This is a genomic window from Halorubrum xinjiangense (genome assembly GCF_049604745.1).
Taxonomy (GTDB): domain Archaea; phylum Halobacteriota; class Halobacteria; order Halobacteriales; family Haloferacaceae; genus Halorubrum; species Halorubrum xinjiangense_A.
Genome location: NZ_CP187140.1, coordinates 992,747 through 1,046,898, shown reverse-complemented (window position 1 = coordinate 1,046,898; position 54,152 = coordinate 992,747). Strand labels below are relative to the sequence as shown.

58 protein-coding genes and 1 tRNA gene (2 of these 59 running past the window's edge) are annotated in these 54,152 nt (G+C 70.2%); 28 read left to right on the top strand and 31 right to left on the bottom strand.

The features are described from left to right. Window positions 1-570: the start of a phytoene desaturase family protein gene (locus tag ACOZ35_RS06220; RefSeq protein WP_424015567.1), read on the bottom strand. Its footprint begins 933 nt before the window's first position; 570 of the gene's 1,503 nt are visible here — the first part of the coding sequence; its start codon is at window positions 568-570; its stop codon lies beyond the left edge, outside the window. Window positions 571-662: 92 nt separating this feature from the next. Between ACOZ35_RS06220 and ACOZ35_RS06215 the strand changes: the two genes are divergently transcribed. Further along, on the top strand, window positions 663-1,418 hold the full coding sequence (locus ACOZ35_RS06215; RefSeq protein WP_424015566.1) for an SDR family oxidoreductase: 756 nt from the start codon (window positions 663-665) through the stop codon (window positions 1,416-1,418). A gap of 165 nt (window positions 1,419-1,583) precedes the next feature. On the opposite strand, the gene ACOZ35_RS06210 is transcribed toward ACOZ35_RS06215, so the two are convergent. Continuing rightward, window positions 1,584-2,534: an aminopeptidase gene (locus ACOZ35_RS06210; RefSeq protein ID WP_424015565.1), complete on the bottom strand. Its 951-nt coding sequence runs from the start codon at window positions 2,532-2,534 to the stop codon at window positions 1,584-1,586. A 184-nt stretch (window positions 2,535-2,718) separates the two neighbouring features. Here ACOZ35_RS06210 and ACOZ35_RS06205 point away from each other — a divergent pair, with 184 nt between their 5' ends. Continuing rightward, the gene (locus ACOZ35_RS06205; protein ID WP_424015564.1) at window positions 2,719-3,786 is read left to right on the top strand and encodes a type II glyceraldehyde-3-phosphate dehydrogenase; all 1,068 of its coding nucleotides are present in this window, start codon (window positions 2,719-2,721) and stop codon (window positions 3,784-3,786) included. A gap of 45 nt (window positions 3,787-3,831) precedes the next feature. Here the strand turns inward: ACOZ35_RS06205 and ACOZ35_RS06200 are convergent, their stop codons facing one another. From ACOZ35_RS06200 to ACOZ35_RS06185, 4 genes are all read right to left on the bottom strand, one after another. After that, window positions 3,832-4,008, bottom strand: a complete 177-nt coding sequence (locus ACOZ35_RS06200; RefSeq protein ID WP_424015563.1) for a hypothetical protein — start codon at window positions 4,006-4,008, stop codon at window positions 3,832-3,834. A gap of 138 nt (window positions 4,009-4,146) precedes the next feature. Next, window positions 4,147-4,446, bottom strand: coding sequence for a hypothetical protein (locus ACOZ35_RS06195; RefSeq protein WP_424015562.1), 300 nt, complete (start codon window positions 4,444-4,446; stop codon window positions 4,147-4,149). Between the two features lie 114 nt (window positions 4,447-4,560). Further along, window positions 4,561-5,478 carry a hypothetical protein gene (locus ACOZ35_RS06190; RefSeq protein WP_424015561.1) on the bottom strand — a complete coding sequence of 306 codons (918 nt, stop codon included), beginning with the start codon at window positions 5,476-5,478 and terminating at the stop codon, window positions 4,561-4,563. A 64-nt stretch (window positions 5,479-5,542) separates the two neighbouring features. After that, entirely contained in the window at window positions 5,543-7,981 is a 2,439-nt protein-coding gene (locus ACOZ35_RS06185) for a heavy metal translocating P-type ATPase (protein ID WP_424015560.1), read from the bottom strand. A gap of 137 nt (window positions 7,982-8,118) precedes the next feature. Here ACOZ35_RS06185 and ACOZ35_RS06180 point away from each other — a divergent pair, with 137 nt between their 5' ends. Further along, the gene (locus ACOZ35_RS06180) at window positions 8,119-8,346 is read left to right on the top strand and encodes a hypothetical protein (RefSeq protein ID WP_424015559.1); all 228 of its coding nucleotides are present in this window, start codon (window positions 8,119-8,121) and stop codon (window positions 8,344-8,346) included. 444 nt (window positions 8,347-8,790) lie between these two features. Here the strand turns inward: ACOZ35_RS06180 and ACOZ35_RS06175 are convergent, their stop codons facing one another. Next, on the bottom strand, window positions 8,791-9,267 hold the full coding sequence (locus ACOZ35_RS06175) for a redoxin domain-containing protein (protein ID WP_424015558.1): 477 nt from the start codon (window positions 9,265-9,267) through the stop codon (window positions 8,791-8,793). Between the two features lie 93 nt (window positions 9,268-9,360). Next, window positions 9,361-9,864, bottom strand: a complete 504-nt coding sequence (locus ACOZ35_RS06170; protein ID WP_424015557.1) for a DUF367 family protein — start codon at window positions 9,862-9,864, stop codon at window positions 9,361-9,363. 428 nt (window positions 9,865-10,292) lie between these two features. Here ACOZ35_RS06170 and ACOZ35_RS06165 point away from each other — a divergent pair, with 428 nt between their 5' ends. The 3 genes from ACOZ35_RS06165 (at window position 10,293) to ACOZ35_RS06155 (ending at window position 13,891) form a co-directional block, all read left to right on the top strand. Further along, a complete protein-coding gene (locus ACOZ35_RS06165; RefSeq protein WP_424015556.1) occupies window positions 10,293-11,048 on the top strand; it encodes a coenzyme F420-0:L-glutamate ligase in 756 nt (251 codons plus the stop codon). Window positions 11,049-11,050: 2 nt separating this feature from the next. After that, window positions 11,051-12,034, top strand: coding sequence for a 5,10-methylenetetrahydromethanopterin reductase (locus tag ACOZ35_RS06160; RefSeq protein WP_424015555.1), 984 nt, complete (start codon window positions 11,051-11,053; stop codon window positions 12,032-12,034). Window positions 12,035-12,202: 168 nt separating this feature from the next. Next, window positions 12,203-13,891, top strand: a complete 1,689-nt coding sequence (locus tag ACOZ35_RS06155) for a methyl-accepting chemotaxis protein (protein WP_424016040.1) — start codon at window positions 12,203-12,205, stop codon at window positions 13,889-13,891. Between the two features lie 54 nt (window positions 13,892-13,945). Here ACOZ35_RS06155 and ACOZ35_RS06150 read toward each other — a convergent pair whose 3' ends face one another. Further along, window positions 13,946-14,185, bottom strand: a complete 240-nt coding sequence (locus ACOZ35_RS06150; protein WP_424015554.1) for a hypothetical protein — start codon at window positions 14,183-14,185, stop codon at window positions 13,946-13,948. Window positions 14,186-14,272: 87 nt separating this feature from the next. Then, window positions 14,273-14,758 (bottom strand): DoxX family protein, encoded by a 486-nt coding sequence (locus ACOZ35_RS06145; protein ID WP_424015553.1) that lies wholly within the window; start codon window positions 14,756-14,758, stop codon window positions 14,273-14,275. A 136-nt stretch (window positions 14,759-14,894) separates the two neighbouring features. Between ACOZ35_RS06145 and ACOZ35_RS06140 the strand changes: the two genes are divergently transcribed. The 6 genes from ACOZ35_RS06140 (at window position 14,895) to ACOZ35_RS06115 (ending at window position 21,709) form a co-directional block, all read left to right on the top strand. Beyond that, a complete protein-coding gene (locus tag ACOZ35_RS06140) occupies window positions 14,895-16,796 on the top strand; it encodes a site-2 protease family protein (RefSeq protein ID WP_424015552.1) in 1,902 nt (633 codons plus the stop codon). Window positions 16,797-17,359: 563 nt separating this feature from the next. Continuing rightward, a complete protein-coding gene (locus tag ACOZ35_RS06135) occupies window positions 17,360-18,604 on the top strand; it encodes a TIGR00300 family protein (protein ID WP_424015551.1) in 1,245 nt (414 codons plus the stop codon). Then, window positions 18,601-19,122, top strand: coding sequence for an N-acetyltransferase family protein (locus ACOZ35_RS06130; RefSeq protein WP_424015550.1), 522 nt, complete (start codon window positions 18,601-18,603; stop codon window positions 19,120-19,122). Before ACOZ35_RS06135 ends, ACOZ35_RS06130 begins: the two co-directional genes overlap by 4 nt. Window positions 19,123-19,186: 64 nt before the next feature. Further along, on the top strand, window positions 19,187-20,203 hold the full coding sequence (locus ACOZ35_RS06125) for a Gfo/Idh/MocA family protein (RefSeq protein WP_424015549.1): 1,017 nt from the start codon (window positions 19,187-19,189) through the stop codon (window positions 20,201-20,203). 69 nt (window positions 20,204-20,272) lie between these two features. Continuing rightward, on the top strand, window positions 20,273-20,698 hold the full coding sequence (locus ACOZ35_RS06120; protein ID WP_424015548.1) for a universal stress protein: 426 nt from the start codon (window positions 20,273-20,275) through the stop codon (window positions 20,696-20,698). Between the two features lie 138 nt (window positions 20,699-20,836). Next, window positions 20,837-21,709: a sulfurtransferase gene (locus ACOZ35_RS06115; protein WP_424015547.1), complete on the top strand. Its 873-nt coding sequence runs from the start codon at window positions 20,837-20,839 to the stop codon at window positions 21,707-21,709. 67 nt (window positions 21,710-21,776) lie between these two features. Here ACOZ35_RS06115 and ACOZ35_RS06110 read toward each other — a convergent pair whose 3' ends face one another. Continuing rightward, window positions 21,777-23,699 carry a S9 family peptidase gene (locus tag ACOZ35_RS06110; protein ID WP_424015546.1) on the bottom strand — a complete coding sequence of 641 codons (1,923 nt, stop codon included), beginning with the start codon at window positions 23,697-23,699 and terminating at the stop codon, window positions 21,777-21,779. 151 nt (window positions 23,700-23,850) lie between these two features. Between ACOZ35_RS06110 and ACOZ35_RS06105 the strand changes: the two genes are divergently transcribed. From ACOZ35_RS06105 to ACOZ35_RS06090, 4 genes are all read left to right on the top strand, one after another. After that, the gene (locus tag ACOZ35_RS06105; RefSeq protein ID WP_424015545.1) at window positions 23,851-25,461 is read left to right on the top strand and encodes an FAD-binding domain-containing protein; all 1,611 of its coding nucleotides are present in this window, start codon (window positions 23,851-23,853) and stop codon (window positions 25,459-25,461) included. Window positions 25,462-25,578: 117 nt separating this feature from the next. After that, the gene (locus tag ACOZ35_RS06100; RefSeq protein WP_424015544.1) at window positions 25,579-25,812 is read left to right on the top strand and encodes a YgaP family membrane protein; all 234 of its coding nucleotides are present in this window, start codon (window positions 25,579-25,581) and stop codon (window positions 25,810-25,812) included. Window positions 25,813-25,991: 179 nt separating this feature from the next. After that, entirely contained in the window at window positions 25,992-27,224 is a 1,233-nt protein-coding gene (locus tag ACOZ35_RS06095; RefSeq protein ID WP_424015543.1) for an FAD-dependent oxidoreductase, read from the top strand. Window positions 27,225-27,304: 80 nt separating this feature from the next. Beyond that, window positions 27,305-27,712 (top strand): MaoC family dehydratase, encoded by a 408-nt coding sequence (locus ACOZ35_RS06090; protein ID WP_424015542.1) that lies wholly within the window; start codon window positions 27,305-27,307, stop codon window positions 27,710-27,712. 407 nt (window positions 27,713-28,119) lie between these two features. Here the strand turns inward: ACOZ35_RS06090 and ACOZ35_RS06085 are convergent, their stop codons facing one another. From ACOZ35_RS06085 to ACOZ35_RS06040, 10 genes are all read right to left on the bottom strand, one after another. Further along, window positions 28,120-29,178: a 3-oxoacyl-ACP synthase gene (locus ACOZ35_RS06085; protein ID WP_424015541.1), complete on the bottom strand. Its 1,059-nt coding sequence runs from the start codon at window positions 29,176-29,178 to the stop codon at window positions 28,120-28,122. Then, window positions 29,175-29,306, bottom strand: coding sequence for a hypothetical protein (locus tag ACOZ35_RS06080; RefSeq protein ID WP_424015540.1), 132 nt, complete (start codon window positions 29,304-29,306; stop codon window positions 29,175-29,177). The genes ACOZ35_RS06085 and ACOZ35_RS06080 overlap by 4 nt, the downstream gene beginning before the upstream one ends. Before the next feature lie 70 nt (window positions 29,307-29,376). Beyond that, window positions 29,377-30,561: a branched-chain amino acid ABC transporter permease gene (locus ACOZ35_RS06075; protein ID WP_424016039.1), complete on the bottom strand. Its 1,185-nt coding sequence runs from the start codon at window positions 30,559-30,561 to the stop codon at window positions 29,377-29,379. Window positions 30,562-30,787: 226 nt separating this feature from the next. Further along, the gene (locus ACOZ35_RS06070) at window positions 30,788-31,840 is read right to left on the bottom strand and encodes a branched-chain amino acid ABC transporter permease (RefSeq protein WP_424015539.1); all 1,053 of its coding nucleotides are present in this window, start codon (window positions 31,838-31,840) and stop codon (window positions 30,788-30,790) included. Next, window positions 31,837-32,535, bottom strand: coding sequence for an ABC transporter ATP-binding protein (locus ACOZ35_RS06065; protein ID WP_424015538.1), 699 nt, complete (start codon window positions 32,533-32,535; stop codon window positions 31,837-31,839). Before ACOZ35_RS06065 ends, ACOZ35_RS06070 begins: the two co-directional genes overlap by 4 nt. Beyond that, window positions 32,532-33,464, bottom strand: a complete 933-nt coding sequence (locus tag ACOZ35_RS06060; protein ID WP_424015537.1) for an ABC transporter ATP-binding protein — start codon at window positions 33,462-33,464, stop codon at window positions 32,532-32,534. The genes ACOZ35_RS06065 and ACOZ35_RS06060 overlap by 4 nt, the downstream gene beginning before the upstream one ends. Next, window positions 33,464-34,873: an ABC transporter substrate-binding protein gene (locus ACOZ35_RS06055; RefSeq protein WP_424015536.1), complete on the bottom strand. Its 1,410-nt coding sequence runs from the start codon at window positions 34,871-34,873 to the stop codon at window positions 33,464-33,466. The genes ACOZ35_RS06060 and ACOZ35_RS06055 overlap by 1 nt, the downstream gene beginning before the upstream one ends. 167 nt (window positions 34,874-35,040) lie before the next feature. After that, window positions 35,041-35,742 (bottom strand): helix-turn-helix domain-containing protein, encoded by a 702-nt coding sequence (locus ACOZ35_RS06050; RefSeq protein WP_424015535.1) that lies wholly within the window; start codon window positions 35,740-35,742, stop codon window positions 35,041-35,043. Window positions 35,743-35,797: 55 nt separating this feature from the next. Beyond that, on the bottom strand, window positions 35,798-37,408 hold the full coding sequence (locus tag ACOZ35_RS06045) for a class I adenylate-forming enzyme family protein (RefSeq protein ID WP_424015534.1): 1,611 nt from the start codon (window positions 37,406-37,408) through the stop codon (window positions 35,798-35,800). A gap of 1 nt (window position 37,409) precedes the next feature. Then, window positions 37,410-38,216 carry an alpha/beta fold hydrolase gene (locus tag ACOZ35_RS06040; RefSeq protein WP_424015533.1) on the bottom strand — a complete coding sequence of 269 codons (807 nt, stop codon included), beginning with the start codon at window positions 38,214-38,216 and terminating at the stop codon, window positions 37,410-37,412. A gap of 120 nt (window positions 38,217-38,336) precedes the next feature. Here ACOZ35_RS06040 and ACOZ35_RS06035 point away from each other — a divergent pair, with 120 nt between their 5' ends. The 3 genes from ACOZ35_RS06035 to ACOZ35_RS06025 all read left to right on the top strand — a co-directional run bounded on the left by ACOZ35_RS06035 (window position 38,337) and on the right by ACOZ35_RS06025 (window position 42,054). After that, window positions 38,337-39,707, top strand: coding sequence for a phosphoribosylamine--glycine ligase (locus ACOZ35_RS06035; RefSeq protein WP_424015532.1), 1,371 nt, complete (start codon window positions 38,337-38,339; stop codon window positions 39,705-39,707). A gap of 528 nt (window positions 39,708-40,235) precedes the next feature. Beyond that, window positions 40,236-40,790, top strand: coding sequence for a helix-turn-helix domain-containing protein (locus ACOZ35_RS06030; RefSeq protein WP_424015531.1), 555 nt, complete (start codon window positions 40,236-40,238; stop codon window positions 40,788-40,790). A 61-nt stretch (window positions 40,791-40,851) separates the two neighbouring features. Further along, entirely contained in the window at window positions 40,852-42,054 is a 1,203-nt protein-coding gene (locus ACOZ35_RS06025) for an HD domain-containing protein (RefSeq protein ID WP_424015530.1), read from the top strand. 47 nt (window positions 42,055-42,101) lie between these two features. Here the strand turns inward: ACOZ35_RS06025 and ACOZ35_RS06020 are convergent, their stop codons facing one another. Then, window positions 42,102-42,506: a universal stress protein gene (locus ACOZ35_RS06020; RefSeq protein ID WP_424015529.1), complete on the bottom strand. Its 405-nt coding sequence runs from the start codon at window positions 42,504-42,506 to the stop codon at window positions 42,102-42,104. Window positions 42,507-42,686: 180 nt separating this feature from the next. On the opposite strand from ACOZ35_RS06020, the gene ACOZ35_RS06015 reads away from it, so the two are divergent. From ACOZ35_RS06015 to ACOZ35_RS05995, 5 genes are all read left to right on the top strand, one after another. Continuing rightward, window positions 42,687-43,958 (top strand): HD domain-containing protein, encoded by a 1,272-nt coding sequence (locus tag ACOZ35_RS06015; protein ID WP_424015528.1) that lies wholly within the window; start codon window positions 42,687-42,689, stop codon window positions 43,956-43,958. 103 nt (window positions 43,959-44,061) lie between these two features. Further along, window positions 44,062-44,373 (top strand): methyltransferase domain-containing protein, encoded by a 312-nt coding sequence (locus ACOZ35_RS06010; RefSeq protein ID WP_424015527.1) that lies wholly within the window; start codon window positions 44,062-44,064, stop codon window positions 44,371-44,373. Between the two features lie 22 nt (window positions 44,374-44,395). Beyond that, the gene (locus ACOZ35_RS06005; RefSeq protein ID WP_424015526.1) at window positions 44,396-45,460 is read left to right on the top strand and encodes an amidohydrolase family protein; all 1,065 of its coding nucleotides are present in this window, start codon (window positions 44,396-44,398) and stop codon (window positions 45,458-45,460) included. 79 nt (window positions 45,461-45,539) lie between these two features. Then, window positions 45,540-45,995: a hypothetical protein gene (locus ACOZ35_RS06000; protein WP_424015525.1), complete on the top strand. Its 456-nt coding sequence runs from the start codon at window positions 45,540-45,542 to the stop codon at window positions 45,993-45,995. A 93-nt stretch (window positions 45,996-46,088) separates the two neighbouring features. Beyond that, entirely contained in the window at window positions 46,089-46,730 is a 642-nt protein-coding gene (locus tag ACOZ35_RS05995) for a thymidine kinase (protein WP_424015524.1), read from the top strand. A gap of 42 nt (window positions 46,731-46,772) precedes the next feature. Here the strand turns inward: ACOZ35_RS05995 and ACOZ35_RS05990 are convergent, their stop codons facing one another. The 4 genes from ACOZ35_RS05990 to ACOZ35_RS05975 form a co-directional block, all read right to left on the bottom strand. Then, window positions 46,773-47,954: a response regulator gene (locus ACOZ35_RS05990; protein ID WP_424015523.1), complete on the bottom strand. Its 1,182-nt coding sequence runs from the start codon at window positions 47,952-47,954 to the stop codon at window positions 46,773-46,775. Between the two features lie 72 nt (window positions 47,955-48,026). After that, window positions 48,027-48,302 (bottom strand): hypothetical protein, encoded by a 276-nt coding sequence (locus ACOZ35_RS05985; RefSeq protein ID WP_424015522.1) that lies wholly within the window; start codon window positions 48,300-48,302, stop codon window positions 48,027-48,029. A 70-nt stretch (window positions 48,303-48,372) separates the two neighbouring features. Next, window positions 48,373-48,975 carry a hypothetical protein gene (locus tag ACOZ35_RS05980; protein WP_424015521.1) on the bottom strand — a complete coding sequence of 201 codons (603 nt, stop codon included), beginning with the start codon at window positions 48,973-48,975 and terminating at the stop codon, window positions 48,373-48,375. Next, complete coding sequence (locus ACOZ35_RS05975; protein WP_424015520.1) at window positions 48,972-49,643, bottom strand: class I SAM-dependent methyltransferase; 672 nt, start codon at window positions 49,641-49,643, stop codon at window positions 48,972-48,974. The genes ACOZ35_RS05980 and ACOZ35_RS05975 overlap by 4 nt, the downstream gene beginning before the upstream one ends. A gap of 60 nt (window positions 49,644-49,703) precedes the next feature. Between ACOZ35_RS05975 and ACOZ35_RS05970 the strand changes: the two genes are divergently transcribed. Further along, on the top strand, window positions 49,704-50,240 hold the full coding sequence (locus ACOZ35_RS05970) for a CinA family protein (RefSeq protein ID WP_424015519.1): 537 nt from the start codon (window positions 49,704-49,706) through the stop codon (window positions 50,238-50,240). Between the two features lie 72 nt (window positions 50,241-50,312). Further along, a complete protein-coding gene (locus ACOZ35_RS05965; RefSeq protein ID WP_424015518.1) occupies window positions 50,313-50,732 on the top strand; it encodes a universal stress protein in 420 nt (139 codons plus the stop codon). Window positions 50,733-50,781: 49 nt separating this feature from the next. On the opposite strand, the gene ACOZ35_RS05960 is transcribed toward ACOZ35_RS05965, so the two are convergent. The 4 genes from ACOZ35_RS05960 to ACOZ35_RS05945 all read right to left on the bottom strand — a co-directional run bounded on the left by ACOZ35_RS05960 (window position 50,782) and on the right by ACOZ35_RS05945 (window position 52,547). Beyond that, on the bottom strand, window positions 50,782-50,985 hold the full coding sequence (locus ACOZ35_RS05960; RefSeq protein ID WP_424015517.1) for a hypothetical protein: 204 nt from the start codon (window positions 50,983-50,985) through the stop codon (window positions 50,782-50,784). 62 nt (window positions 50,986-51,047) lie between these two features. Continuing rightward, window positions 51,048-51,121, bottom strand: a tRNA-Thr gene (locus ACOZ35_RS05955). A 61-nt stretch (window positions 51,122-51,182) separates the two neighbouring features. Then, window positions 51,183-51,746 (bottom strand): GNAT family N-acetyltransferase, encoded by a 564-nt coding sequence (locus tag ACOZ35_RS05950; RefSeq protein WP_424015516.1) that lies wholly within the window; start codon window positions 51,744-51,746, stop codon window positions 51,183-51,185. 66 nt (window positions 51,747-51,812) lie between these two features. Then, window positions 51,813-52,547, bottom strand: coding sequence for a cyclic nucleotide-binding/CBS domain-containing protein (locus ACOZ35_RS05945; protein ID WP_424015515.1), 735 nt, complete (start codon window positions 52,545-52,547; stop codon window positions 51,813-51,815). A gap of 204 nt (window positions 52,548-52,751) precedes the next feature. On the opposite strand from ACOZ35_RS05945, the gene udk reads away from it, so the two are divergent. Both udk and ACOZ35_RS05935 read left to right on the top strand, forming a co-directional pair. Continuing rightward, entirely contained in the window at window positions 52,752-53,450 is a 699-nt protein-coding gene (gene udk / locus ACOZ35_RS05940) for a uridine kinase (RefSeq protein ID WP_424015514.1), read from the top strand. A gap of 65 nt (window positions 53,451-53,515) precedes the next feature. Beyond that, the gene (locus ACOZ35_RS05935) at window positions 53,516-53,911 is read left to right on the top strand and encodes a hypothetical protein (protein ID WP_424015513.1); all 396 of its coding nucleotides are present in this window, start codon (window positions 53,516-53,518) and stop codon (window positions 53,909-53,911) included. A gap of 16 nt (window positions 53,912-53,927) precedes the next feature. Here the strand turns inward: ACOZ35_RS05935 and ACOZ35_RS05930 are convergent, their stop codons facing one another. Further along, window positions 53,928-54,152: the 3' portion of a DEAD/DEAH box helicase family protein gene (locus ACOZ35_RS05930; RefSeq protein WP_424015512.1), read on the bottom strand. Its footprint extends 1,158 nt past the window's final position; only the last 225 of its 1,383 coding nucleotides appear in the window; the start codon falls outside the window, past its right edge — the gene reads right to left on this strand; its stop codon occupies window positions 53,928-53,930.

Here is a 54,152-nt window from a genome sequence, read left to right as displayed (position 1 = left end):
CGGGTGATCGAAGTAGTCCTCGACGTGCCCCTGCATCTTGCCCAGCAGCGAGAGCCCCCACGAGTAGCGGAGCACGTCTTTGTCCACGTAGTCGCGCAGCCGCGGGCGGTCCTCGTACACGAAGTGCTCCATCCCGATCTCGTAGGTACGCTTCGACTCCTCGAGGTACGCGTCGAACGCCTCGCCCGCACCCGGCTCGTACGACTCGAATATCTCCTTGTTCTTCTCGCGGTCCGGCAGCACGTCGACCTTGTCCCCGTCCTTCCAGAACACGCGGTAGTGCGGGTCGAGCCGCTCTAGCTCGTAGAACTCATCGGGGGACCGGCCGAAGTGCCCGAAGAACCGCTCGAACACGTCCGGCATCAGGTACCACGACGGCCCCATGTCGAACCGGAAGCCGTCGACTTCGAGCCGGCTGGCGCGGCCGCCGAGCTGCTCGTTCTTCTCCAACAGAGTGACGTCCGCGCCGGCGTCAGCGAGGTAACAGGCCGTCGAGAGCCCGCCGAATCCGCCGCCGATAACGACGACGGACTCGCCGGCCACACCGTCGATGTCCGGGACCACGTCCATACTCGAATGTAGGAGCGGCGACGGTATAAATCCGGCCAGACGCCGCGATGAGAGGATACCACTAAGTCGCCGCCGCGCGTAGCCGTTTCCACATGGATCTGACGGTCGCGATCACCGGCGCAACGAGCGGGATCGGACGAGCCGTCGCCGAGGCGTTCGTCGACGAGGGGGCGTTCGTCGCCGTCTCCGGACGCGACGGCGCGGCCGTCGATCGCACCGTCGCGGCGCTGAACGGCGGGGATGACTCCGGAGGAGAGGCGGAGGCTCCCGAAGACGGCGACGGCGAAATCGACCACGCCGAGCGCGGCACCGCTTGGGGCGACCGCGTCGACGTGCGCGACGAGTTCGACCTCGAGCGCTTCTTCGAGCGCGTCGCCCGCGAGGCCGGCCCGGTCGACGTCGTGTTCGCGAACGCCGCCGTGTTCCACGGCGCGCCGGGTGAGAGCCCGACGGACGAGCTCTCGTACGCCGACTACGACGACACGATGCGCACGAACGCGCGCGGCGTGTTCGCCACCATAACCGAGGCCGTGCCTCACCTCGCCGACGACGCGCGCGTCGTCGTGCCCTCGGGCGCGGTCGCGGCCGAGTCGAAGCCGGGGATGGGCGCGTACGCGGTGTCGAAGGCGGCCGCCGAGGCGGTCGCGCGCGGCTTCGCGGCCGACCTCGACGCGACGGTGGGCGTCGTCGACCCCGGGCTCGTCGCCACCGACCTCACCGGCAAGGAGCGCGCCCGCGACCCCGACAGCGTCGCGCCGCTTTTCGTCTGGGCCGCCACCGAGGCGCCCGCCGAGGACCTGAACGGCGAGCGGTTGGGACTGCGGGAGTGGAAGTCCGCGACGCGATAATACTGACTCGTGACTCGTCCCGTCGAGACTCGACGGTGAACACCGCGAAATCCCTAGCCGCTTCGAGTCTCACCCTAACCGCACGGCACCGCCACCGCCACGATCCCTTATAAATAACCGATCCCGTTCCTGGCTTAACCGATCCCGTTCCTAGCTTGAATCCCCCTACGCGCTCGGCAGGTCGATCGGCTCGCCGTCGGCGTAGACGGACGGATTCCGGATGATGCCGTCGAGGTGGAGCGGCGCGTCTGTCTCGCCGCCGATGCCGGCGTTGTCGCCGATCGCGATGTGGACCGTGCCGCCCGCCTTCTCGTCTAAGAGAACCGAGCCGACCAGTTCTTCAACGCCGCCGTTCGTCCCGATTCCAAGCTCCGCGAGGTTGTACGCCGCGTCGCCGACCGCCTCTGCGGCGGCCTCCACGTCGGCGCGGATCGCGTCGTCGGCGATCTCCGTCACGAACCCGTCCTCGACCTCGAACGCGAGTTCCTCGCCGTCGTCGAGCAGGCCGTGAGGCATCATCGTCCCGTCGACGACGAAGGTCCCGGTCGCGGTCTCCGGGGCCACGAACACCTCGCCGGCCGGGAGGTTCGAGAAGTCGCCCGAATCGCGGACCATGCCGGTGTCCGCGAGCCACTCGCGGTCGCCGATCCCGAACGTGATGTCGGTGCCGGCGGGCGCGGTGACGCGCACCTCGTCGGCGTCGTCGATCTGGTCGAGCACGTCGTCGCAGGCGGCGTCGATGGCGGCGTAGTCCGCGTCGAGCCCGGTCGTGAACACGTCCTCGGTGATCCCGGGGAGCGTCGCGCCGCGCGCGCCGGCGTCGCAGGCCGCGCCGCGGGCGCGGGTGTGGCTCAGGCTCTTCGTCGTCGGTGCGAGGAAGACGTCCGCCTCCCGCATCGCGGCCGCGACCGGCGCCGGCGGCTCCGTCCCGTGCTGGTCCGCGGGCGGGTACCGAAGGACCGTCGCGTCGTCGGTGACCGCGCTCGCGGCCGCGTAGAGCGCCTCGCCGATCGGCTCGCGCTCGTCGTCGGTGACCACGACGACCGACTCGTCGGGGGCGACGTTCAGACACTGTTCGACCGCGGTCGCCGCGGCGTCGGAGAGGTCGGCTGCCATGCTCGCGTCTCCGTCCGGCCGAGCGTTAGGCCTTGCCATCGACGTTTTTACTCCGTTCCGTAATCGAATTATTTACGTCCGGTGGCGATCGGCGTCGAATTAACCGATCGATTACTCGTGGGGTAGTTAATTTCATTTTGCGTTCCTCGAAAAGATTATACCGGTTCCCGCGCGATTGGGAGTCATGATACGCGTGGGCGTCAACGGGTACGGGACGATCGGGAAGCGGGTCGCGGACGCCGTCGCGGCCCAGCCCGACATGGAGCTCGTCGGCGTGACAAAGGCCTCACCGGACTACGGCGTCGAGGCCGCGGCTCGACGCGGCTACGACCTGTACGCGGCCGTCGAGGACCGCGCCGACGAGTTCGCGGCTGCTGGCGTCGAGCTCGCCGGTGCCCTCGGCGACCTGCTCGACGCCGTCGACGTCGTCGTCGACTGCGCTCCCTCCGGGGTCGGCGAGCGCAACGCGCCCGTCTACGAGGCGCACGACACGCGGGCGATATTTCAGGGCGGCGAGGACGCCGCCGTCGCCGACGCGTCGTTCAACGCTCGCGGCCGGTTCGAGGCCGCCCGCGGCGCCGACTCGGTCCGAGTCGTCTCCTGTAACACCACGGCGCTCTCGCGGCTGCTCGCGCCGCTCGACGAGACCTACGGCGTCGAGAAGGCGCGCGTCACGCTCGTGCGCCGCGGCGGCGACCCGAACGAGACCGACCGCGGCCCGATAAACGACATCGTCCCCGACCCGGCGACGGTCCCCTCCCACCACGGCCCGGACGTCAACGAGATCCTCCCGGATGTCGCGGTCGACACCGCGGCGCTGAAGGCGCCGGTCACGGGGATGCACACCCACAGCGTCAACGTCACCTTGGAGACGGCTCCGGACTCCGCGGCCGTCCGCGACCTGCTCGGCGACGAGAGCCGGATCTTCCTCGTCCCCGAGGGCGCCGGCATCGACGGCGCCGGCGCGCTGAAGGAGTACGCCTCAGACGCGGGGCGGCCCCGCGGCGACCTCTGGGAGAACTGCGTCTGGGAGGAGTCGATAAGCGTGACCGGCCGGGACCTCTACCTCTTCCAGAACGTCCACCAGGAGGCCGACGTCGTCCCCGAGAACGTCGACGCGATCCGGGCGATGGCGAGCGACGTCTCCGCGGCCGAGTCGGTCGCGCGCACGAACGAGACGCTCGGGGTCGGCCTCGAAAGTCGGATCGGAGACGGCGAACTGGCTCGCGCGGAGCTGCCGGCCGACGACTGACGGGCTCCGAGGGTCTCTTCCTTCCTTACTGACCGGACGCGCCGGTCACTCGCGCGGTCGCGTGACAAGGAACGTCCGCCCGCCCCGCCGTTCGAGGTGGACCTCGCTGCCGTCGACGCGGTTCGCCCGGATCCGGTCGGGCAGGCGGTCGGTTCGACAGTCGGTGACGTCCACGCGGGTCGGCGTCGCGTACCGCGGTCGGTCGGCGGTGACTGCGCTCATACCTCTCCGTCCGACCGGAACGCCCCTATAAGCGAGCCATCCGCGGAGTGAAAGTGAAAGTAGACGGGTCCGGGCCGCTGCCGGGAGATCCGAGCGCAGGCGGCGCGGCAATCGCCTCGTTTTCCCCTCGCTTTCGCCTTACCGACGCAGGTCGGTCGCCTCGTCGTCCGCGACGAACCGCACCGTGAAGTAGTCGTAGCCGCCGTAGGCGGCGTCGAGCGCCCCCATCCACCAGTTCCAGCGCTCGACGAGCGAGGAGTCGTCCGGAGCGTCTTCCATGTGCCCGATCACCCCCGTCACGGTCAGTCCGTGGCCGCGGTCCTCGGAGGGCCGCCCGGAGTCGACGAGGTCGCGGGCGGACCGCGAGACGGCGCGCCGATCGGCCTCGGTCCCGCCGAAATCGTCTTCGAGTGCGCGTTCCAGACGCTGTCTGTCCATGCCTTCGCTACGTGCCGCGGGTATATCAGTCGCGTGGTAGGGGGTGGCACGTCCGGTGGCGCCGAGGGGGTTCGACCGGACGCTCCGCCGCTCGCTGGTGAGCGCGCAGCCGGCTCACAGCCGGGCGGCGAGCGCGAGGAACAGCAGCGAGAACGGGGCCGTGAGCAGCGCGAGCGCCAGCCCGCCCGCCCCCTCGCCGGCCGCGACGGCCATCAGGACGCCGACGACGAGCGAGAACGAGCCGAGGGCCGCGAGCGTGAGCCGCTCCGGGACGCTCGCGCGGTCCGGCCCGTCGCTCGCCGCCAGCGCCGCGTCGAGCGCCGACTCGACCTCGTCGGCGCGCTCGACCGGAACGAACAGCCACGGCGTCGACCGAAACCACGCGTTCCCGCGGTGCGCGAGCAGGAACAGCGTCGTCCACGGGAGGTCGATCCGCCGCGTCCGGACCACGGAGTCAAGGCCGTCGCTCCGGGTCCGGTCGTCGCTCGGGTACCGCCGCTCGATCGTCGACTCGGCCGGGTCGAGTCGGACGACCACGCCGGACGACTGGACGACGGCCGGCACGAACCAGACGAGCCAGAACAGCGGCCAGAGGGCGGGGAGGAAGTCGGTCGGGAGCGCCAGCGCCGCGGCGACGACGGCGCCGAACCCGGCGAGTGTCCATCCCGGTCGGAGCGCGTCCGCGACCTCGCGGAGTCGGGAAACGGTCAGCTCTGAGACCGAGGTCTCGCGGTACCAGACGTACAGGGAGGGGAGGGTGGCGACCGCGAGCGCGAACAGGAATCCGATGCCGACGGCGGCCTCGGCGAGGCCGACGCTCGGCAGCGCGAGTTCGCCGGCGGCGGCACCCGTGAGTACGGCGACGCCGACGACGCCGATCGAGACGAGGACCGCGCCGACGACTCCGACGGTCGCCCCGGCCGCGAGCGAGCGGAGGCGGTCGTGACGGACCGGCCCCCACTCGATCGGGTCGCGTTCGGCGGAATCGACGGCGTCCGCGGTGGAGGCTGCGAGTCCGCTCTCGGAGGGCATACGACCAGAATTGTCGTCGATTCAATAAAAGCGTGCGGCCGATAGGCTCCGGCGGTCCGAACGACTACGCGCTCGACTCGTCGAGTTCCGCGTCCGCCGTCGGCGGCTCGGCGGGCTCGACGTTGCCGAGCCGGAGCGCGTTGCCGGTGACGCCGAGGCTCATCCCCATGTCGCCGACGACCACGGCCATCGCGACGCTCACGTAGCCGAGGGGGGCGCCCGCGGCGAGCAGCGCCTTCACGCCGAGCGAGGCGCCGATGTTCGTCCGGATGGTCGAACTCGCGCGCGAGGAGAGGTCGATCACGTACGGGAGCCGCGTCAGGTCGTCGGCCATCAGCGCCACGTCGGCGGTCTCGATGGCGGTGTCGGTGCCGGCGGCGCCCATCGCGATCCCGACGTCCGCGGCGGCGAGCGCCGGCGCATCGTTGATCCCGTCGCCGACCATCGCGACGCCACCCTCGGTCTCGGCCGCGAGCTCGCGCACGGCCGCGACCTTCTCGTCCGGGAGCAGTTCCGCACGCACCTCGTCGACGCCGACGCGCTCGCCGATCGCCCGGGCGGTCCGCTCGTTGTCGCCGGTGAGCATCGCGACGCGGTCGATGCCGAGGTCGTGGAGCCGGTCGACGACCCACGCCGCCTCCGGGCGGACGGTGTCCGCCACCGCGATGACGCCCTCCAACTCGCTCTCGGTCCCCACGAGGACGACCGTCTTCCCCTCGGCCTGGAGCTGCGGGATCGTCTCGCTCGCTAAGTCGAGGTATCGGCCGTGGTCGCAGGGCTCGGCCTCGGCGGCGGCGTCGACGCCCTCTGCGCCGTCTCGCTCCTCCAGTACGGACCCGCCGTCCGAGCGGACGTGGGCGTGGCTCAGGTCGAAGCCGAGGTCCTCGAACAGCGAGGGCTTGCCGGCGTAGTGGGTCTCGCCGTCGAGGTCGGCGCGGACGCCCTCGCCGGTCAGCGCCTCGAAGTCGGTGACATCGACGTCGGCGGGCCCGGCCTCGTCGTCGGTCACGACAGCGTCGTCGGGCTCGGCGCCGTCCTCCTCGCCCCGCGCGACGATCGCCGCAGCGACCGGGTGTTCGCTCCGGCGTTCGATTGCGGTCGCGCACGCGAGGACGTCGTCGGCGTCGCGGTCCCCGAGGGGGACCACGTCGGTCACCGACAGCTCGCCGCGCGTGAGCGTCCCGGTCTTGTCGAGCGCGACGGCGTCGACGTCGCCGGCGGCTTCCAAGTGCTCGCCGCCCTTGATGAGGACGCCGTTGCGCGCGGCCGCGGTCACGCCGGAGACGACGCTGACGGGCGTCGAGATGACGAACGCGCACGGGCACGCGACGACGAGCAGCGTGAGCCCGCGGACGAACCACGTCTCCGCGCCGCCGCCGACGAGGACCGGGCCGAGCGTCGCGGTGGCGATCGCCCCCGCCACGACGATCGGGGTGTAGACGCCCGCGAAGCGGTCGACGAACCGCTCGGCGCGCGTCTCCTCGCCGTTGGCCGCCTCGACGAGTTCGACGACGCGCGCGATGGTCGACTCGCTCGCGGGCGCGGTCGCCTCGATCTCGAGGTAGCCGGCCTCGTTGATCGAGCCCGCGTACACCTCGTCGCCCGGCTCCTTCTCCGCGGGGACGGACTCACCCGTGATCGGCGACTCGTCGACCGCGCCGGAGCCCTTCTTCACGACCCCGTCGAGGGGGACGCGCTCGCCGGGGCGCACCGCCAGCCGCTCGCCGGTCGCGACGCTCTCGGCGGGCACCGTCTCCTCGTCGCCGTCGCGGATGACGACCGCCTCGTCGGGCGACAGCTCCATCAACTCGCGGAGGGAGGTGCGCGCCCGGTCGATGGAGTAGCGTTCGAGCAGCTCGGCGACCGAGAACAGCACCGCGAGCGTCGCCGCCTCGAACGGGAGGTCGACGAGCAGCGCGGCGACGACCCCCACGCTCATCAGCAGGTCGATGTCGAGGCTCAGGCCGCGCAGCGAGTAGAGCCCGTTCCGCAGGATCGGCGGCGCGGCGACCGCGATCGCGAACAGGAAGGCGATCGACGCGCCGGTGACGCCCCACGGCCCGAGGAAGCCGACGCCGCCGATAGTGGCGAACGTCGGGTCGAGGCCGGGGAGCAGCCACTCCAAGGCGAGCCCGACCGCGAGGAAGACGCCGCCGACCGCGGTCGCGATCGCGCGGGGGCTCGTGAACAGGTCGTCGGCGACGCCGTCGGACTCGGCGTCCGCGACCGCGTAGCCGGCGCCCTCGACGGCGGCCGTCAGCGCCTCGACGTCCGTCAGGTCGGGGTCGTACGTGAGGACGACGACGCCCGTGGTCGGGCGGGTGTCGACCGAGAGAACGCCCTCGCGGTCGAGCGCGCCCTCGACTTTCCCCGCGCACGACGAGCAGTCCATGTCCGGCACCGCGAGCCGGAGCTGCGCGCCGTCGGGCTCGTCGGTCGCCCCACCGCCGGAGCGGTCGGTCCCCGCGCCGTCGGGGCCGTTCGATTCGCGTGAGTCGCTCATTGGCTGCTTCTATCGGCCGCAGCGTTATTAATTCGGCTGCCATTCTCAGGAGTCATCTTATAAATAGTTATTAAAATTTGAGTAGATTATAGCAACTAAGCCGCGAGTATGTAGCCACAGGTCGGCTACCGCGGCGCATGACAGACTGGCGCGCCGTCGGCTACGGATTCGTCGTGATGCTGATCGCTGGCGTGTTGGCGACGGCAGCCTCGGTCGTGGGACACGCGGCCGCCGGGTTCGTCGGCGGCCCGCTCGGGAGCCTGTTCGGGGGCGCCGGCGTGTTCGTCGTCGGGCTGTTCCTCACGTTCCTGTTCGCGGTCGACTCGGCGCTCGCGGGCGCGATCGGCGGCGTCGTTGGGGAGTGAATTCGGGTTTTTGATATTGTTCGGATCGACGAAGTCGTCAAGTGCGACTTGATCGGTGGCGCGTGCCGACGAGCGCCCGCAGGGCGCGAGTCGCACGCGCGAGGGACGCGGCGACCGGAGCGAAGCGGAGGGAGCCGCGAGGCTGGGGAGGTGTGAGGCTGCGGTGCCGTGCTGTGCGGGGCGGGACTCAAAGGGGCAGTCGCGAGGGCGAAGCACGACGACGTAAGCACTGGAAGGAGCGAACGGAGTGAGCGACTGAAGCGCGCAACGAGTCGCGCGAGCCCTCGCGGCTGGGGCTTTGGAGGTGTTCGCCGTCGATCTCTAATCAACTATTTATAAGGGAACGACTGGGGATTTGGAGAGATCCGTCACTACGGTCGGCTCACCATCTTATAAAAGAAGAATCGCAACGACTCCGGAACCGCCTACTCCGCGAGCATCTCCTTATGAAGCGCTTTCGACGGCGTCGAGGACCGCGTCGTAGTCGGGTTCGTTCGTCGGGTCGTCGGCGACCCAGTCGTAGACGACCTGGCCGTCGTCGTCGATCACGAACACGGCGCGGTTGGCGATGTCGTAGAGCCCGAGGTCGGCGATGTCCATCTCCAGCCCATACGCTCGGATCGCGTCGCCGGCCATGTCGCTCACGAGGTCGAACTCGATCCCGTGTTCCTCGCGGAACGCGCCCTGCGAGAACGGGGAATCGGCGCTGATCCCGAACAGGGTGGCGCCGGCCTCGTCGAACGCGTCGGTGCGCCCCTGGAACGCGACCATCTCGTTCGTGCACGGCGGCGTGAACGCGCCGGGGAAGAACGCGAGCACGACCGGCCCGTCGCCGATGTGATCGTCGAGGTCGAACGATTCGTGGTCGCTCGTGCCGACCGTCGCGGTGAACGTGGGTGCAGCGTCGCCTGTGGATACCATCGCCTCACAATACGGCCGATTCACGCAAAAGGCTTGTCGCGACCGCGTTCGGTGTCGGTATCTGAACACGCCGAGTTCGGGGGCGGTCGGCGGCTATTCCCGGTCGAGGTACTCCTGCTGGATCGCGACGATTTCCGACGAATCCTCGCAGTCGGCGTACCGCCGGAGCGGCTCCGCGTTGAGTTCGAGGAACGTCTCTCCCCACGTGAACTTCGCCAGCACGCGCTCCGCGTGGTCGCGCTCGCCGAGGATGATCAGCGCGGCCGCGAACGCCTCGACCGTGGTGAGCCGCATCGGGCGCCCGAAGTTCACGGGGTTGCCGGCGACGAGGTACGGGAGCGCGCGGTGTTCGCCCGGCAGCGAGAACATCTTCTCGCCGGCCGACTCCCACGAGCAGTCGAGCGCGACCAGGGCGTTATCCCGCGCGCGGTCGGCGTCCGCCGGCGAGAGCGCCCGCTCCGCGTGGGGATTGAGGACGACGCCGTACGGCGTGGCCCGGTCCGAGCGGTGGAGCTCCGCGAGGTCGAAGCGCGCGAGCTTCCGGGCTGTACACTTGTCGGGGTCGTCGTCGCCCTCGTACCGGACGTGGAGTTCCACACCCCGCGTTTGACGGAGCCGCCTATAAGCGGTGCGGACGGATTCGGCGGAAAAATTGACGAAACGGCCGCCCGGGACCCCTCACGGGGCGCGGGTCGTCGTCGCGATCGGCTCGGGCTCGTCGCTTTTCGACGGAACACGCGTCCGCGTCTCGATCGGCTCCAATTCGTCTTCACTCGTTGGTTCTCGCATCGCGGTCGGCGGTCGCCGCTCACCGCACAAAACTGTTTGGCCGAATGAATCGGTATTCCGGGTATATCCTAATATACATTTCTCATATTGCGATCAAACCCTCTTTCTATACAATAATACACGCTATAATTAGCTTATTAGTGTATTCTACTTCATTTGCCATCCGCTCGCCCTCGGATACCGTCAAACCGGCCCGGTACCGGCGGGGTTTTCCACGTCGCCGCGCAGGATTTCGTATGGAGCTGTTCGCGGTTCCGGACCTCCCGGAGATCCGGGAGGGAGACGACCTCGCGGCCATGATCGACGAGCGCGTCGAGCTCCGCCCGGACGACATCGTCGTCGTCGCCAGCACGGTCGTCTCGAAGGCCGAAGGTCGCGTCTTCGACCTCGACGACTTCCCGCCGAGCGAGCGCGCGGAGGCGGTCGCCGACAGACTCGCGGAGATATCCGGCGAGGAGAAGGACCCGCGCTTCGCGCAGGCCGTCATCGAGGAGTCGACGGAGCTCGTCATGGAGGCGCCGTTCCTCCTCACCGCGACGCGCTTCGGGCACATCGGCGTCAACGCCGGTATCGACCGCTCGAACGTCCCCGACGGCGACCTGCTGTTGCTCCCGGAGCGCCCCTCCGAGAGCGCGGAGCGCATCCGCGAGGGGCTCGCTGCCGACCGCGTCGTCGTCAGCGACACCTGCGGGCGCCCGTTCCGCCACGGCCAGCGCGGCGTTGCGATCGGGTGGGCCGGAATGCCCGCCAGCCGCGACTGGCGCGGCGAGCGCGACCGCGACGGCCGCGAGATGGGCGTCACCGTCCAGAACGTGATCGACGAGCTCGCCGCGGCCGCCAACCTCGTCGCGGGCGAGGGCGACGGCGGAACTCCCGTCGTCGTCGTCCGCGACTGGGCGTTCGGCGACCACGACGGCTCGAACAACCACTTCCGCGAGGTCGAGGGCGACTTCGTCCGGCAGGCCCTGCGGGAGTGGACCTTCGACGAATAATCATGCTCGGAATCGAACTCACCCCCGAACACGACCTGTCCCGCCTCGTCGACCTCGGCGTCCGCGCCGAGGACGCCGGCTACGACGCCGTCTACTCGACGTGTCACTACAACAACCGCGACCCGTGGGCGTTCCTCTCGCGGCTCGCGGCCGCCACGGACTCCGTCCGGCTCGGTCCGGGCGTCGCGAACCCCTACGAGACTCACCCCGTGACGCTCGCCTCGAAGGTTGCTACCCTCGACGAGGCCTCCGAGGGCCGCGCCGTCTTCGGCCTCGGCCCCGGCGACCCCTCGACGCTGGCGAACCTCGGGCTCGAAGACGAGCGCGGGCTTCGCCCCGTGCTGGAGGCGTTCAAGACCGCCCAGAAGCTCTGGGCCGGCGAGCGCGTCGACCACGAGGGAACTTTCGACGCGACGGACGCGGGCCTCAACTACGAGCCCCCACAGGGCGCCGCGATTCCGGTCCACGTCGGCGGCGAGGGACCCCACATGTGCCGGATGGCCGCGAAGCACGCCGACGGCCTGCTGTACAACGGCTCGCATCCGAAGGACCTCGCGTGGGCCCGCGAGCAGGTCGACGACGGCCTCGCGGATCGTCCCGACCATCGCGGCGAGTTCGACCTCATCGCCTACGCCGCCGTTTCGATCGCCGAGGATGAGGCCGCCGCCCGCGAGGCCGCCCGCCCGCCGGTCGCCTTCATCACCGCTGGCGCCGCGCCGCCCGTCCTGAAGCGCCACGGGATCGACCCGGACGCGGCGACGGAAATCGGCGAGCGCGTCTCCGCCGGGGAGTTCTCCGCCGCCTTCGAGCGCGTGACGCCCGCGATGGTCGACGCGTTCTGTATGGCGGGCACCCCCGAAACCGTCCGCGAGCGCGCCGCAGCCGTCGCCGACCACGCCGACGGCCTCGTCGTCGGATCGCCGCTCGGCCCGGACTTAGAGAGTGCCGTCGACCTCGCGGCCGAGGCGGTCGACGGGCTCTTCTGACTCCGAGTGACACCCCCGCGAATTCTCATCCCCTGACAATCGAGAATCGGTCCTGATAACCCCGGCGGGAGGTTCATATGCCGTTCTCATAGAGGTCCGATCATGTCCACGACACGACAGCGCCGCCCGGGGATACGCGGGCGGTACGAGGCCCTCCTGTGGCAGACGATGGACGCGCTCGGGGTCTCGGAGTCGATAGAGCGCAAGGTCGTCACGGCGGTCGGCATCCAGTTTATCGTCACCGTCGGCATCTTCCTCACGCAGTTCGTTCTCTCCGGCACCGCCGCGTACGTCGTCTCCGGCGCCCTGTTCGTCGGCGCGGTCGTCGCCATCTACAACACGCTGCTCATCGTCCGCCGCGACTTCGTCGCCCCGATACGGGCGTTAGAGCGCGAGGCGGAAGCGATCGCCGCGGGCGAGATCGACGGCGAGAGTGACGTCGAAGCAGCCGACCGATCGGACGACGGCGACGCCGCGGCTGCCCTCGATCCGACCCAGCCCGACGAGATCGGGAGCCTCGTCGGCGCGTTCGGCGAGGTCCACGGCTACCTCACGACCGTCTCGGCGCAGGCGGAGGCGCTCGCGGCCCAGGAGTTCGACGACCCGGCGCTCGACGAGGACGTTCCCGGCTCCTTCGGCGAGTCGCTCGACGAGATGGCCGAGAACCTCGCCGCCTACACGGCCGAGCTGGAGTCGCTCGTCGATGCCTTCGGTGACGCCGCGGAGCGCGCGCAGAATGGTGATCTGACGGCGACCATCGACGCGGACGCGCTGGCGACCGACGAGGAGCGGTACGCCGAGCTCGTCGACAACTACAACCGGCTCGTCGCGACCCTCGGCGAGACGCTCGGCGACGTAGGCGCGTTCACCGCCGACGTGGCCGGCACCGCGGACGACGTGCGCGCGAGCATGGACGAGGTCGACGACGCGAGCGGCGAGGTCGCCCGCTCGGTCCAGGAGATCTCCGACGGCGCGGCCGAACAGACGGACGAGCTGGAGGCGATCGCCGGCGAGATGAACACGCTCTCGGCGACGGTCGAGGAGATCGCGGCGAGCGCTGACGACGCGGCCGAGACCGCCCGCGACGCGGCCGAACGCGGTCGCTCCGGCCGCGAGGAGGCGGCCGAGGCGATCGCGGAGCTGGAGACCCTCGAAACCCGGATCGGTGAGACGGCGGCCGCGGTCACCGACCTCGCGGAGCGGGTCGGCGAGATCGACGAAATTGCGGCCGTGATCGACGAAATCGCGGAGGAGACCAACCTGCTCGCCCTGAACGCCTCCATCGAGGCCGCGCGCGCCGACGGCTCCGGAGACGGGTTCGCGGTCGTCGCGGACGAGGTGAAGTCGCTCGCGGAGGAGACGCGCGAATCCGCGGCGGAGATCTCCGGGCGCATCGAGGAGGTACAGACCGCCTCGGCGGAGACCGCGGCAGACGCTGAGGAGATGGAGACGCAGGTCGCGGAGGGCGTCGAGACGATCGAGTCGACGCTGCGGGAGTTCGAGGGGGTCGTCGAGGACGTGACGACGGTCGACGAGACCGTCCAGGAGATCAGCGACGCGACCGACGATCAGGCGCGCACGACCCAGGAGGTCGTCGACATGGTCGACGGCGTCGCGTCCGTGAGCAGACAGACCGCGACCGAGGCCGAGACCGTCGCGGCCGCGGCCGAGGAGCAGACCGCGACCGTCTCCGAGGTGACGGGGCAGGTCCACACGCTCTCGGACCAGTCCGACGAGCTGCTCGCGCGGCTGAACGAGTTCGAGGTGCCGGACGGCGCCGGGCGGACCGCGACCGGGGTCGGCGGTCCGGCGGACGGTTCCGGGACGCGGTCGGCGACGGGCGCCGACGACGACTGAGGAGAGGGACGAGCCGAGCGGCCCGTTTTTCGGCCGCCGCCCGACTTTCGACTTCTACTCGGAGCGCCCGCGCCCGCCGAGCGCGGGGAGGTTCACGCCGATCTCGTTGAGCAGCGCGCCGACCGCGGCGTAGCCCAACACGGCGACGCCGCCGACGAGCAGGAGCTGTCCGACGACGACGAGCAGCGCCGACAGCGGGTCGCCCGCGCCGAGGATGAGGTCGTTCAGGAAGATGTCGACGAACCGGCCGAGGTCGCCGACCAACCGTGAGACGAAGTCGATGAGCGCGATCATGGGCCACGGTTGGGCCGGGGGGTACTTGGGTGTTGAGTTCGCGGCGGCCATTCGCCGCGCCCGGTCGCGTCACGAACGGGGCGACGGCTACGCCTCGGGGGCCGCCGTCTCTGCTGTCGCCGCCTCCGTTGTCGGCGCCGCTTCCTCGTCCGAGTCCGCGTATCGCAGCGCCCAGCCGATCAGGACGCCCTGAAACGGCAGCCGGATCCACGCCGCGAGCCGCGCCGCCCCGACGAGTCGGTCTGGGACGAGGTCGTCCATGGTGTCACTCCGAGCGAGGTGGACGTTCGCCGGGAACACCGCGACGAGGAGGGCGACGATCCCCCACGCGGACGGGCGTCGCGTCCGCGGGATCGCGACCCCGATCCCGAGGAGTATCTCGGCGATTCCGGAGAGGTAGACGAGTCCCACCGGACGGGGGAACGCCGGTGGAACTGCCTCGGCGAACCGCTTCGGAGCGAGGAAGTGAGCGATCCCGGCGACGACGTACGTCGCGCCCATGAGCGGCGCGAGCGAGGGCCCGGACTCCGTTCCGTCTGCGTCGGTCAAGCGGGGTTGGTCTGCGTCTGTCATACCTCGCCACACGAGTGGGAGCCGTATCAGTCCTCGCCGGCGGGCGCGGAGGGCCGACCGACTCGCGCGGCGCGTCGGTGGCCGAGAGTTCCGGGAACCGAACCCCTTACGAACGGGCGAGCCCTACCCCGTCGTAATGAACACGTTGTTCTGGGTGCTGACGGGGGTCCTCGCCTACTCCGCGGTCGCGATGTGGCTGCGGAACGAGGGGATCCTCCCGGACGCGTTCAGGGTCTCCGGACCGGTGTTGACCCTCCGGACGCTCCGCGGGCGCGCCTTCCTCGGCCGACTGGCGGCGCCGAAGCGGTTCTGGCGCGCGGTCGCCAACCTCGGCCTCGGCGGGGCTCTGGTGGCGATGGTGGCGTCGTTCGCGCTCATCCTCTCGTCGGCGATGTCGGCGTTCACGAACGCGCAGCCCTCCGCGATCCAGCAGCCGCAGAACTTCCTCATCATCCCCGGCGTCAACGACTTTCTCCCGCTGTCGGTCGCGCCCGAGATCGTCGCCGGCCTCGCCGGCGCGATGGTGGTCCACGAGGGCGCGCACGGCCTGCTCTGCCGGGTCGAGGACATCGACATCGACTCGATGGGACTCGTCTTCTTCGCGCTGCTCCCGGTCGGCGCGTTCGTCGAGCCCGACGAGGAGGCGACCCAGCAGGCCTCCCGCGGCGCCCGCGCCCGGATGTTCGCGGCCGGCGTTACCGCGAACACGGTGCTGACGATCGTCGTCTTCGCGCTCCTCTTCGGCCCCGTCGTCGGCGCCATCTCGCCGGCGGCCGGCTACGCGGTCGGCGAGGTGAACCCCGGCTCCCCGGCGGCCGCGGCCGACCTCTCCCAGGGTGACCGCGTCGTCGAGGTGGCGGGGACGCCGATCGAGACGAGCGGGGAGTTCGAGTCCGCGATCGCCGACGCGGGCGACTCCGTCGCGCTCACCGTCGACGACGGCGAGACGCGGGAGACGGTGACGGTCGACCGCGAGCTACAGGTGGTCGGTTCCGCCGGCGGCAACCCCCTCGGCGTAACGATCGAAGAGGTGCCCGTGACGATCGCGGCGGTGAACGGCGAGTCGGTCGCGACCGAGTCCGGCTTCTTCGACGCGGTCGGCGGCGACGAGCGCGCGACGCTGACGGTGACGGGCAACCAGACCGTCATCGATCAGGTCCGCGACGCGCCCGGCGCGGAGAACGCCTCGGGCGTCGAGACGGCCGACGGCGAAGCGGCGGTCACCGTCCCCGACGTGCCGGTCGGCGCCTACGTCGTCGGCGTCCAGGAGGACGGCCCGATCCACGACGCGGGCGCGGCCCTCGGCGAGCCGCTGACGATCGTCTCGGTCGACGGCGAGCGCGTGGTCGACAACGGGGCGCTCTCGGATGTCCTCGGCGAGCGAGAGCCGGGCGAGACCGTCCCAGTCACCGTCTTCGACGCTGACGGCGAGCGCGACACCTACGACGTGGAGCTCGACCCGCACCCGAACCGCGACGGCGGGTTCATCGGCGTCAGCGTCTTCCCGGGCACGAGCGGGCTCGCGCTCGACGACGTGGGCGTCACCGAGTACCCCGCCGGCGCGTACCTCGAACTGCTCGGCGGCGACGGCGGTCAGGAGGCCGCGGACGGGCTCCCGCTCGGCGGGATCACGGACTCGCCGCTCGGCTTAGTGTTCGTCGCGCTCATCCTTCCGCTCGGTAGCCTGTTCGGGCTCCCGTTCAACTTCGCGGGGTTCACCGGCGACCTGACCAACTTCTTCGTCGTCGAGGGGCCGCTCGCGGCGCTCGGGGGCGGCGTCTTCCTGCTGGCAAACCTCCTCTTCTGGTCGGGGTGGATCAACATCCAGCTGGCGCTGTTCAACTGCCTGCCGGCGTTCCCGCTCGACGGCGGTCGCATCCTCCGGATGGTCGCCGAGGCAGTGATCAGTCGGGTCCCGATCAGCGACCGACACGCCGCGGTGCGGACGATCACGGTCTCGTCCGGCCTCGTCATGCTGGCCGGCCTGATCGCGATGATTTTCGGCAACCAGATCCTCACCGCGCTCGGCCTGATCTGAGGCGGTGGCGCGTGCCGACGAGCGCCCGGAGGGCGCGAGGAGCGCGTGCGAGGTCGCCGGCGCTACGCGCCGGCTGCCAGAGGGACCTTCGGTCCCTCGCTGGAGTCAGTCGCCGGAGCGAAGCGGAGGCGACTGACGAGGCTGGGGAGGCGTGAGGTGTGGGGCGGTGCCGGGTGGGACTCAAAGGGGCAGCCGCGAGGGCGGCTCAGGCGACGTAAGCACTGGAAGGAGCGAGCAACGCGAGCGACTGAAGCGCGCAACGAGCGTGCGCCGCCCTCGCGGCTGGGGCTTTGGAGGTGTTCGCCGTCGATCCGTCAGTACGGATTTATAAGCGAACGGCTGGCGTTTCCGAGATCATCACCGCACCGTCGTTCACGGATAAACAGCCGACGGCAACACCACAACCTGATTTATAAACAACTGATCAACAACACTAGTTCATACTGCTTCGCTACCGTTCGCCGCCATTACCGTACTGCGCGAGATACGTCGGACTCCTCTCCGTTGAAGAGTCGTAACAGAGCGAGGGAAACGCGTTTCCCCCGCCGACGCGACGCCTCCGTATGACCCACTCGCGGACCGTCGAACTCGAAGGCCATCTCATCGACAGCGGCACGATGCAGCGCTGCTTCGGCGCGGTGATGGACCTCGGCGGCTCGTTCGACGTCGAGCAGTTCGACGTCGGGAAACACGAGACCGAGGAGTCGTACTGCCGGCTGACCGTCTCCGCGGACGACCCCGAGACGCTGCGGGACATCCTCCACGAACTCCACCAGAACGGGGCGGTGTTGGAGGACCCCTCCGAGGTGGACCTCGTCGCGGCGCCCGCGGACAAGGTGGTGCCGCCGAACTTCTACTCGACGACGAACCACCCGACCGAGGTGTTGTACGACGGCGAGTGGATCGACGTCGAGCGGATCGAGATGGACTGCGCGCTGGTGGTGGATCCCGAAGGCGCCGCCGACGGCACGACCCGCGCCTACACCAAGACGCTCAACGCGGTCGAGGAGGGCGACCTCGTCGCGACGGACCAGTCGGGAATCCGCGTGAATCCCCCCGAGCGCCCGCGGAGCGGCGGCGGCGCGTTCGGCTTCATGCAGGGCGGTGTCTCCGCCGAGCGCCCCTCGGAATCGACGATCCGCGAGGTCGCCGAGGAACTTCGCGCGGTGAAGGAGGACGGCGGCAACGTGATGGTCGTCGCGGGGCCCGCCGTGATCCACTCGGGCGCCGGCGACGCGCTCGCGGACCTCGTCGCCGCGGGCTACGTCGACGCGCTCTCCGCGGGCAACGGGTTCGCCACCCACGACCTGGAGCGCTCCATCTACGGCACCTCGCTCGGGATGAACGTCGAGACGCTCGAACACCCGCGGAAGGGCCACAAACACCACATCTGGACCATCTCAGAGATCATCCGGGCGGGCGGGATCGAGGCCGCCGTCGAAGAGGGAATCGTCACGGAGGGGGTGATGTACGAGTGCGTCGAGAACGACGTCGACACCGTCCTCGCGGGGTCGATCCGCGACGACGGCCCACTCCCGGACACGATCACCGACGCGGTCGAGGCCCAGAACGCGATCCGCGAGCAGGCGCACGACGCCGACATCGTGCTCATGCTCGCGACGCTGCTCCACTCCGTCGCGGTCGGCAACTGCCTCCCGTCGACCACCAAGACCGTCTGCGTCGACATCAACCCCGCCACCGTCACCCAGCTGCTCGACCGCGGCTCCGCGCAGGCGATCGGGATGGTCACCGACATCGGAACGTTCGTGCCGACGCTCGCGGAGTTCGTGTTGGAGGAAGAGGAATGACGCTCGAACTCCGCCCCTACGACCGCGAGCGCGACGCCCACGGCCTCTACGACCTGAAGCTCGCCTTTGAACGCGGTCTCGGCGAAAATACGGGCGGCGACGAGAAGGCGGCCGCCTACGAGGACAAGCTCACCGACGCGTACCGCGAGCGCTGGCTCGACTGGGTCGTCCGCTGCGTCGCCGAGGATCCGCGGTGCGTGACCGTCGCGGTCGACCGAAGTGAGGCCGAAAGCGGCGCTTCGGTCGTCGGCTACGTCTTCGTCCTCCCCGAGCGAATGACCATGATCTGGGACGCGGCTGTCCTGAACGAGATCTACGTCGCGCCCGACCACCGCGGCACCGGCGTCGCCGACGACCTGATGGACGCGGCCCTCGCGCTCGCGGCCGACCAGGACCTCCCGCTCGACCGGCTGGTCCTCGACGTCGACCCCGCGAACGAGCGCGCGAAGGGGTTCTACGACCGCCACGGCTTCGAGCCGTGGGGCGAGATGGTCGCGCGGCCGCTCGAGGAGTCCTGAGACCGCGGACCGACCCCGTTCCGACTCCCGAAGCTACAAGCGCGCGCGACCGCTCTCGACGGCCGTGATACAGATCGGGATCGTCGGCTGCGGCGTGATCGGGAACCGCCTTGCGGCCGCAATCGAAACCCACGACCGCTACGAACTGGCGGCCGCCTGCGACCTCGACGCCGACCGCGTGGCGTCGCTCGCGGCTGACCACGGCACTGACCGCACCGCGACGACGACCGACCACGCCTCGCTCGTCGAGCGCGACGACCTCGACGCGGTGTACGTCGGCGTGCCGCCGCTCGCCCACCGCGAGGTCGTCGCCGACGCGCTCGCGGCCGACAAGCACGTCATCTGCGAGAAGCCCATCGCGGCCGACGCGGAGACCGGGCACGAGCTCGTCGCGCTCGCGGAAGAGACCGACCGCGCCACGGCCGTGAACCTTCCGTTCCGCTACACGCCGGGGTTCGTCCGCCTGCGCGAGGCGGTCGCTGCGGGCGAGATCGGCGAGGTGCGCCGGGTCGAACTTTGGTTCAGGTTTCCGCAGTGGCCCCGCGAGTGGCAGGACGTGGCGTGGCTTGAGTCGCGCGAGCAGGGCGGCCCGCTGCGTGAGGTCGGGACGCACTTCATCTTCGGCGTTCAGGAGCTGTTCGGCCCGATCGAGTTTCTCTCGGCGGATGTGGGCTACTCGGGGCCCGAAGCCTACGAGGACGACGTGGTCGGGAGCTTCCAGACCGACGGGATCCGGGGGACGATCGACCTGCTCTGCGACCATGAGGGCGAGGAGGAGAACAGCATCACCGTCGTCGGCGACGAGGCGTCGCTGTCGCTGACGGAGTGGTACCGCCTCGTGCGGAATCGCGGGCGAGAGGGCGAGGAAACGCTCGTCGACGAGCGCGGCGACACCGTGAGCGCGCTCCTGACGGAGTTCGCGAGCGCGGTCGACGGCGACGGGAGCGATCTCGTCTCGTTCGCGGAGGCGACGCGCGTCCAGGCGGTGCTCGACGCGATCCACGCCTCCACGGGCGACCGGGTTCGGCCGGGAGACGACGGCGACCGCGGTCGGCGGAGAGACGGTGGCCGCGAGAGATGATCCGATCGCGGAGTCGTCGGCCGGGAACGCCCGACAGGAATTATGTGTCTCTCGGACGCATCTCCGCGTATGAGCTACCTCGTTGCGACCGACGGATCGACGGAGAGCGACGAAGCCGTCCGGTACGCGGCGCGACAGGCGGTCGCGTTCTACGAGACGCTCGAGATCGCCCACGTGTTGACCCCGGACTCGGAGCTCGTCGACGGGACGATCGTTCTCCCGGGCGAGGAGGCCGCCGTCGAGGCCGGCCAGGACGTCTTGGAGAACGCTCGAAGTATCGCCGAGGAGGCCGTCGGGGACGAGTCGATCGACGTGGCGACCCAACTCCTCACGGGGCGCCCGGCGGACGCGATCACCGAGTACGCGACCGACGAGGCGGTTACCGCCATCTACGTCGGCCACCGCGGGCTCTCGGAGGAGCGCGAGCAGGTCGTCGGTAGCGTCGCGAAGAGCATCGTCGACAAGGCCGACGTGCCCGTGACGGTAATTCGGTAGGTGTCAACCCGGACGGACGTCTACGTCGGTCCGAGCCGTCCGTTTTCACCGTTTTCCGCCGCTTGCCGGGCGTCACAGGCGCCGGAAAGAACCGCCATTATCGGGCGTTCAAAGCCGCGGGCGGCCATATCGTGAGTGATGCCTGAAGACGTACTCGTCACGGCGGACTGGGTGGAATCGAACCTCGACGCGTTCCAGGACGACGACTCGGACCTCCGGCTCGTCGAGATCAACAACCCGACCGTCACCGACGAGTCGGAGTACACGCCCTACGAGGAGGGCCACATCCCCGGCGCGCTCAACTTCGAGTGGGACGCGGTGTTCACCGACGAGACGGAGCGCGACATCGTCTCGAAGGGGAACTTCGCGAAGCGAAACGGCGAGGGCGGCATCGACGCCGACACGACGGTCGTCGTGTACGGCGGCGGCCGCGTCCCGAACTGGTTCGCGCTGTTCGGCTACTGGATCTACAAGTACTACGGTCACGACGACATCCGCGTGATCGACGGCGGGAAGGGGTACTGGGTCGAGAACGACTACCCGCTCTCGACCGAGGAGCCCGACTTCACGCCCCGCGACTACGAGGCCCGCGGCCCCTTCGAGAGCGTCCGCGCGTACAAGGACGACATCGACAAGGCGATCGAGGAAGGGATCCCGATGGTCGACGTCCGCTCCCCCGAAGAGTTCTCCGGCGAGGTCATCGCGCCCGAGGGGCTCAACGAGACCGCCCAGCGCGGCGGCCACATCCCCGGCGCGAGCAACGTCCCGATCGGCACCACGCTCAACGAGGACGGGACGTTCAAGAGCGCGGACGAGCTCCGCGAGCTCTACTCCGACGCGGGCGTCGACGGCGACGAGTCCACGATCACCTACTGCCGCGTCGGCGAGCGTTCGTCGATCGAGTGGTTCCTCCTGCACGAGCTGCTCGGCTACGACGACGTCCGCAACTACGACGGCTCGTGGACCGAGTGGGGGAACCTCGTCGGCGCGCCGATCGAGACCGGCGAGTAAGCGCCGTTCGCGGTCGCTGACGGCTGCTCACTCTTTTTAAATACTCCCGCTGCGGGGAGTCGCCGTCTCAGTCGTCCAGCGAGGCGACCCCGGTCCGCTCCGCGCCGATCCGGCGGTCGAGGAAGTCGTCGAGCAGCTCCAGCGAGCGGATCTTCTGGTCGATGTCGCCGGAGCCGTGGCCCTCCTCGCCAAGCTCCTCGTACTCGTAGTCGGTTCCCTCCTCGAAGCCGGCGTCGTCGAGCGCGTCCCTAAGGATCCTGGCCTGCGTGATCGGAACTCGGGGGTCGTTGACGCCGTGGACGATCAGGAGCGGCGCGTCGACGTTCTCGACGTAGTTCACCGGGCTGCGCTCGCGGTAGATCGCCTCGTTCTCCTCGGGCTCGCCGAGGTTCTTCACCAAGAGCTCCGTCCGGAAGTGCGGCATCGTGTTCTCGTACATGTCGAACAGGTCGCTGACGCCGACCCACGTGATCCCCGCGGCGTACAGGTCCGGGTACTGAACCATCTGCCAGTTCGCGGAGTAGCCGCCGTAGGAGCCGCCGTAGACGACGACGCGGTCCTCATCGAGCCAGTCGTACTCGTCGAGGACGTGCTCGGCGCCGGTCGCCACGTCGCCCTGCTCGGCGCCGCCCCAGTCGTCGTACAGCTCGCGGACGAACTCGCGGCCGCGCCCCGTCGAGCCGCGGTAGTTCACTTGGAGGACGGAGTAGCCGCGCGAGAGCAGGAACTGGACGCGGTAGCTGAACCGCCGACTGTCGTGGTGTCGCGGGCCGCCGTGGGGGTTGACGATCAGCGGCGAGGGGCGTCGGCCCGAGTCGAACAGCAGGCCCTCGATCTCGAACGCCTCGGAGGGGTCGTGGTCGACCGCCCGCGCCGGGGTCTCGGGGACGCCGTCGGAGACGAACGAGACCGTCTCGGGCTCGACGAAGTCGTCGGGGTCGAACGGGCCGTACTCGGCTTCGAACACCGTCTCGGTGGCGTCCGCGTCGAGGTCGTACGCGACGAGTTCGGGCCGCCGGCTCGACGTGGTCCGGTACGCGAGCAGGCGGTCGTCGGCCAGCCGCCCCTCCGTCACGTTGGCGACGCCGGCCGGGAAGTCGAGTTCGTGACCCTCGCCCGTCTCGACGTCGTACACGACCGGGACCGTTACGGCGCCGCGCGTCCGGCTCGCGACGAACCGGTCGCCGGCCTCGAGGAAGTGGCTCGCCGACTCCTCGAACTCGCCGTCGCCGAACCAGGTCACCGAGTCGCCGTCGGCTGCGTCGGCGCCGTCCGAGGCGTCGCCCCCGCTCAGGTCGACGATCCCAGTGCGACCGAGATCGGCGCTGTTGTCGTTGATCAGCAGGCGGTCGCCGTCCGGGCCCCAGTCGACGGGGGCGACCTCCGCGCCCACGTCCCCGACGCCGAGTTTCCGGGGGTTCGAGCCGTCCGCGTCCGCGACGTACGCGTCGAGGTTCTCGTAGGTGTCCGTCTCGTTGGTCGCGTACGCGATCCGATCGCCGTCGGGCGACAGTTCGCCGGCCGCGACGGCGCGCTCGTAGTCGGTGACCTTCTCCGTCTCGCCGCTCGGGAGGTCGTGCCGGTAGAGGTTCATCTGCCCGTCGCGGCTGGATCCGAACAGGAGCGTCTCACCGTCCTCGCCCACGTCCTGAAGGTGGATCTGGCCGTCCATCTCGACGACCGGTTCGCTCTCGCCGTCGAGCGACATCGCCCAGATGTCGTGCTGTTCGTCTCCGGCCTCGTCGCGGTGGTAGAAGAGGCGGTCGCCGTTCGGGTCCCACTCGAAGCCGGCGCGGACCGACCGCGGGACGTCGCCGTCGCTCAGCTGCTCCAGCGAGCCGTCCGTCGGATCGCAGAGGTGGAGCTCGTTGCGACCGGTGACGTCGTAGTAGAGGGCGACGGTCTCTCCGTCCGGGGACACGCGCGGACTCGCGATCGTCGGGAGCGAGGCGAGCTCGCGCAGTACGTCGGTGTCGTCTGAGTCTGACATCCGTGTTAAGACGGCGACGGAACCCTATTCAACGTTTCCCGCCGCCGAGACCGCTTTTGACTGGCGTCGGCTGACAGCCCTATGCGCCGGCCAACAGACCCATCCGCCGGCCGACAATCCCATGCGCCGGCAGCCCCTACGCTCTCAAGAGATGACGCCGGGCGATGACGCGCCGCTCCCGACGGCCCCCCACGCGGAGGCAGTCCAGTCAGCCTCGACGGCCGGCGGCAGCGGCACCATCGTCTGGCACCGAGACGACCTGCGTATCGGGGACAACCCCGGGCTCGCGGCGGCCGCGGCGGAGACCGACCGAGTCCTCCCGCTTTTCGTCTTCGACCCCGCGTTCTACGGCGAACGGGGGATGGCCTGCGATGCCCGGATCGAGTTCCTCCACGACTGCCTGCGCGACCTCGACCGGCAGTACCGCGACGTCGGCGGCGCCGGCCTGACGTACGCTCACGGCGACCCGCTCGACGTCCTTGCGCAGTTCGTCGACGCCGGCTGGGACGTCGTCGCGACCGCGACGGCGTCCGGTCGGTACGGCCGGCGGCGAGACGACCGGGCCCGCGAACGGCTCGGCGTCCGGTTCGTCGCGGGCGACGGACTCGTCCGCAACGCGGACCGCCCGCGCGAGAACTGGAGCGATCACGTCGAGTCGTGGCTCGCGGCCGACCCGTTCGACTGGGACCCTCGGTCGGTCGCGATCGAGCGCGTCGAGACGCCCGTCGACCCCGACCGCGTGAGCGACGCGTACGGCGTCGACTCGGCGAAGACGCAGGTGCCGACGGGCGGACGCGGTCCCGCCCGAGAGCGACTCCGCGCGTTCGCGGAGGAGATCGCGGCGTACCCGGGATCGATATCCTCGCCCCTCGACGCCCGGGAGGGGACGAGCGGTCTCTCGCCGTACCTGCGGTTCGGCTGTCTGTCGGTCCGCGAGGTCCACCGCCACGTCGACGAGCGCGCGCCAAACGGGCGCGGCAAGTCGATGTTCGTCTCGCGGCTGTTCTGGAACCGCCACTACACCCAGAAGCTGCTCGACTGGCCGGGGTGGCTCGACCGCGCGGTGAACCCGGTCTACGAGGGGTTCAACCGCGACCGGCACGACCCCGACCTCGTGGCGGCGTGGAAGGATGGAGAGACGGGATTTCCCATGGTCGACGCGAGCATGCGCTGCCTGCGGGAGACGGGGTGGCTCAACTTTCGGATGCGGGCGCTGTGCGCTAGCGTCTACTTCCACGTCCTCCAGCAGCCCTGGCGGATCGGCGCCGACCACTTCTACGAACACCTGATCGACGGGGACGCCGCGATCAACTACACCCAGTGGCAGTCGCAGTGCGGCCTGATCGGTCGACCCGGACTGCGGTTGTACGATCCGCGCAAGCAGGTGCGCGATCAGGACCCGGACGGCGAGTTCGTCAGGCGGTGGGTCCCCGAGCTCGAACCGCTCCCCTCGGTTCACCTCGACGCCCCCGAGAAGACGCCGCTCGCGGTCCAGCGCGAGGTCGGCGTCCGCATCGGGGAGACGTACCCGTACCCGGTCGTCGACTACGAGGCGGCCCGCAGCGAGTTCCGCAGGCGCTACGGCGCGGTCTTCGACGCGGCCGCCGCCCGCCTCGGTGACGAGGAGATCGCGCGCCGAGCGTCGCTGTCGGGCGGGGTCGAGGCCGCGAGATCGATCGCGGCCGACCGCGGTGACCCGGACGGAGCGGCCGGCGACGACGCTGGCGGAACCGCCCAGACCGGTCTCGACGACTTCGGGTGAGGGCAGCCGGGGGTCCCGCTGTCCACCATGCGACCACTCGCCCGCCCGGCGCGGGAGTGACGGCCAGAGATACCGAAGGTGGAAAGGTTCATACGGTCGTGCGCCGTATTGTGGTGTATGAACCAGAACGTCGGTGCGACGGACAAGCGCGTCAGGACCGCGGTCGGCGCCCTCGCCGGTGTCGCCTCGCTAGCAACGCTCGCCGGCGCTGCGCCGCTCCCCGACCTCGCCGCCCCGATACTGGGCGTCGTCGCGATCGCGATGCTCGCGACCGCCGCGACCGGGACCTGCGGCCTGTACGCCCTGCTCGGCGTCGACACCTGCCCCGCGGACGCGGGCGGCTCGCGCTGAGCGGGCGACACGTCCTCGCGGAGAATCCGTCGGTACCGGGCTTTTGAAACCGGTTTCCGCTGGGGGCGACGGCAGTCTCAAGTGTCCGGGATGCGTACCAATCACATGCGCTACAGTAGCCCGAGCCGACGGTATCTCGCGGCGGACCGTGACCGCGCCCGAACCGTGGTGACCGCCGCGTGAGCGCCGATCCGACCGTCCTCGTGATCGGTGGCGGCGCGACGGGAACGGGGATCGTCCGCGACCTCGCCATGCGCGGCGTCGACGCGACGCTCGTCGACCGCGGCGGCCTCGGGAGCGGGACCTCCGGGCGCTCGCACGGCCTCCTCCACAGCGGGGCCCGGTACGCGGAGGCGGACGCAGAGGGCGCCAAGGAGTGTATCGAAGAGAACCGGACGCTCAGGTCGATCGCCGGGGCCTGCGTCCGCGACACCGGCGGCCTGTTCGTTCGCCTCGACGGCGACGACCCGGACTATCTGGAGGAGAAGCTCGCCGCCTGCGAGTCGCTCGGGATCGAGACCGAGCGTCTCGACGCCGACGCCGCCCGCGAGGCGGTGCCGGGGCTCGCCGACGAGGTCGAGGAGGCGTTCCGCGTCCCCGACGGCGTCATCTACCCATCGCGGCTGGTCGCCGCCAACGCCGCGGACGCCGAGCGTCACGGCGCGTCCGTCCACCCCCGCGCGCCCGTCGAGGACGTGACGGTCCGCGACGGGACGGTCGAATCGGTCCGGGTCGGCGGGAGCGTCGACGAAACGCTCTCGCCCGACGTCGTCGTCAACGCTACCGGGGCGTGGGCGGACTCGATCGCGGCGATGGCGGGCGTCGAGGTCGGGATGGCGCCGAGCCGCGGCGTGATGGTCTCGGTGGAACACGAGGGGCTCGGCCCGGTGTTGAACCGGTGTCGCGATCCCGACGACGGCGACATCGTCGTGCCCCACGACGGCGAGGTCGTGTTGGGGACGACGAGCGTCCCGGTCTCGGACCCGGACGACTACGAGCGCGCCGACTGGGAGGTCGAGCGCTCGATCGAGGAGTGCGCCGCGATGCTCCCAGCCGTCGCCGACGTGCCGACCGTCAGGACGTGGTGGGGCGTGCGCCCGCTGTACGCGCCGGACGAAGCGGGGCAGAACCGACGCGGGATCTCCCGCGGGTTCACGCTGCTCGACCACGAGCGCGACGGCGCCGCCGGCCTCTACAGCGTGGTGGGCGGGAAGCTGACCACCTACCGGCAGATGGCCGAGACGACCGCCGACCGCGTCTGCGACCGGCTGGGGGTCGACGCAGCCTGCGAAACCGCGACCGAGCCGCTCGCGCACGCCGGCGACCCCGAGCGGCTGGACGAACTCGTCGAGGAGTACGGCGGGGCGAACCCCACCGACGCCGACGTGGTCGACGCGCGGGCGGACGACTAGTCGAGAGGACTGCTGCGGGAACGCCTGCGGGTTCGAGGCTGAACCACGGGGTTGAGGCCCCGACGGCGCAACCGATCGGTATGCCAGTCGCGACGGTCGGCGAGACGGCGACCCACGAGGTAGCGATCACCGAGGAGACGATAGAGACGTTCGCGAAGCTCTCCGGCGACGAGAACCCGATTCACCTCGACGACGAGTACGCCGCCGAGACGATGTTCGGCGGCCGCGTCGCGCACGGAATCTTATCGGCCGCGGTCGTCTCCGGCGCGCTCGCGCGGCTCTCCGGCGACATCGTCTACCTCTCGCAGGACCTGTCCTTCGAGAAGCCGGTCTTCCCGGGCGAGACGGTCGAAGCGACGGTCCGCGTCACCGAGGACCTCGGCAACGACCGCCTTGCGGTCGAGACCACCGCGACCGTCCCCGAGCGCGACGAGCGCGTCCTCTCCGGCGAGGCGACGGTGCTGTCGGTGCCGCACGGCGACGAGTGAGTGACTGACGCAGGCACACACCCGGCCGATTCAGTATATAAATAAGAGACACGTTGCGGCGGTGGCGCGTGCCTCCGAGCGGCCGCCCTCGGCGGCCGCGAAAAGCACGCGCGAGGGAGTCAGTCGCCGGAGCGAAGCGACGGCGACTGACGAGGCTGGGGAGGCGTGAGGCTGCGGTGCTGTGCGGGGCGGGACTCAAAGGGGCAGCCGGGAGGCGGGCGCAGGTGACGTAAGCACCGCAACGAGTGAGCGGAGCGAACGAGTGAGGAGCGCAGCGAGCGTGCGCCCGCCTCCCGGCTGGGGCTTTGGCGGTGTTCGTCGCCGATTTGATGTCAGTCATTTATAAGTGATCGGCTCGGGATTTGGAGATGTCTGCCGTCGATTCACGGCTAACTATTTATAAGCAGTCAGCCTCGCCACCGGATCACGGTCGCCGACCACGTATACCCCGTTCCGGCCGCGAGCAGGCAGACAAGGTCGCCGGCTTCGAGCCGACCGGTCTCGACGCCGCGCTCCAGCGCGAGCGCCTGATCGACGCTCTGGACGTGGCCGTACTCGTCGAGGTAGTAGCCGTCGCTCGCGGGGTCGAGGCCAAGCTCGTCGAGGACGCGCTCGTGGAACGACCGCTTCATGTGCGTGAGCGCGACGAAATCGAGGTCGTCGCGGTCGAACCCGGACCGCTCTAAAGCGGTGTCGGCGACGGAAAGGTACGCGGGCAGCGACACCGGCCCCAAGCGTTCCTTCATCCCCTCGGGGTCGGGCACGTCGAGGGTGTGGAGCCCCTCGCGGACCGTCTCCTCGCTCGCTGGGCGCTTCGACCCGCCCGCGGGCATCACCACGTCGTCGGCGAAGGAGCCGTCGGTCTCGGCCGCGCTCGACTCGACCACGGCGCGCGCGCGACCGCCGAAGGGCTCGGCGTCGCCCTCGTCGTCCCGCGCATCCTCCGTCGCCGCCTCGACGACGAACGCGCTCGCGCCGCTGCCGAAGTTGAACATAAACGAGCTGTCCTCGTTGCCGTAGTCGACGAGGTCCTCCTCGCGGCTGGCGGCGACGAGCAGCGCGGTGTCGATCGGCTCCGTCTCCAGCTGGGCGGTGATCTGCCGCAGCGCAATCGGCGCGCCGGCACACAGCGTGTAGCTCTCGGTCGCGTACGCGTTCGTCGCCCCGAGTCGGTCGGTGATCGCCGCCGCCGCCGACCAGACAACGTGGTCCTTGTACTCCGAACCGTGGTAGACAACGACGTCGAGGTCCTCCGGATCGACGGCCGCGTCCGCGAGCGCGGCTTCGGCCGCCTTCACGGACATGTCGGTCGCGTGGTCGCCGTCAGGCGGGCAGACGTGCTTCTCGCGGACGCCCATCTTCTCGACGACGACCTCCTCGGGGATGCCGCTCTCGGCCGCGATGGCTTCCCCGGTGATGGTCTCGTCCGGGACGTAGGTCCCGACTCCGGTGATCGAGGCCGTCATCGGTCGCCTCCGGATCGGTCGCTGTTCGACTCGTCGCGTTGGTCGCTGTTCGACTCGTCGCGTCGGTCGCTGTTCGACTCGTCGCGTCGGTCGCTGTTCGACTTGTCGTGTCGCGTGGTGTCAGTCATGTGTCGTGAGTCCGAATCGTATCGTGTCGCCGTTCCGCGTCCGCCGCAACGGCGCGGCGGGCCTGCGACGCTACTTCCGATAGCGCCGCAGTTGGTCCGGGAGCCGCTTCCCGACGGTGCCGCCGAGCCGGTCGCGCAGCGTCCCGAGGATGCCGTTCGGGACGAACAGCACGAACAGCACGAAGACGATCCCGAGGTACAGCGGGGCGCGCCCGTCGACCGCGGTGTTGACGAACAGCTCCAAGCTGACCCCGAAGAGGTCCGCTTCGAGGACGCTCGCCGGGAGCCCCTCGCGCAGCAGCGTCGCGATCCCGCCGCTCTCGGTGGAGAGGACGTCCTCTAACCCCTGGTTGAACAGGGTCCCGTAGATCGGGCCCGCGAGGGTGCCGAACCCGCCGACGATCGTCGTGATCAGCGCATCGGCGGTGACGAGGAAGTAGAACGTCCCGTCGGGCGCGACCGACCGCGAGTAGGCGGCGAAGATGCCGCCCGCGACGGCCCCGAAGAAGCCGCTAATGGCGAACGCGGCCAGCTTGAATCGGTAGGTCGGGTAGCCGACGGCGCGCGCTCGCTCCTCGTTTTCCCGGATCGCGATCATCACCCGCCCGAACGGCGAGTGGATGATCCGCTGCATCGCGAAGTAGCAGACCACCACGACGACCCCGAGCGCGTAGTACGAGACGACCGTCGCCGACAGGTCGATCCCGAGCCCGAGCAGGTTCTCGACGCTCTCGCCCGTGAGCCGCCCCACGTCGAGACTCAGCGCGTCGACGTAGGGAACGCCGATGGCGAGCGCGTCGCCGCTCACCGTCGTGCCCTCGGTCGGATTGCTCGAGACGTACCCCCACGAGCGGATCAGCTCGTAGATCACCTGCGCGAACCCGAGCGTGATCATCGCGAAGTAGACGCCCGTGAGCCGGAACGACACCGACCCGATGACGAGCGCGAGCAGGCCGGCCAACACCGCGCCAAGGAGGAGCGTGATCATGAACGGCGTCCCCCCGGGGATCCCCGGCACCTGCCCGTTCGCGGCGAGGACGACGAAGTACGCACCCGTGCCGAAGAAGGCCGCGTGACCGAACGAGAGGTAGCCCGTGTAGCCGCTGACGAAGTCGAAGCTCATCGCGAACAGACCCATGTACAGCACCACGACCATGAACGTGATCGCCGGGAGGAACGCCTCCGCGAACGGAGCGGCCGGCGTCGCGAGCAGCGCCTCGTAGACGAGCGGGTACAGGAGGAACCCGACGATCACGGCCGCGTGAACGACGTGATCTCGCAGGTACTCGCGAAGACCACCAGCCGCGGTCGACGGCGGGATCGGATCCGTCTCGTCGACGGGAGCGTCCGGGTCGGCCGGAGCGTTCGGGTCGGCCGGAGCGTCCGCGTCCACAGAAGCGTCCGCATCTCCGGGAGCGCTCGCCTCGGTCGACGCGTCCGCGTCCACGGAAGCGTCCTCGTCGGCGGGACGGTCGGGGTCGCTAATGGCCCCCCACCTCCTTGACGCCGTAGAGCCCCTGCGGGCGGATGATGAGCATCACCACGAGCAGGAGGAAGATGGTCACCTCGGAGAGGCCGGGGAAGGTGACGATCCCGGTGGTGAACAGCCACGTCGTCACCGAGTCGGCGATCCCGACGATGCCGGCCGCGACGAGCGTTCCGGTGAAGCTCCCGAGCCCGCCGATGATGACGACGACGAACGCGTACAACAGCACGTCGATGCTCAACAGGACGCTCGGCCCCCAGATCGGGTCCCACATCAGCAGGACGCCGCCGACCGCGGCGAGCCCGGTGCCGACGCCGAACACGACGGTGAACGCCTGCCGCACGTCGATGCCGAGCGCCTGGACCATCTCGGTGTCCTCGCTGCCGGCGCGGATGTAGAGCCCGTACAGCGTCTTCGTCAGGAAGGCCCACACCGCGACGGCGACGAGCGCGCCGATGGCTATCTCGAAGAGGTATAGGCGCCTGACGCCGATCCCGAGCAGCTCGGTCCGGCCCAACAGCACGTCCGGCGCGGTGCCCATCGGCGCCTGCCACTGCGGGTTCGGTTGGATTCCGCGGAGCGTCAGAATGATCCGGGCGAGCTCCTCGATGATGAGCGAGACGCCGAACGTCAACAGGATCTGGTAAGTCGGCGTGCGATCGTATATCGGTCGGATGAGCGCCACCTCCATCGCGCTCCCGGCCGCCGTCGTGACCGCGAACACCAGCGCCAGCACGACGAAGAAGACGAGTATCGTCGCGAGCGTCCCGGTGTTCGCGCCGACGACGAGGACCATCACGAGGCCGCCGAGGTACGCGCCGACCATCGCGATCGCGCCGTGCGCGAAGTTGAGGACGCCCATCAGCCCGAAGACGAGCGTCAGGCCGACCGCGATGGTGAAGTACACCGCGCCCTTGCCGATCCCTTCTGCGAGCACGCGAGCCGCGGTCCGAAGTCCGTCGACAGCGCCGCCCGCCGCGAGGAGCGCGGTCGGATCGACGAGCGGTGTGATCTGCGAGACGGCGGCCGCGAGCGGTGCGAGGCTCATGCCGTCAGGTACCTCCGGATTCGTTCGTCCTCGCTCGTGACGCCGGCCGTCTCGCCTGCCTCCACGACGACCCCGTGGTCGACGAGGTAGAACCGGTCGGCGAGGTCCATCGCCAGCCGGAAGTTCTGCTCGACGAGGACCATCGTGGTGTCCGCGGAGGCCGCGCGGAGCGCCTCGACGACGTCCTCGACGATCTGCGGCGCGAGCCCCTCGCTCGGCTCGTCGACCAGCAGCAGGTCGTTGTCGCCGACGATGCCGCGGGCGATGGCGAGCATCTGCTGTTGGCCGCCGCTCAGGTCGCCCGCGTCCTTGTCAGCGAATCGGTCGAGCGCCGGGAACAGCTCGTACGCCTCCGCGATCCGCGCGTCCGGGTCGGCCGCCGAGTGCGCGGCAACGCGGAGGTTCTCCGCGACTGTGAGATGCGAGAACACGCGCCGTTCCTCGGGGACCCACCCCATCCCGCGGGCCGCGATCTCGTGGGGCTCCATCCCCGTCACGTCCGTCCCGTCGAACCGGACGGTCCCCTCGCGGGGCGGCGTCAGCCCGAGCGCGGTGCGGAGCGTGGTCGTCTTCCCGACGCCGTTCCGGCCGACTAGGGCGACGATCTCGCCCTCCTCGACCGACAGGGACAGCCCCTGAAGGATGTGGCTCTCGCCGTAGTAGGTGTGGACGCCGTCGAGTTCGAGTGTTGTCACCGCGGCTCACCTCCGGCGCGCACCCGGCGGCCGCCGTCGGCCAACACGTCGCCGTCGCGATCCGCGGTGTCATCGCGGTCGGCGTCGCCGCCGCTCCCCTCGCCCGCGGCGGGCCCGTCTCCGGACCCCTCGCGCCCGTACCCGCCGAGGTACGCCTCCTGAACGGCCTCGTCGCCGCGCACGTCCTCAGGCGGCCCGTCGGCGATCAGTTCGCCGCGGTGGAGGACGGCGATCCGGTCGGAGATGTCCATCACCACCTCCATGTTGTGTTCGATGAGCATCACCGAGTGGTCTTCGGCGACGTCCTCGATCAGCGCGACGACGTCGTCGACGCCCTCGCTCGACACGCCGGCGGTCGGCTCGTCGAGCAGGAGGAGGTCGGGGTCGCCCGCGAGCGCGACGCCGATCTCGAGGCTGCGCTTCTCGCCGTGGCTCAGGTTCTCCGTGACGGTCTCCGCTTCTTCCGTCAGCCCGATCCGCTCGAGGATCCGCGTCGCCTCCGCGTAGTGGTCCTCGAAGTCGGCCACGTTGCGCCACAGCTTCCAAGAGTCGTTCCCGCGGCCCGCCTGCGCGGCGACCCGGACGTTCTCCAGCACCGTCAGCGTCGGGAAGAGGTTCGTGATCTGGTACGAGCGGTGGAGCCCCGCGAGCGCCGTCTCGTCTGGCGAGGCGGCGGTGATGTCGATCGGCGATCCGCCGCCCCCGTCCGTCGCCCCGCCGTCCGGGGCCGCGCCGCTCGGCGGATCGAACCGGATCCGTCCGTCTGAGGGCTCTAACACGCCCGTGAGCAGGTTGAAGAACGTCGTCTTCCCCGCGCCGTTCGGGCCGATGATCGAGCAGAGCTCGCCGGCCTCGAGGGCGAAGTCGACGCCGTTGACGGCCGTGATGCCGCCGAAGCGCTTCGTGAGCCCCTCGGTCTCCAGCAGCATTACAGCGAGCAGCTCGCGTCCTCTTCGGGGACCATCACGTCCTCGACGTCGAGGCGCTGCTCCGGCTCGCCGGGCATGATCGGCGCGTCCCAGGTGTCGGCGAACTCGTCGCTCGTCGGCACCGGCCACGCGACCGTCATCTGCGAGGCCGCCTGGTTGTTGTGCTCCTGGAACGTGTACGCGTCCGCGCCCTTCGGCGTGTCCGCGACGGTCATGCCGCGGAGCGCGTCGGCGACGTCGGCGCCCTCGGTCGAGCCCGACTCGCTCACCGCCTGCGAGAGCGCCGACGCCATCGTGAACGTCCCCGAACTGAACAGGTCGGGCACGATGCCGTACGCCTCCGTGTGCATGTCGATGAACGCGTCGTTGATCTCATTGTCGTACTGGTTCCAGTGGTACCGGGTGGTGAAGGGGCCGAGCCCGGCGTCTTTGATGTCCTGCGCCGTGAAGTCCTCGCCGAGTGCGGACTCGATCGTCCCGCCGATGAGCTGGGTGGTCAAAAGCGCCGCGAAGCCGCCGAACACCTGGATGTTGTACGACACCGCCGCCGAGAGGAACTGCGGCAGCGTCGCCGCGGTGAAGCCGCCGACGACGCCCGACGCGCCGTCGGAGATCGCCTGCTCGAAGAGCCCGTCGAACTCGGAGTACCCCTGCTCGACGAAGCGCGGTTCGAGGACCTCGACGCCCTGGGCCTCCAACACCTCCGTGTAGTTGTTCGCGACGCCCTGCCCGAACGCGTTGTCCGACGCGAAGATTGCGACGGTGTCGATGTCGAAGTTCTCCGCCACGTACGTCCCGCCGGCGCGCGCGTCCATCGCCGTGTGCTCGCTCGCGCGGAACGCCAGCGGGTGACAGAACTCCTCGCTGACGGTGATGTCGGCGTCCGCGGCGGGACCGATGAGGAACGGGACCTCGCTTTCGTCGACGACCGTGTCGATGACCCGCCGCGCGCTGTCGGAGGAGGACGCCCCGAACAGCACGTCGACCTCCTCGTCGACCACGAGGTCGGTCGCGACGCTCTGGGCCGTGTCCGGGCTGAACCCGGTGTCCTCGACGATGATCTCGTAGGTCGGGCCCCCCTCGGGCTCGACCGTGTACGTCCCTGGCGTGGCCTCCTCTATCGGGTCGAGGTCGTGTTTGTACGCCAGCCCGGAGAAGAACCCGCGGAGGCTGATCTGCCCGTAGTACTGGAGGTCGCCGGAGGTCGGCTGGATCGCGCCGATCCGGATCGTCTCGCCGGAGAGGTCGCCGCCGTCGGAGCCGTCAGATCCGTCCCCACCGTCGGAGCCGTCCGATCCGTCGCCGCCGTCTCCCCCGCCGGAACAGCCGGCCAGTCCGGTGAGTCCGGCCGCGCCGACCGCGGCGCCGGTTCCTCGCAGATACGCTCGCCGTGTGTGGTCGTCTCGCATACACTATTCGAGGACGGACACCACCATGAAGGGCCGAGTTAAGATGTTAACAGTTCTCGCAATCCCGACGAAATTCGGCGAATGTCAGGTCGAAACAGCGTTTTTCGAGCGCCGGCGCGCGGTCGCACCCGGCGACATCCGGTGCCGGGGGCTTCACTCGCCCGGCCCTACTCCAGCCGGTCGAGCGCGGCGACGACGCTGCGGAGGAGCTTCTTCTCGCCGCGGCGCATGTTCTTCGAGACGGCCGCGGTCGAGACGTCGAACTCGTCGGCGAGCGTCGACAGCGTCGCCTCGCGCGGCGACTCGAAGTACCCCGCGTCGGCCGCGGACTCGATCGTCTCGCGCTCGACGTCGGTCAGGTCGCGACACGCGTCCAGCATCGTCGAGGCCGCGTTCGCGTTCCGCATCGTGTCGAACAGCGCCTCCATCGAGAGCTCCGAGCGGTCCTCGACGACGAACTCGTTGCCCTTCTCTAAGTCGTGGAGCGCCGCCTCCGTCGTCGCCTCGTCGTCGAACCCGACCTGCCAGCGCTCGGAGCCGTCGGCGATCAGGAAGGGGCCGGTGATGTAGCCGCCGTGGTCCGTGATCGTCGACATCGCGTTCGTCTCCTCGATGACGGTCCGGATGATCGCGGTGCCGTCCTCCTTCGAGAACAGGCTGTACTCGGCCATGTTCTCGTGGTCGCGGAGCGCCGAGAGCCCCTCGCCGAGCTCGTACCGGTCCGGCGACTCGACGAGCAGCCGCGTCTCCAGCTGTTCCGCCGCGGTGTCCAGCTGCCAGTGCATGGCGGAGAAGGAGACGTCGTGGTCCGCGGAGGTGTCGATGAACGGGCAGTCGAACTGCTCCATATCCATCGTGACGTCGAGCATGCCCCCTCCTTATTTTCCGCATACATAATGGTTGTTCCTGTAAAATCCGCGCCGCCTACTCTCCGAACCGTTCTTTCAGCGCCGCGCGGTCGATCTTCGAGGGGCCCGAGGTCGGCATCTCGTCGACGAACGCCAGCTCCTTCGGGATCGCGTAGCGTGCGACGCGCGAGGCGAGGTGCGACTCGACGTCGTCGAGCGAGAGCGACTCGTCGCCGACGAGGATCGCCTTCCCGACCGTCCCCCAGCGCTCGCTCGGGACGCCGATCACGACCGCCTCCTCGATCCCGGGGTGGTCGGTGAGCGCGTCCTCGACGCGGGGCGGGTAGACGTTCTCGCCGCCAGAGACGAACATGTTCTTCTTGCGCCCCTCGATGTGGTAGTAGCCGTCCTCGTCGACGCGCGCGAGGTCGCCGGTGGACACCCAGTCGCCGAACGTCGCCGCCGTCTCCTCGGGTTCGTTCCAGTAGCCGTCGGCCGCGGCCGGCCCCGCGAGCTCCAGTTCGCCGACCGTGCCGTCGGGGACCGGCCCGTCCTCGTCGACGACGCGCGCGTCGACCGCGAGCGCCGGGACGCCGACGCTGCCGGTCTTCTCCGGCGGGAAGTCGTCGGGCATCGCGAAGTTGTTCGGGCCGCACTCGGTGAGCCCGTACCCCTGTGAGATCTCGACGCCGCGGTCGCGCCACGCCGCGATGACGCTCTCCCGACAGGGCCCGCCGCCGCTCTTCACGAACCGGAGCGAGGAGAGGTCCGTCTCCCCGAACTCGTCGTGGCGGGCCATCATCCGCAAGACGGCGGGGACCGCGACGAGCGTCGTCGCCGACTCGCGCTCGACGTCCCGCAGGACGCGACCGGGATCGACCTCCGGGCTCAGGAGGATGCGCCCGCCCATCTGGAAGAAGGGGACCGTGAGCACGTTCCAGCCGCCGGTGTGGAACATCGGGAACACCATCGGCGTCACGTCGTCCTCGCGGAGCCCCCACGCCGTGATCGTGTTGAACGCGTTCCAGCGGATCGCGCCGTGGCTGATGACGGTCTCCTTTGGGGTCCCGGTCGAGCCGCCGGTGTGCAAGAAGAGGTGCGGGTCCGCCAGCGACAGGTCGGCGGTCTCGACGGGCGAGCCGTCCGCCGGCAGGTCCCGGGTGTACGGCCGCCACGCGTCGTCGCCGTCGGTCGGAATTGAGCGGACGGCGGGCTCGACGTCGGCCCGCTCTAACGCGTCGATGACGTCGCCACCGAACGGAGCCTCCACGAGGAGCAGTTCGGGGTCGACGGTGCCCAACACGGCCGAAAGGTCGCGCTCGGCGAGCCGGTGCGAGAGCGGCGCCAGCACCGCCCCCGTCTTGGCGGTCGCGAAGAACAGGTCGACGAGCTCGACGCGGTTCCGCGAGACGACGGCGACCCGGTCGCCCGTCTCGACGCCGGCCTCGCGGAGGAAGCGCGCGGTGCGGTTGGCGCGCTCCTCCAACTCCGCGTACGTGTACTCGGCGTTCGCGGCCGTGTCGGTGACGGCGACGCGGTCAGGCGAGAGTCGTGCGCGGCGGGCGGACAGCGATCCAACCCAGTCGTAGGCACGGTCGCCGTGCGGGTGCGGTCGCGGGTCGGCGTCGGACTCGGCTCCGGTGCCCTCCGTGCGGTCGTCCGACTGCGGATCGTTCTCTGTCGCCATCTCAGGCGACCTCGCCGAGGAAGGTTCGGATGCGGTCGTTGACGCGCTCGCGCTCCTCGATGAAGAAGAGGTGCGGCCCCCCCTCGAACAGCTCGACCTCGGCGTGCGGGAGGAGTTCCGCCAGCAGGTCGGCGTTCTCGACCGGGAGGACGCGGTCCGCGGTCCCGTGGAGGACGAGCGTCGGGAGGGACAGGTCATCCAGCCGGTCGCTCGCGTCGAACGCCGCGACCGCGGCCGCCTGCGCCTCGCGGCCCGTCGGCGTCGCGTCGCCCGCGAGCCGCCAGTCGACGATGCGGTCGACCAGCTCCGGCTCGCGCTCGTAGAAGCCGTCGGAGACCGCGGGCTCCATCAGGTAGCGGATCCGCTCGCGGGGGTCCGCGTCCTCGGGCGCGGAGAAGATGTGCTCCTGGACCGCCGGCGGCGTCGGAGCCGCGTCATCGCCGCCGGGCGACGTACACAGCAGCGTCAGCGAGGCGACGCGGTCGTCGGCGAGCGCCAGCTCCTGCGCGATCATCCCCCCCATCGACGCGCCGCAGACGTGGACCGCGTCGGCGCCGCGGTCGTCGAGGACGGCGGCGGCGTCGGCCGCCATCCCCGCCGCCGTGTACGGCCCCTCCGGAACGTCGGAGTCGCCGGTGCCGCGGTTGTCCGGGCGGAGCACCTCGTAGTCGTCGGCCAACGCCTCGGCGAGCCACCGCCACATCCACCGGCCGTACCCGAGCCCTTCGAGCAGCAGCACGGTCGGTCCGTCGGGGTCCCCGTCGACGGCGTAATCGATCGTCACGCCGTCGCGTGTCACGCTTGGCATACCCGGATCGACCACGCCGCGGTCTATCAACCCGCGTGTTAACGTTTCAACCTCCCCGGAGACGAGCGGGAGGCGTGCGCCGGCACCCACACTCAAGTCGGTCGCGGGAGACGGCCCCGCATGGACACCGCGAACTTCCTCTTCGTCTCGGCCGACGCGGCGCTGATAAGCGATCTGGCGTGGCAGGTCCGCCGCGAGGGCCACGACGTGAAGTACTACATAGAGGCCGAAAGCGACCGCGAGATCGGCGACGGGTTCGTCCCGAAGACGGACGACTGGCGCGCCGAGGTCGACTGGGCTGACGTGATCATCTTCGACGACATCTGGGTCTCGGGACCCGACCAGCGGGAGGGTCCCGGAACGAACGAGCGGGGTGGCACCCCGCGAGTCGGCTCCGACGTCGGGACCGGTGCGCTCGCGCAGGAACTCCGCGAGGAGGGGAAGGCCGTCGTCGGCGGGACGCCGAACACCGACCGCCTCGAAGAGGATCGGGGGTATGCGATGGAGGTGTTAGAGGACCACGGCGTCAACACGGTCGAACACCACGTGTTCCACGAGTTCGACGCGGGGATCCAACACGTCCAGGAGAACCCCGCGCCGTACGTTATCAAGCCGCTTGGGGAGGTCCAGAACGTCAAGCGCCTGCTGTACGTCGGCAACGAGGACGACGGCAGCGACGTGGTCGACGTGCTTCGGGCGTACAAGAAGGCGTGGGGCCACCGGATGAAGGGGTTCCAGCTCCAGCGGAAGGTTGAGGGCGTCGAGGTCGCCATCTGCGGCTTCTTCGACGGGAACGAGTTCGTCGACCGGGTGAACTTCAACTTCGAGCACAAGAAGCTGTTCCCGGGGAACATCGGCCCGTCGACCGGCGAGATGGGGACGTCGATGTTCTGGGCGGGGAAAAACAGGCTGTTCCAGGAGACGTTCGGGAAGATCGAGGGGTGGCTCGCCGACGAGGGGTACGTCGGCAGTATCGACATCAACTGCATCGTCAACGAGACGGGCATCTACCCGCTGGAGTTCACGCCGCGGTTCGGCTACCCAACCATCGCCTTACAGGAGGAGTCGATCGAGTCGTCGACGGCCGAGTTCTTCTACGACCTCGCGCACGGGAACAAGCCGGAGCCCGAGGTCCACGGGGGCTACCAGATCGCCGTCAGGGTCGTCCTGCCGCCGTTCCCCTTCGACGACGAGCAGACGTACGACGAGAACTCGCGGAACGCGGCGGTCGTCTTCGAGACGGAGAGTCGGGAGGGAATCCACTTGGAGGACACGAAACAGGTCGACGGCCAGTGGCGCGTCGCCGGCGAGAGCGGAATGCCAATCGTCGTCACCGGGAAGGGGGAGACGATGGGCGCGGCGCGCGAGCAGGCGTACGACCGAATCGACGACGTCGTGATGCCGAACATGTACTACCGCGACGACATCGGCGAGCGCTGGGTCGACGGCGACGGCGACCGGCTTCAGGCGTGGGGGTACCTCGGCCCGTGATCGAGAAAGGGAGTAGGTGAATTACCGTGACGGGGCAGCAGTTTATAAGCTGAGATTGGATGTTGTCATCGGCTTTTATATGGGATCGGAGAATCTGCGGTGAACACCGCCAAAGCCCCAGCCGCTCGCTTATAAACGGTTGCTGGCGGATTGACGGCGAACACCTCCAAAGCTCCAGCCGCTCGCTTATAAACGGTTGCTGGCGGATTGACGGCGAACACCTCCAAAGCCCCAGCCGCGAGGCCGCAGTACGCTCGTTGCGCTCCTCGCTCGCTCCGCTCGCTGCGGTGCTTACATCGCCTACTGCGGCCTCGCGGCTGCCCCTTTGAGTCCCACCCCGCACAGCAACCGCACCTCATCCCTCCCCAGCCTCGTCGGTCGCCGTCGCTTCGCTCCGGCGACTGACTCCCTCGCACGCGCTCCTCGCGGGCCACGGGCCCGCTCGCAGGCACGCGCCACCGCAATAGTTTCTCAGTTCACGGAGGCTGCCTCCACGAGTTTTTAACGGTCCGGACCACTACACGGGGTATGCCGAAGTACTCGACGGGCGGCGGCGGCGGCGGCGACGACGGCGACGCGTGCGAGCTCTGCGGTCGCGAGACCACGGACCTCCGGAAGGCGACGGTCGCCGGCGCGAAGCTGCTCGTGTGTTCGAACTGCCGGCCCCACGACGACGCCGGCAACGCGCCGAGCGGCGGCGGCGGATCGCGCGGCGGCAGCTCTGGCGGCAGCCCCGGCGGTGCCGGCTCCGGCTCGGAGGCGACCGAGAGCCGGAAGAAGGAGCTCGCCCGGAAGCAGGCGAAGATGTACGACTCCGCGACCGGCGACTCGAAGCGCTGGGAGGAGGAGGGGACGAGCTACGAGGCGGACCGCCTCCCGTATCTCGTCTCCGGCTACGGCGACGTCGTCACCGAGGCGCGACAGGACGCCGGGCTGACCGTCGAGGAGGTCGCCGCCGAGCTCGAACTCGACGAGGACGACCTGCTCGCGGTCGAGGACGGGCGGGCCGCAACCGCGAACGTGGGCGGGTCCGTCGTGCGCGCGCTCGAAGAGCGGTTCGGGATCGACGTCGTCGACGAGTGACTCCCGTCCACCCCGTCACCGAGCCGAAACGGCCAATCCGGCGCGCGGCGACCAATCGCCAATGAAGGCGATCAAGGACAGCGTCCACGGCCACGTCCGGCTCGGCGACGTCGCGGCCGAGCTGGTCGACACGCCGGCGTTCCAGCGGCTGCGACACATCAAACAGCTGTCTACGGTCCGGCTCGTCTACCCCTCCGCGAACCACACCCGGTTCGAGCACAGCCTCGGCGTCTACCACCTCGCGCGCAGCGCGATAGACGGGCTCGGCGTCGACGACGACACGGCCGCGCACGTCCGCGCCGCGGCGATGCTCCACGACGTCGGGCACGGCCCGTACGGCCACCAGACCGAGGGGATCATCCGGCGCGCGACCGGCCGCGACCACGACGACGTGCGGTGGCTGCTCACCGACGCCGACCGCGAGGTCTGTCAGGTGCTCGAACGCAACGGGCTCGACCCCGAGCGCGTCGCCGCCCTGATCGACGGCGAGGGGGCCTTGGGGCCGCTCGTCTCGGGCGAACTCGACGTCGACCGCATGGACTACCTCGTGCGCGACGCCCACCACACCGGCGTCCCGTACGGCACCGTCGACACCGGCCGGCTCGTCACCGAGCTCCGACTGCTCGACGGCGACGGCAGCGGAGCGTCCGCCGACCTCGTCTTGGACGAGGGGAACGTCGCCACCGCCGAGAGCCTGCTCGTCGCGCGCTCGCTGATGAACGCCGTCGTCTACCGCCACCACGTCTCCCGGGTCGCGGGCGCGATGCTGGAGCGCGCCTGCGAGCGGTACCTCGACCGCACGGAGACCGACGTCGAGGCGTTCCGTCGGATGGCGGACCACGATCTGCTCGTCGAACTCCGCGACCGCGTCCCCGCGCTCGGCGAGCGCATCGAGCGGCGCGACCTCTACAAGCGCGCCGTCTGGGCCGAGATCGACGAGGTGCCGGCGGGAACGGTCGACGCGGGCCGCGCGGAGGAGCGGGCGGCTGAACGCGAGATCGCGGACGCGGTGGGGATCGACCGCGACGCGGTCCTCGTCGACATCCCCTCGCGCCCGGCGCTCAAGGAGTCCGGCTCCGCCGTCGTCGTCGACGGCGTCCCACAGCGGCTGGAAGACGCCTCGGAGCTCGTGACCGGGCTCCGGGCAGCCGAGCGCCGCCGCTGGACGCTCGGCGTCTACTGTCCCGCAGAACGCGTCGACGCCGTCGCGGCCGCGTCGCGGGAGGTCTTGGGGCTGCGCGCGGCGGGGCGCCCCTCTGTCTGAGCGCCGCGGTCGACGGCGGCGCCCGAGCCCGTCGCTTCTGTGTCGACTCAGTTCTCGACCGACACCGGAACCGCCAACACCGGCCGGTCCGCGTTCAACACGACCGTCTGCGTGGTGCTGCCGAAGACGGCCTTGCCGGCCGGGCTCCGCTTGCGGCCCGACACGCAGATGAGGTCTGCGTCGACGGCGTCGGCGGCCTCGATGAGTTCCGTGCCGGCGTCGCCGCTGGCCTCGTAGTGGGTACAGGTCACGCCGGCCGCCTCCAACACCTCTCGGGCGCGCCGCACGGTCCCGAGCTGGTGAACCGACGCCCCCTCCGGGTTATCTTGGAAGACGTGACAGAGGTGGGCGGTCACCTCGTCGGAGTCGCCCGGCAAGTCGACAACCGCTTCGGCCTGTGCCGTCGCTCGCGATTCGTCGTCGAGCCCGATGCCGATGAGTACGTCGTACATACGCGACCGTTCGCGGGCCCGGATGATAAATCGTGCCGCGAATTCGCGGGCGACGGAATCGGTCCGGGGCGGAATCGGTCCAGGCCGGATTCGGCCCGCGAGGACAGAGGCCCGCGGCGGCGCTACCCCGACCCGGCCGACACTCCCAGCCTTTTATCCCGTGCCGCCGAAGGCGAACGCATGCTCACGGTCAAGGACACCGTCCACGACCACATCGAGATCGACGGTGTCGCCGCGGACCTCGTCGACACCCCCGCCGTCCAGCGGCTCCGCCACGTGAAACAGCTCGGCACGGTCCAGCTCGTCTACCCCTCCGCGAACCACACCCGGTTCGAACATAGCCTCGGGGTCTACCACCTCGCGAGCCGCGCGCTCGACCACCTCGGAATCTCCGGGAAACGCGCCGACCGCATCGAGGCGGCGGCGATGCTCCACGACGTCGGGCACGGGCCGTTCAGCCACAACCTCGAATCGCTCACCCACCGCCGCACCGGGAAGTACCACGACGACGTCGACGAGCTGCTCACGACCGGCGCGGTCGGCGAGGTGTTACGCGACCACGACCTCAACCCGGACCGGATCGCCGAAATCGTCGCCGGAGAGGGCCCGTACGCCGGGCTCGTCTCGGGCGAGCTCGACGTGGACCGCATGGATTACCTCGTGCGCGACGCCTACCACACGGGCGTCCCGTACGGCACCATCGACACCGAGCGGTTCGTCCGGGAGCTGACGTTCGTCGAGCGCGGCGCGGGCGCGGACGGCGACGGCGGGGGCGGACCCGATCGCGACGGCCCGGAGCTCGTCTTGGACGAGGGGAACGTCCAGACCGCCGAGAGCCTCCTGCTGGCCCGCGCGCTGATGAACCCGGTCGTCTACACCCACCACGTCGCGCGCATCTCGAAGGCGATGCTGCGCCGGGCCGCGAGCGAGCTCCTCGACGCGACCGCGACGACGGCGGCCGAGCTCCGGCGCATGGACGACCACGACTTCCTCGCCGCGATCCGCGACTGCCGGGCGACCGCCGAGCTCTCCCGCCGCTACGACGAGCGCGACCTGTACAAGTTGGCGGTGTGGGCCGAGTACGACGACGTTCCGGAGCGCGTCCACGAGGCGGACCACGCGGCCGAGACCGCGCTCGAACGCGAGATCGCCGAAGCGGCGGGCGTCGCCCGCGACCACGTAATCTTAGACGTGCCGCCCGAGCCGACGATGCGCGAGTCGACCGCGCGCGTCACCGTCAACGGCGAGATTCGGCGGCTCGAACGCCAGTCGCCGCTCGTCTCCGCGCTCCGGACCGCCCAGCGCAACCAGTGGCGCCTCGGCGTGTACGCCCCCGAGCCGGCGACCGACCGCGTGGGCCGCGCGGCCGCGGACGTGCTCGGCCTCGACCCCGACGGGCTCGTGACCGAGGTGCGCGGGGCGATGCCGACGACGCTCGACGAGTTCGAGTAGCGGGCGACCCGCGGCTTCGGGATACGCTGTCGGCGGCGTTCGGTGTGCGCCGTGGTGACACCCCGGCAGCAAACATAAATGATCGGACGGCGCGCGCACACACATGGCCGACGCCCACCGCGAGAACCGCCGCCTCTGGAACGAGTGGAGCGACGCGTTCCAGGCGCTGTGGAACGCCGACACCGACGAGGGGGGCGCGCCGCCGGTGCCGACGCCGTTCGACCCGGACGGCCACGCGGCCACCGGTGCCGAGTTCCCGCCATCGATCAAGGACGCGGCGTTCTCGGAGGCGGCCTTCCAGCTCGTCTCGGACCTCGACGCCGCCGTGCGCGAGGCCCGCCGCGTGCTCCGGCCGGGCGGCGCGTTCTATCTGGCGGTGACGGCCCGCTCCGAGGTGCTTCCCGTGAGGTTTTAAGCTCAGCCGGCGAGCCTCCGGTATGCATCTCGAAGGGACCATCTTGGTCGGTCCCGACTTCGAGCCGGTCGAGGGCCGGGTCATCGTCGCGGACGGCGAGATCGTCCGGATCGAGGAGGAGTCCGTCGAGAGCGACGAGGTGATCCTCCCGGCGTTCGTCAACGCACACACCCACATCGGCGACTCGATCGCCAAGGAGGCGGGCGAGGGGCTCTCGCTCGACGAGCTCGTCGCGCCGCCGGAGGGCCTGAAACACCGCCTCCTCCGGGCGGCGGGCCACGAGGAGAAGGTGGCCGCGATGGCGCGCACCCTGCGGTACATGGAGTCGACGGGGACGGGGACGTTCCTGGAGTTCCGCGAGGGCGGCGTCGACGGCGTGCGCGCGCTCCGCGACGCGCTCGCTGGTGAGGGGGTCCCGTTCGACGAGCGCGCGATCGAGGCGGTCGTCTTCGGCCGCGACGACCCCGACGTGCTCTCGGTCGCGGACGGCTACGGCGCCTCCGGCGCCCGCGACGCCGACTTCGACGCGGTCCGGGCGGCGACGCGCGAGGCCGGCAAGCTGTTCGGGATCCACGCGGGCGAGCGCGACGCCGACGACGTCAACGCCGCGATGGACCTCGATCCCGACTTCCTCGTCCACATGGTCCACGCCGAGGAGATCCACCTCGAACGGCTCGACGACCGCGGCACGCCCGTCGTCGTCTGCCCGCGCTCGAATCTCGTGACGAACGTCGGCGTACCGCCGATCCGAGAGCTTGCGGAGCGGACGACGGTCGCGCTGGGCACCGACAACGTGATGACCGACTCGCCGTCGATGTTCCGCGAGATGGAGTTCGCGGCGAAGCTGTCCGACCTCCCCGCCCGGGAGATACTGCGAATGGCGACGGCCAACGGCGCCGAGATCGCCGGGCTGAACCGCGGGGTGGTCGAGCCCGGCGCGGACGCGGACCTGCTCGTCCTCGACGGCGACTCCGACAACCTCGCCGGCGCGCGCGACCTCGTCCGCGCGGTCGTCAGACGGGCCGGCCACGCCGACGTCTCTCGGGTCGTGATCGGCGGCGAGCCCGTGATCCCGCGCGACGACTGAGGCGCGGCGGGCGGGGCGACGCCGGGCACCGAGCTCCTCCGCCGACGGAGTGAAACCGCTCCCGGCCCTGTCTCCTCCTATGACGACGCTCTCGCTGCTTGCCGGGCTCGCGCTGGGTCCGGTCGTCGGCCTCGTCGCGACGCTCGCGATGGATCCGGTGATGGCGCGGCTCCCCGAGGGAACGACGGCGCCGAAGGTCGCCGCGGGCGTGCTCACTGACACCCCCGTCGACGACGCGCCCGAGCGGCTGGCGACGTGGGTCCACTACGTCGCCGGCGGCGGCTCCGGCCTGCTGTTCGTCGGCCTCTTCTCGGCGGCACAGGCGGTTCTCGGCGTCGGAACCGCCGTCGCGCTGGTGGTCGCGGGTCACGCGATGGTCGCGCTGATGGTCGGCTTCTTCGCGCTCGTCCCGCTGCCTCGCACGTCCGGGCTCCCGCGCCAGCGGCTCGGTCAAATCCGGCGCGACTGGGCGGTCTCCGCGGCGGCGTACGTGCTCGTTGCCGCCGTCGCGGTCGCGGTCGCGACCGGGTTCTGACCCCGCTTTGGTTGGCGACGCGTCGTCTCGGTCCGGCGACGACCTTGACCCGGGAGAGAAACGGTTTAGTCGCTGGCTCCGGCCCGATCGGGTATGCACGCCATCACTCGATCCGGGTGGATCGAGGTCATCTCCGGGTCGATGTTCTCGGGCAAGACGGAGGAGCTGCTCCGACGGCTCCGACGCTCCGAGATCGCCGGGCAGTCGGTCGCCGTCTACACGCCCGCGATCGACGACCGATACGGCGAGACGACGATCGGGAGCCACACGGGCCGCCAGTGGGAGGCCACCGTCGTCGATAACGAGGACGACGGCCCGCTCGAGGTTCTCGACGACGACCCCGCCGAGGTCGTCGCATTCGACGAGGCGAACTTCTTCTCGGACGCGCTCATCGAGGTCTGTAACGCCCTCGCGGACCGCGGCAGCCGCGTGATCGTCTCGGGCACGGACCAGACGTTCCGCGGCGAGCCGTTCGACCCCCTCCCGCAGCTCATGGCGACCGCCGAGTACGTGGACAAGCTGCAGGCCATCTGCTCGGTCTGCGGCGAGCCCGCCTCCCGGAACCAGCGGCTCATCGAGGGCGAGCCCGCCCACGTCGACGACCCGACGATCCTCGTCGGCGCCGAGGAGTCCTACGAGGCGCGGTGTCGCGACTGCCACGTCCTGTTGACCGGCGACCGCCCCGACGAGGAGCGACCGTTCGAGAGCGCCGAGGCCGACTCCGCGAACGACTGACACCGTCCTCGCGCTCGGTGCCGTCCGCCGCGGACCACCGCCTCAGCCTGCCCGGGGCGCCTGCCGATAGGCCCACAGGTGGCCGTCCCCATCCGGCAGGTCGATCGGTCGATAGGTCAAGATCAGCGTTTCCCCGTTCGCGAGCGCGAGCCGTTCCCCGTCCACCGGGCGTCGCTTCTCGACGATCGCCTCGATCCGCTCGACGAACGCCTCGGGGTCGGCGAACTTCTCGCTCAGTTCGACGGCGAGTTCCCGACAGTCGCGGCCGGCGGCGGTCTCCGGGTCCCCGTCGACGTCGAACTGGTCGTACAGCCGCTCGTTCACCTGAATTACCTGTCGGTCACTGTCCTCGACGAGCATCCCCACCGGGAGCGCGTCGAGCGCGGACGACAGCACGGCGTTCGTCCGCTCGATCTCGCGTTTCCGCGCCTCCGCATCGGTGACGTCCTCGAACTGTGAGAACACGCCGATCACCGATCCGTCGGCGTCGGTCACCACTTGGTTGTGCCACGCGCAGCGGATTCGCTCGCCGTCGCTCCGCACGTTCTCGTTGACGCTCTGGTACCCGCCCTTATCCGAGAGCAGGTCGCGTTCGAGCGCCGCCACGTGGCGGTACGCCGATTCGGGAACGAACGGGATCCACGTCCCCCCGAGCAGTTCCGACTCGTCGTAGCCGAGGATCTCCTCCGCGGCGGGGTTCACCCGGACGATCCGGTACGCGTCGTCGAACTCGATCGTTCCCAGCGGCGACTGGTCGATGAACCGCGAGAGCCGCTCCTCGCTCTCGGCGAGCGCGACCCGTGACCGGTGCTGGTCGACGGCGTTGCGCACCCGGTTTGCCAGCACCTCGTACTGGTCGTTGCCGCCGCGCTTCTGAATGTAATCCGTCGCCCCGGCCGAGATGGCCTCGCTCGCGATCTCCTCGCTCCCCTTCCCCGTGAACAGAATGAAGGGAATCTCGATCTCCCGGTCACGGACTCGCTGGAGGAGCGTCAGCCCGTTCGTTCCGGGCATGTCGTAGTCGGAGACGACGCAGTCGATCGGCTCCGCGTCCAGCGCCGCGAGCGCGTCGTCGACGTCAGTTTCGGACGTCACCTCGAACGACTCGTCGATCCGTTCGAGGTAGGTCGCGGTCAGGTCGAGGTAGGCCGGATCGTCGTCGACGTGGAGCACGCTAACTGTCGACGCGTCCGCCGCACCAGAGTCCGCGGAAGGCCCCGACATGTAAACTCGTACCGAGACCTGTCAGATATACGTTCGGGTCAGGCGGGTCGACGCCGCGGGCGAGCTACCGGCTCACGCCGCGTCGGCGTCGGCGTCGCGTCCGTCCGCGGTCGCCTCGGCGCCCGCCGCGGCGTCGTCGTCCGCGGTCGCGAGGCGGAACAGCCCCACGAGCGCGGCGGCCGCGACCAGCGCCCCTTCGGCCTTCGCGGCCGCATACGTCCACTCGCGCGGCTCCGCCTCGCCGGCGTTCCGGTAGACCGCGCGTGTCCAGAGCGCGACGGCGCGCCGCGGCGCGACGGCTTCGAGCAGTCCGCCGATCCCGGCCACCAACAGCAGTAGCGCTTTCATACGCCTGCTTCGGTGGCGACCCTCAAAAGCGGACCGGCGACCGGCGCCCGCAGAGGGGGAGCCGGGTCGCTCAGTCGTCGGTCACCGGTTCGGCTGCGTTGAGGTAGCGCCGACAGGTCGCGGCCGCCCACTCGCGGACCGCCGGGTCGTCCGTCCACAGCAGCGCGGCGACGCCGGCGTCGTCGATCAGCCCGACGACCGCGCGGTCGTCGGCGAGGATCACCGACACCGGCGACTCGCCGTCGTGGCGGTACGCGTCGACGCCGCGGTCGGCGAGCGCGCGCCGGACGACCGGGCCCGTCATTCCGGCGAGGCGGTCGGCCGCGGACCCGGTGAACACGACGCGGACCGCTCGCGGGGCGCTCGCCCCCAATTCGGAACCGCTCTCCCCCTCCGTCCCGTCGGCGCCCGTCGCCAGCGCTTCGTTCAGTCGCGTGGCGAGGTCGGCGTTGAACCGTGGGACGACGGCGACAACGCTGCCGGCCGCGCCGACGAGTTCCGCGAGGCGTCTCGCGGGGGTCGAGGCGTCGCTCCGGGTCGCGTCGTCGGCCTCCGATCCGTCGCCGCGCTCGACGAGTTCGATCCGCTTGTCGAGACTCGCGGGGTCGGCGTCGACCGCGCGAGCCACGAGCGATCGGAGGACCGCCGCAGGCGACGCTGCGTCGTCGCTCACGCGTCTCGCTCGTTCGCGGCCTTCGAGTCGCTCTCGGCTCCCGGCCACCGGTCTGGCGCGTCCGGGCGTTCCGGATACGACTGCCGGCCGCCGCTCGATTTCTGTGCGAGCAGCCGCGCCGTGGCGCGCCGGCGGTCACCGGGCCGCTCCGTCGTCGTCTCGTCGTAGTAGCGCACGCTCAGCGCGAGGCCGGCGCGGAGCAGTTCGTTCGCCGCGAAGCGGTAGCGGTCGTCGCTCGGCCCCGATGGCGACGGCTCCGCCGACCGCAGGTGGCCCTCCACGAAAAGGTAGCCGCCCGGCGCGAGCGACTCGGCGAGGTCCGCGAACCGGTCGAGCGTGTGGAAGTAGCTCATCGTGACGAGGTCGTACGCCTCGGTCGGGAACCCGTACGTCGAGACGTCGCCCCGGATCGTCTCGATCCGGTCGCCAATCCCGCGTTCCGCGGCGCGCTCGCCGACGATCCGGAGCCCCTCCGCCGAGGCGTCGAGCGCGTCGACGTCGTAGCCGCGGTCCGCGAGGAACACCGCGTTGCGGCCGGTGCCGGCCGCGACGTCGAGCGCGCGACCGCCCGGTAACGACGGCTCGTAGGCGCGAAACACGGGGGACGGCTCCGGCGCGCTCGGGTACTCGCCCGACGCGAACCGCTCGTCCCAGTCGGTGTCGGTCACGGTCGCCCTTCGACGCGCCGGGGCGTAAACCTCAGGGGCGCCTCGCTCGGAGTGAGGGGTATGGAAGACGCTTCGGACCCCGCGGAGCGCCTGAATGCGCTGTTAGCGGACGGCGACGAGACGCTCGCGACCGCGGAGTCGCTCACGGGCGGGCTGGTGGGATCCCGGGTGACGGACGTGCCGGGCGCGAGCGCCTACTTCGACCGTGGGTTCGTTACGTACACGTACGACGCCAAACGCGAGCTGCTCGGCGTCTCCCGCGAGTCGCTCGACGCCCACGGCGCCGTGAGCGAACCGGTGGTCCGCGAGATGGCGGCCGGCGCGCGCGACCGAGCGGACGCGGACTGGGCGGTCGCGACCACCGGGATCGCGGGGCCGACCGGTGGCACCGACGAGAAGCCGGTGGGACTCGTCCACTTCGGCGTCGCGCACGCCGCGCCGTGGGGGTCACAGGAGTCGTTCGTCCGGACCGAGCGTGTCGTCCTCGACGGCGACCGCGACGCGGTGAAGCGGGGCGCCGCCGAGCGCGCGCTCGAGGTGCTCGTCCGGACCATCGAGGACGTCGACGCTGAGAGCGTCGCGGACCCGGACGGGTGAGCGCGGGGTCGACCGAGGCGTTCGGCCCACGGTACCACGTGCGTTTATCTGCTGACGGCGCGTATTGCCGATATGATCGAGCGCGTACTCGTGGCGATGGACGGCTCCGACCTCTCCGAGCGCGCGCTCCGCTACGCGCTCGACGGCCACCCCGACGCCGAGATCACCGTGTTGAACGTCGTCGGCGGCGCGTCGCCGATGATGGGAGAGGCGATGGGTATCGCGCTGTCGGACGACGGCGAGGAGGGGATCCGCGAGGCCGCTGAGCCGGTGTTCGAGCAGGCCCGCGAGATCGCCGCCGAGTACGACGCGGAGATCGAGACGATCGTGGAGGCCGGGCGGCCCGCGCGCCAGATCATCGAACACGCTGAGGAGTTCGACGTCGTCGTGTTGGGTACCCACAGCGGGTCGCTCGCGGACCGGCTCCTCGTCGGCAACGTGGCCAAGACGGTGTTCCAGCGGTCGCCGGTGCCGGTCACGGTCGTGCGGTGAGTCGGTTTTCCGCCGGGTGGCTTGGCCGGCGGCGCGGCCGTCCCGGTCGCTACTCGATGTAGGCGTTCCCGACGACCGCGACGACAAGCGCGGCGATCACGATCCATGTGAGCGGTTCGACCGCGAGGAGGCGGAGCGGCCGCGCGACCGACTCGTCGAGGCCGAAAAGCGCGCCGCCCGCGAACCCGATCGCCAGCACGAGTGCGCCGACGATTCCGGCGACGCCGAGCAGTGCGCGGTCCGACGAGTCCATACCCGACGTGAGCGTCGGGACTACTTAAGAAATGTCCGGCGGGCGGTCGCAAAAGGGGCTGAAGCCAGGGCAGGGATTTGAACCCCGGAAGTCTCGATTACAAGTCGAGTGCATGAACCACCCATGCTCCCCTGGCGCGTGCGGCCGTACTCGGTCCTCCTATGTGTGCGTGTCGCTTTCCGCGAACCCGGCCGGCGTCAGTCGCTTTCGGCCGCGGGTTCGGGGTCGTCATCGCTCTCTTCGCCGTCCTCACCCCCCAACGCCTTCGTCAGCTCCACGCGGTGGAGGTCGTAGCCGTGTCCCCCGTAGAACGCCCGGGCGCGGTCGTTGTCGGCGAGCGCCTCCAGCGCAACGCGGTCGGCGCCCGCCTCGGCGAGCGCGCGCTCGGCCGCGTCGAGCAGCGACGCGCCGATCCCCTCCCCGCGCCGCTCCGGAACGACGAAGAGGTTGCTGACGGTCCCGCGGACGGCGTCGCGCTCGTAGTCGCCGCGTTCGAGCGAGAAGCCCACGAAGCCGATCGGGTCAGGCTCGCGGTCGTCTCCGCCGTCCGTCTCCGCCGCTCCGTACGGATCGCGAGCGACGAGCAGGTCGCCCGTGACGACCGACTGCGCGGCCCACTCGCGGACGGTCGCGCGGTTCGCCTCGGCGCGGAGCGTCGAGCCGTGTTCGCGCTGGCCGGCCGCGAGCGCCACCCACATGTCGGTGACGGCGTCGACGTCGTCGGCGGTCGCCGGCTCGATCCGCGCGTCCGTCTCGCCCATGCGATCGCCTTCGGCTCGCGGCGTGTTGAGGCTGCCGGCCGGCGAATTGCTCGCCTCGCCGCCGGATCAGATCTCGCGGCAGTTCGGGCAGACGGCCTGCCCGTTCGCGGTGACGAGGTCGGGGACCAGCGCGCCGCAGTTCTCGCAGACGCCCTGCGTCGAGGCGCCGCTCGGCGCGCCCGCGACCGAGTCGGCGCCGCCGTCGGTGCCGGCGGACTCATCCCGTGACGCGGCCGCCGTGCGCTCCGCCGTCGCCTCCGGGTCCATCGTCGCCTCGGCGCCCCGCTCCGCGTCGGAGTCCGCGGCGGCCGCCGTCGACAGCACCGTTCCGTCGGATCGGCTGGTGCCGGCCGCGCTCTCGTCGGCGAAGCCGTCTACGCCGGCGCCCGTCCGCGGGGCGCCCGCGGCGAGCGCGTCGCCGTCCGTGACCACGCCGACCGCCTCCCCGTCGGCGACGGCGACGACGCGGTCCGCCCCCTCCGAGACCAACCGCTCTTCGACCGCCGCCAGCGAGTCGTCCGGCGACACCGTCGGCAGCGGCGGGCCCATTACGTCGCCGACGGTGAGGGCTTCGGGGGACGGCTCCGCCGCCGAGTCGCCGCCGACGCCGGTCGCGGAGAGCAGCGCGTCGAGCGCGTCGCGGGACTCCAGGCGCCCGACCGGTTCGCCGCCGCGCACGACGACCAAGCAGTTCGTCTCCTCGTCGACCAGCAGCGCGGCCGCCTCCGGGAGCGAGTCCGACTCGCTGACGCCGAGGAACTCGCGGTGCATCACGTCACGGACCGTGGTGTCTGTTCGCATACGACTCGGATCCGCTCCGACCGGCTAAAAGCTGCCCCCGGTAGGGTTTTATCCGCGCCGATCGTAGGATTGCGATCGGTTGGCACGATCTTCGGTGTGGGAAGCGTGTGGAACGCGGATCGAGGAGCGTAAGCGGCAGGGATCGAGGTCCGCACGCGGCGAGGAAAAGGGAGCGTTCAAACCCTCCGACGTTCGAACTGCGATATGGCCATTCCCTCGTTCGTGATCGGGATCGCGGGCGGGACGGGCGCCGGGAAGACGACGGTCTCCCGGCTCGTCACCCGCGATCTCGGCGACAGCGTCACCCGGATCCCGCTGGACAACTACTACGAGGACCTCTCGCACCTCGACTTCGAGGAGCGCCAGGAGGTCAACTACGACCACCCCTCCGCGTTCGAGTGGGAACTCCTCCGGGAACACTTGGAGTCCCTCTTGGAGGGCCAGTCCGTCGAGATGCCCCAGTACGACTTCGAGGTCCACAACCGGAAGGAGGAGCGCATCACCGTCGAGCCGACGGACGTCATCGTGTTGGAGGGGATCCTCGCGCTGTACGACGAGGAGATAAACGGCATGATGGACCTCCGGCTGTTCGTCGAGACCGACGCCGACGTGCGCATTCTGCGGCGTATCCGTCGGGACGTGATCGAGCGCGGCCGCGACCTGGAGGGCGTCATCGACCAGTACCTCTCGACGGTGAAGCCGATGCACGAGCAGTTCATCGAGCCCTCGAAGAAACACGCCGACGTGATCATCCCGGAGGGCGCCAACAGCGTCGCCGTGAACCTCTTAGAGGAGAAGCTGCGCGCCGAAGTCGAGGGCGACGCGGTCCGGAGCTGGGAGCGCGGCAGCCTCGAACAGGAGCTCGGCGAGAAGCGCTCGCTCGACGTCGACGGCGACGATTGAATCGGCCTTCTCACGGCGGTAGAAACGCGGGTACGACTAATTATCCCCATCGCGTACGTCCAGCCATGATCCGAGCGATCATCGGCGTCCTCGGCGCGCTCACGGTGCTGGTCCCGGACCGGATCGTCGCCGCCTTCGAACGCATCGCCGTCGAGAACCCGGACGAGGTCGAACCGAGACGCGGAACGCGGCCGACGCTTCGGGCCGAAGGCGCGGTCGTCGTCGCGCTCGCCCTGATCGGCGGCCGAGCCTACGCTTGGGCGATGTACGTCACCGGCGCCTTCGGGACCGTCCTGCTCGTCGCTCCGCGGGCGTACCGCGCGATCGCGCCGCGGCTCCTCTACGGGGACCCGGACGCCGTCGAGTGGAGGCCAGAATTCGATACGTTCCTCCGGCTCGTTGGCGCAGCGTACGTGCTGTTGGGAGTCCGAGAGATTCGCCGGGACCGCGAATCAGAGTGACTCCGTCGCCCGCCGGCTATCGTCGCCGACTCGCCACGCGCTCCTCGGCGGTCTCGGTGCTGACGAGCTCGTACAGCGTCGCCCGCCCGCCGTCTTCCTTCGGGCGGAGGACGCGGCCGAGCCGCTGGGTGAACTCGCGCTCGCTTCCCGACCCGGAGAGGAGGACCGCGACGTTGGCGTCGGGCACGTCGACTCCCTCGTCGAGGACGTTGGCGGCGACGACGCGCCCGTAGGTGCCGTC

Bases quoted from the DNA above. Each gene is read 5' to 3' on its own strand.
- ACOZ35_RS06215 (WP_424015566.1), top strand. From the start codon at position 663: ATGGATCTGACGGTCGCGATCACCGGCGCAACGAGCGGGATCGGACGA.
- ACOZ35_RS06210 (WP_424015565.1), bottom strand. From the start codon at position 2,534: ATGGCAGCCGACCTCTCCGACGCCGCGGCGACCGCGGTCGAACAGTGT.
- ACOZ35_RS06205 (WP_424015564.1), top strand. From the start codon at position 2,719: ATGATACGCGTGGGCGTCAACGGGTACGGGACGATCGGGAAGCGGGTC.
- ACOZ35_RS06200 (WP_424015563.1), bottom strand. From the start codon at position 4,008: ATGAGCGCAGTCACCGCCGACCGACCGCGGTACGCGACGCCGACCCGC.
- ACOZ35_RS06195 (WP_424015562.1), bottom strand. From the start codon at position 4,446: ATGGACAGACAGCGTCTGGAACGCGCACTCGAAGACGATTTCGGCGGG.
- ACOZ35_RS06190 (WP_424015561.1), bottom strand. From the start codon at position 5,478: ATGCCCTCCGAGAGCGGACTCGCAGCCTCCACCGCGGACGCCGTCGAT.
- ACOZ35_RS06185 (WP_424015560.1), bottom strand. From the start codon at position 7,981: ATGAGCGACTCACGCGAATCGAACGGCCCCGACGGCGCGGGGACCGAC.
- ACOZ35_RS06180 (WP_424015559.1), top strand. From the start codon at position 8,119: ATGACAGACTGGCGCGCCGTCGGCTACGGATTCGTCGTGATGCTGATC.
- ACOZ35_RS06175 (WP_424015558.1), bottom strand. From the start codon at position 9,267: ATGGTATCCACAGGCGACGCTGCACCCACGTTCACCGCGACGGTCGGC.
- ACOZ35_RS06165 (WP_424015556.1), top strand. From the start codon at position 10,293: ATGGAGCTGTTCGCGGTTCCGGACCTCCCGGAGATCCGGGAGGGAGAC.
- ACOZ35_RS06160 (WP_424015555.1), top strand. From the start codon at position 11,051: ATGCTCGGAATCGAACTCACCCCCGAACACGACCTGTCCCGCCTCGTC.
- ACOZ35_RS06155 (WP_424016040.1), top strand. From the start codon at position 12,203: ATGGACGCGCTCGGGGTCTCGGAGTCGATAGAGCGCAAGGTCGTCACG.
- ACOZ35_RS06150 (WP_424015554.1), bottom strand. From the start codon at position 14,185: ATGATCGCGCTCATCGACTTCGTCTCACGGTTGGTCGGCGACCTCGGC.
- ACOZ35_RS06145 (WP_424015553.1), bottom strand. From the start codon at position 14,758: ATGACAGACGCAGACCAACCCCGCTTGACCGACGCAGACGGAACGGAG.
- ACOZ35_RS06140 (WP_424015552.1), top strand. From the start codon at position 14,895: ATGAACACGTTGTTCTGGGTGCTGACGGGGGTCCTCGCCTACTCCGCG.
- ACOZ35_RS06135 (WP_424015551.1), top strand. From the start codon at position 17,360: ATGACCCACTCGCGGACCGTCGAACTCGAAGGCCATCTCATCGACAGC.
- ACOZ35_RS06130 (WP_424015550.1), top strand. From the start codon at position 18,601: ATGACGCTCGAACTCCGCCCCTACGACCGCGAGCGCGACGCCCACGGC.
- ACOZ35_RS06120 (WP_424015548.1), top strand. From the start codon at position 20,273: ATGAGCTACCTCGTTGCGACCGACGGATCGACGGAGAGCGACGAAGCC.
- ACOZ35_RS06115 (WP_424015547.1), top strand. From the start codon at position 20,837: ATGCCTGAAGACGTACTCGTCACGGCGGACTGGGTGGAATCGAACCTC.
- ACOZ35_RS06110 (WP_424015546.1), bottom strand. From the start codon at position 23,699: ATGTCAGACTCAGACGACACCGACGTACTGCGCGAGCTCGCCTCGCTC.
- ACOZ35_RS06105 (WP_424015545.1), top strand. From the start codon at position 23,851: ATGACGCCGGGCGATGACGCGCCGCTCCCGACGGCCCCCCACGCGGAG.
- ACOZ35_RS06100 (WP_424015544.1), top strand. From the start codon at position 25,579: ATGAACCAGAACGTCGGTGCGACGGACAAGCGCGTCAGGACCGCGGTC.
- ACOZ35_RS06090 (WP_424015542.1), top strand. From the start codon at position 27,305: ATGCCAGTCGCGACGGTCGGCGAGACGGCGACCCACGAGGTAGCGATC.
- ACOZ35_RS06085 (WP_424015541.1), bottom strand. From the start codon at position 29,178: ATGACGGCCTCGATCACCGGAGTCGGGACCTACGTCCCGGACGAGACC.
- ACOZ35_RS06080 (WP_424015540.1), bottom strand. From the start codon at position 29,306: ATGACTGACACCACGCGACACGACAAGTCGAACAGCGACCGACGCGAC.
- ACOZ35_RS06070 (WP_424015539.1), bottom strand. From the start codon at position 31,840: ATGAGCCTCGCACCGCTCGCGGCCGCCGTCTCGCAGATCACACCGCTC.
- ACOZ35_RS06060 (WP_424015537.1), bottom strand. From the start codon at position 33,464: ATGCTGCTGGAGACCGAGGGGCTCACGAAGCGCTTCGGCGGCATCACG.
- ACOZ35_RS06055 (WP_424015536.1), bottom strand. From the start codon at position 34,873: ATGCGAGACGACCACACACGGCGAGCGTATCTGCGAGGAACCGGCGCC.
- ACOZ35_RS06050 (WP_424015535.1), bottom strand. From the start codon at position 35,742: ATGCTCGACGTCACGATGGATATGGAGCAGTTCGACTGCCCGTTCATC.
- ACOZ35_RS06045 (WP_424015534.1), bottom strand. From the start codon at position 37,408: ATGGCGACAGAGAACGATCCGCAGTCGGACGACCGCACGGAGGGCACC.
- ACOZ35_RS06040 (WP_424015533.1), bottom strand. From the start codon at position 38,216: ATGCCAAGCGTGACACGCGACGGCGTGACGATCGATTACGCCGTCGAC.
- ACOZ35_RS06035 (WP_424015532.1), top strand. From the start codon at position 38,337: ATGGACACCGCGAACTTCCTCTTCGTCTCGGCCGACGCGGCGCTGATA.
- ACOZ35_RS06030 (WP_424015531.1), top strand. From the start codon at position 40,236: ATGCCGAAGTACTCGACGGGCGGCGGCGGCGGCGGCGACGACGGCGAC.
- ACOZ35_RS06025 (WP_424015530.1), top strand. From the start codon at position 40,852: ATGAAGGCGATCAAGGACAGCGTCCACGGCCACGTCCGGCTCGGCGAC.
- ACOZ35_RS06020 (WP_424015529.1), bottom strand. From the start codon at position 42,506: ATGTACGACGTACTCATCGGCATCGGGCTCGACGACGAATCGCGAGCG.
- ACOZ35_RS06015 (WP_424015528.1), top strand. From the start codon at position 42,687: ATGCTCACGGTCAAGGACACCGTCCACGACCACATCGAGATCGACGGT.
- ACOZ35_RS06010 (WP_424015527.1), top strand. From the start codon at position 44,062: ATGGCCGACGCCCACCGCGAGAACCGCCGCCTCTGGAACGAGTGGAGC.
- ACOZ35_RS06005 (WP_424015526.1), top strand. From the start codon at position 44,396: ATGCATCTCGAAGGGACCATCTTGGTCGGTCCCGACTTCGAGCCGGTC.
- ACOZ35_RS06000 (WP_424015525.1), top strand. From the start codon at position 45,540: ATGACGACGCTCTCGCTGCTTGCCGGGCTCGCGCTGGGTCCGGTCGTC.
- ACOZ35_RS05995 (WP_424015524.1), top strand. From the start codon at position 46,089: ATGCACGCCATCACTCGATCCGGGTGGATCGAGGTCATCTCCGGGTCG.
- ACOZ35_RS05990 (WP_424015523.1), bottom strand. From the start codon at position 47,954: ATGTCGGGGCCTTCCGCGGACTCTGGTGCGGCGGACGCGTCGACAGTT.
- ACOZ35_RS05985 (WP_424015522.1), bottom strand. From the start codon at position 48,302: ATGAAAGCGCTACTGCTGTTGGTGGCCGGGATCGGCGGACTGCTCGAA.
- ACOZ35_RS05970 (WP_424015519.1), top strand. From the start codon at position 49,704: ATGGAAGACGCTTCGGACCCCGCGGAGCGCCTGAATGCGCTGTTAGCG.
- ACOZ35_RS05965 (WP_424015518.1), top strand. From the start codon at position 50,313: ATGATCGAGCGCGTACTCGTGGCGATGGACGGCTCCGACCTCTCCGAG.
- ACOZ35_RS05960 (WP_424015517.1), bottom strand. From the start codon at position 50,985: ATGGACTCGTCGGACCGCGCACTGCTCGGCGTCGCCGGAATCGTCGGC.
- ACOZ35_RS05950 (WP_424015516.1), bottom strand. From the start codon at position 51,746: ATGGGCGAGACGGACGCGCGGATCGAGCCGGCGACCGCCGACGACGTC.
- ACOZ35_RS05945 (WP_424015515.1), bottom strand. From the start codon at position 52,547: ATGCGAACAGACACCACGGTCCGTGACGTGATGCACCGCGAGTTCCTC.
- udk (WP_424015514.1), top strand. From the start codon at position 52,752: ATGGCCATTCCCTCGTTCGTGATCGGGATCGCGGGCGGGACGGGCGCC.
- ACOZ35_RS05935 (WP_424015513.1), top strand. From the start codon at position 53,516: ATGATCCGAGCGATCATCGGCGTCCTCGGCGCGCTCACGGTGCTGGTC.